Annotated in this window: 53 protein-coding genes and 1 tRNA gene (1 of these 54 cut by a window edge); 38 read left to right on the forward strand and 16 right to left on the reverse strand. The window is 70.4% G+C overall.

All coding sequences use genetic code 11. From position 1 onward, the window contains the following. Nucleotides 1-150: 150 nt before the first annotated feature. On the reverse strand, nt 151-507 hold the full coding sequence (locus tag ACFVDI_RS17570) for a hypothetical protein (RefSeq protein WP_378907283.1): 357 nt from the start codon (nt 505-507) through the stop codon (nt 151-153). 16 nt (nt 508-523) lie between these two features. On the opposite strand from ACFVDI_RS17570, the gene ACFVDI_RS17575 reads away from it, so the two are divergent. Next, nucleotides 524-1300 (forward strand): putative protein N(5)-glutamine methyltransferase, encoded by a 777-nt coding sequence (locus ACFVDI_RS17575; RefSeq protein ID WP_378907285.1) that lies wholly within the window; start codon nt 524-526, stop codon nt 1298-1300. A 192-nt stretch (nt 1301-1492) separates the two neighbouring features. After that, nucleotides 1493-2191 carry a TIGR02206 family membrane protein gene (locus tag ACFVDI_RS17580; RefSeq protein ID WP_378907288.1) on the forward strand — a complete coding sequence of 233 codons (699 nt, stop codon included), beginning with the start codon at nt 1493-1495 and terminating at the stop codon, nt 2189-2191. Here ACFVDI_RS17580 and ACFVDI_RS17585 read toward each other — a convergent pair. Further along, entirely contained in the window at nt 2155-3243 is a 1089-nt protein-coding gene (locus ACFVDI_RS17585) for a PLP-dependent cysteine synthase family protein (protein ID WP_378907291.1), read from the reverse strand. The two genes, ACFVDI_RS17580 and ACFVDI_RS17585, sit on opposite strands and share 37 nt — an antisense overlap. Before the next feature lie 161 nt (nt 3244-3404). Here ACFVDI_RS17585 and ACFVDI_RS17590 point away from each other — a divergent pair, with 161 nt between their 5' ends. Further along, nucleotides 3405-4868 carry a malate:quinone oxidoreductase gene (locus tag ACFVDI_RS17590; protein WP_378907294.1) on the forward strand — a complete coding sequence of 488 codons (1464 nt, stop codon included), beginning with the start codon at nt 3405-3407 and terminating at the stop codon, nt 4866-4868. 80 nt (nt 4869-4948) lie between these two features. On the opposite strand, the gene ACFVDI_RS17595 is transcribed toward ACFVDI_RS17590, so the two are convergent. Continuing rightward, entirely contained in the window at nt 4949-6304 is a 1356-nt protein-coding gene (locus ACFVDI_RS17595; RefSeq protein ID WP_378907296.1) for an FAD/NAD(P)-binding protein, read from the reverse strand. A 110-nt stretch (nt 6305-6414) separates the two neighbouring features. Between ACFVDI_RS17595 and ACFVDI_RS17600 the strand changes: the two genes are divergently transcribed. Together ACFVDI_RS17600 and ACFVDI_RS17605 are read left to right on the forward strand one after the other, a co-directional pair. Then, a complete protein-coding gene (locus ACFVDI_RS17600) occupies nt 6415-6984 on the forward strand; it encodes an ArsR/SmtB family transcription factor (protein ID WP_378907298.1) in 570 nt (189 codons plus the stop codon). A 5-nt stretch (nt 6985-6989) separates the two neighbouring features. Then, on the forward strand, nt 6990-8249 hold the full coding sequence (locus tag ACFVDI_RS17605; RefSeq protein WP_378907301.1) for an MFS transporter: 1260 nt from the start codon (nt 6990-6992) through the stop codon (nt 8247-8249). Here the strand turns inward: ACFVDI_RS17605 and ACFVDI_RS17610 are convergent. Continuing rightward, complete coding sequence (locus ACFVDI_RS17610) at nt 8218-8595, reverse strand: hypothetical protein (RefSeq protein ID WP_378907304.1); 378 nt, start codon at nt 8593-8595, stop codon at nt 8218-8220. The two genes, ACFVDI_RS17605 and ACFVDI_RS17610, sit on opposite strands and share 32 nt — an antisense overlap. Before the next feature lie 168 nt (nt 8596-8763). On the opposite strand from ACFVDI_RS17610, the gene ACFVDI_RS17615 reads away from it, so the two are divergent. From ACFVDI_RS17615 to ACFVDI_RS17625, 3 genes are all read left to right on the forward strand, one after another. After that, nucleotides 8764-9855: a restriction endonuclease gene (locus ACFVDI_RS17615; RefSeq protein WP_378907307.1), complete on the forward strand. Its 1092-nt coding sequence runs from the start codon at nt 8764-8766 to the stop codon at nt 9853-9855. A 103-nt stretch (nt 9856-9958) separates the two neighbouring features. Beyond that, nucleotides 9959-10771, forward strand: a complete 813-nt coding sequence (locus ACFVDI_RS17620; protein ID WP_378907309.1) for an S-methyl-5'-thioadenosine phosphorylase — start codon at nt 9959-9961, stop codon at nt 10769-10771. Beyond that, nucleotides 10768-11826, forward strand: a complete 1059-nt coding sequence (locus ACFVDI_RS17625; protein WP_378907312.1) for an NAD-dependent epimerase/dehydratase family protein — start codon at nt 10768-10770, stop codon at nt 11824-11826. Before ACFVDI_RS17620 ends, ACFVDI_RS17625 begins: the two co-directional genes overlap by 4 nt. A gap of 1 nt (nt 11827) precedes the next feature. On the opposite strand, the gene ACFVDI_RS17630 is transcribed toward ACFVDI_RS17625, so the two are convergent. Continuing rightward, complete coding sequence (locus ACFVDI_RS17630; protein ID WP_378907314.1) at nt 11828-13183, reverse strand: hypothetical protein; 1356 nt, start codon at nt 13181-13183, stop codon at nt 11828-11830. A 112-nt stretch (nt 13184-13295) separates the two neighbouring features. Between ACFVDI_RS17630 and ACFVDI_RS17635 the strand changes: the two genes are divergently transcribed. The 7 genes from ACFVDI_RS17635 to ACFVDI_RS17665 are packed head-to-tail and all read left to right on the forward strand — an operon-like array spanning nt 13296 to nt 18731. Beyond that, nucleotides 13296-13964: a glycosyltransferase family 2 protein gene (locus ACFVDI_RS17635; protein WP_378907316.1), complete on the forward strand. Its 669-nt coding sequence runs from the start codon at nt 13296-13298 to the stop codon at nt 13962-13964. After that, nucleotides 13961-14632, forward strand: coding sequence for a DUF2064 domain-containing protein (locus ACFVDI_RS17640; RefSeq protein WP_378907319.1), 672 nt, complete (start codon nt 13961-13963; stop codon nt 14630-14632). The genes ACFVDI_RS17635 and ACFVDI_RS17640 overlap by 4 nt, the downstream gene beginning before the upstream one ends. Further along, on the forward strand, nt 14629-15327 hold the full coding sequence (locus tag ACFVDI_RS17645; protein ID WP_378907321.1) for a methyltransferase domain-containing protein: 699 nt from the start codon (nt 14629-14631) through the stop codon (nt 15325-15327). The genes ACFVDI_RS17640 and ACFVDI_RS17645 overlap by 4 nt, the downstream gene beginning before the upstream one ends. Next, on the forward strand, nt 15324-16469 hold the full coding sequence (locus ACFVDI_RS17650) for a molybdopterin-dependent oxidoreductase (protein WP_378907324.1): 1146 nt from the start codon (nt 15324-15326) through the stop codon (nt 16467-16469). Before ACFVDI_RS17645 ends, ACFVDI_RS17650 begins: the two co-directional genes overlap by 4 nt. Beyond that, nucleotides 16466-16897, forward strand: coding sequence for a hypothetical protein (locus ACFVDI_RS17655; protein WP_378907327.1), 432 nt, complete (start codon nt 16466-16468; stop codon nt 16895-16897). Before ACFVDI_RS17650 ends, ACFVDI_RS17655 begins: the two co-directional genes overlap by 4 nt. Beyond that, nucleotides 16897-17583: a response regulator transcription factor gene (locus ACFVDI_RS17660; protein WP_378907330.1), complete on the forward strand. Its 687-nt coding sequence runs from the start codon at nt 16897-16899 to the stop codon at nt 17581-17583. Before ACFVDI_RS17655 ends, ACFVDI_RS17660 begins: the two co-directional genes overlap by 1 nt. Then, the gene (locus ACFVDI_RS17665; protein WP_378907333.1) at nt 17580-18731 is read left to right on the forward strand and encodes a sensor histidine kinase; all 1152 of its coding nucleotides are present in this window, start codon (nt 17580-17582) and stop codon (nt 18729-18731) included. Before ACFVDI_RS17660 ends, ACFVDI_RS17665 begins: the two co-directional genes overlap by 4 nt. Here ACFVDI_RS17665 and ACFVDI_RS17670 read toward each other — a convergent pair. After that, entirely contained in the window at nt 18728-19318 is a 591-nt protein-coding gene (locus ACFVDI_RS17670; RefSeq protein WP_378907336.1) for a PadR family transcriptional regulator, read from the reverse strand. The two genes, ACFVDI_RS17665 and ACFVDI_RS17670, sit on opposite strands and share 4 nt — an antisense overlap. A gap of 118 nt (nt 19319-19436) precedes the next feature. Here ACFVDI_RS17670 and ACFVDI_RS17675 point away from each other — a divergent pair, with 118 nt between their 5' ends. The 10 genes from ACFVDI_RS17675 (at nt 19437) to ACFVDI_RS17720 (ending at nt 30754) form a co-directional block, all read left to right on the forward strand. Continuing rightward, nucleotides 19437-20540, forward strand: coding sequence for a Rieske 2Fe-2S domain-containing protein (locus ACFVDI_RS17675; protein ID WP_378907338.1), 1104 nt, complete (start codon nt 19437-19439; stop codon nt 20538-20540). 10 nt (nt 20541-20550) lie between these two features. Continuing rightward, entirely contained in the window at nt 20551-21564 is a 1014-nt protein-coding gene (locus ACFVDI_RS17680; protein ID WP_378907341.1) for a PDR/VanB family oxidoreductase, read from the forward strand. Between the two features lie 25 nt (nt 21565-21589). Next, nucleotides 21590-22921 (forward strand): MFS transporter, encoded by a 1332-nt coding sequence (locus ACFVDI_RS17685; RefSeq protein WP_378907344.1) that lies wholly within the window; start codon nt 21590-21592, stop codon nt 22919-22921. Between the two features lie 214 nt (nt 22922-23135). After that, nucleotides 23136-23807 (forward strand): hypothetical protein, encoded by a 672-nt coding sequence (locus tag ACFVDI_RS17690; protein WP_378907346.1) that lies wholly within the window; start codon nt 23136-23138, stop codon nt 23805-23807. 71 nt (nt 23808-23878) lie between these two features. After that, a complete protein-coding gene (locus tag ACFVDI_RS17695; RefSeq protein ID WP_378907349.1) occupies nt 23879-24466 on the forward strand; it encodes a superoxide dismutase family protein in 588 nt (195 codons plus the stop codon). A 50-nt stretch (nt 24467-24516) separates the two neighbouring features. After that, nucleotides 24517-25005, forward strand: coding sequence for a nucleoside deaminase (locus ACFVDI_RS17700; protein WP_378907351.1), 489 nt, complete (start codon nt 24517-24519; stop codon nt 25003-25005). Between the two features lie 70 nt (nt 25006-25075). Beyond that, nucleotides 25076-25681: a TetR/AcrR family transcriptional regulator gene (locus ACFVDI_RS17705; RefSeq protein WP_378907354.1), complete on the forward strand. Its 606-nt coding sequence runs from the start codon at nt 25076-25078 to the stop codon at nt 25679-25681. 89 nt (nt 25682-25770) lie between these two features. Further along, nucleotides 25771-27363, forward strand: coding sequence for an MDR family MFS transporter (locus ACFVDI_RS17710; protein ID WP_378907356.1), 1593 nt, complete (start codon nt 25771-25773; stop codon nt 27361-27363). Nucleotides 27364-27455: 92 nt separating this feature from the next. Next, nucleotides 27456-29858: a DUF6351 family protein gene (locus tag ACFVDI_RS17715; protein WP_378907358.1), complete on the forward strand. Its 2403-nt coding sequence runs from the start codon at nt 27456-27458 to the stop codon at nt 29856-29858. 38 nt (nt 29859-29896) lie between these two features. Next, nucleotides 29897-30754 carry an alpha/beta hydrolase gene (locus ACFVDI_RS17720; protein ID WP_378907360.1) on the forward strand — a complete coding sequence of 286 codons (858 nt, stop codon included), beginning with the start codon at nt 29897-29899 and terminating at the stop codon, nt 30752-30754. 19 nt (nt 30755-30773) lie between these two features. Here the strand turns inward: ACFVDI_RS17720 and ACFVDI_RS17725 are convergent, their stop codons facing one another. Beyond that, nucleotides 30774-31508: an SDR family oxidoreductase gene (locus ACFVDI_RS17725; protein WP_378907363.1), complete on the reverse strand. Its 735-nt coding sequence runs from the start codon at nt 31506-31508 to the stop codon at nt 30774-30776. Between the two features lie 163 nt (nt 31509-31671). On the opposite strand from ACFVDI_RS17725, the gene ACFVDI_RS17730 reads away from it, so the two are divergent. The 4 genes from ACFVDI_RS17730 to ACFVDI_RS17745 are packed head-to-tail and all read left to right on the forward strand — an operon-like array spanning nt 31672 to nt 37209. Continuing rightward, complete coding sequence (locus tag ACFVDI_RS17730; RefSeq protein WP_378907366.1) at nt 31672-33762, forward strand: neutral/alkaline ceramidase; 2091 nt, start codon at nt 31672-31674, stop codon at nt 33760-33762. Next, a complete protein-coding gene (gene sph / locus ACFVDI_RS17735) occupies nt 33759-34691 on the forward strand; it encodes a sphingomyelin phosphodiesterase (protein ID WP_378907369.1) in 933 nt (310 codons plus the stop codon). The genes ACFVDI_RS17730 and sph overlap by 4 nt, the downstream gene beginning before the upstream one ends. Beyond that, nucleotides 34688-36004 carry a D-arabinono-1,4-lactone oxidase gene (locus ACFVDI_RS17740; RefSeq protein ID WP_378907372.1) on the forward strand — a complete coding sequence of 439 codons (1317 nt, stop codon included), beginning with the start codon at nt 34688-34690 and terminating at the stop codon, nt 36002-36004. Before sph ends, ACFVDI_RS17740 begins: the two co-directional genes overlap by 4 nt. Further along, a complete protein-coding gene (locus ACFVDI_RS17745) occupies nt 36001-37209 on the forward strand; it encodes an amino acid deaminase/aldolase (RefSeq protein WP_378907375.1) in 1209 nt (402 codons plus the stop codon). Before ACFVDI_RS17740 ends, ACFVDI_RS17745 begins: the two co-directional genes overlap by 4 nt. 13 nt (nt 37210-37222) lie before the next feature. On the opposite strand, the gene ACFVDI_RS17750 is transcribed toward ACFVDI_RS17745, so the two are convergent. Beyond that, nucleotides 37223-37822, reverse strand: a complete 600-nt coding sequence (locus tag ACFVDI_RS17750; RefSeq protein WP_378907377.1) for a TetR/AcrR family transcriptional regulator — start codon at nt 37820-37822, stop codon at nt 37223-37225. A 99-nt stretch (nt 37823-37921) separates the two neighbouring features. Between ACFVDI_RS17750 and ACFVDI_RS17755 the strand changes: the two genes are divergently transcribed. After that, on the forward strand, nt 37922-39223 hold the full coding sequence (locus tag ACFVDI_RS17755; RefSeq protein ID WP_378907380.1) for an MFS transporter: 1302 nt from the start codon (nt 37922-37924) through the stop codon (nt 39221-39223). A gap of 180 nt (nt 39224-39403) precedes the next feature. Here ACFVDI_RS17755 and ACFVDI_RS17760 read toward each other — a convergent pair whose 3' ends face one another. The 4 genes from ACFVDI_RS17760 to ACFVDI_RS17775 form a co-directional block, all read right to left on the reverse strand. After that, the gene (locus ACFVDI_RS17760) at nt 39404-40894 is read right to left on the reverse strand and encodes a family 43 glycosylhydrolase (protein WP_378907383.1); all 1491 of its coding nucleotides are present in this window, start codon (nt 40892-40894) and stop codon (nt 39404-39406) included. Nucleotides 40895-40904: 10 nt separating this feature from the next. Then, nucleotides 40905-43460: an alpha-L-arabinofuranosidase C-terminal domain-containing protein gene (locus tag ACFVDI_RS17765; RefSeq protein ID WP_378907386.1), complete on the reverse strand. Its 2556-nt coding sequence runs from the start codon at nt 43458-43460 to the stop codon at nt 40905-40907. A gap of 9 nt (nt 43461-43469) precedes the next feature. Then, a complete protein-coding gene (locus ACFVDI_RS17770) occupies nt 43470-45746 on the reverse strand; it encodes an immunoglobulin-like domain-containing protein (RefSeq protein ID WP_378907389.1) in 2277 nt (758 codons plus the stop codon). 217 nt (nt 45747-45963) lie between these two features. Then, a tRNA-Thr gene (locus ACFVDI_RS17775) sits at nt 45964-46036 on the reverse strand. A gap of 300 nt (nt 46037-46336) precedes the next feature. Here ACFVDI_RS17775 and ACFVDI_RS17780 point away from each other — a divergent pair. Then, nucleotides 46337-47263: a LysR family transcriptional regulator gene (locus ACFVDI_RS17780; RefSeq protein WP_378907392.1), complete on the forward strand. Its 927-nt coding sequence runs from the start codon at nt 46337-46339 to the stop codon at nt 47261-47263. A gap of 299 nt (nt 47264-47562) precedes the next feature. On the opposite strand, the gene ACFVDI_RS17785 is transcribed toward ACFVDI_RS17780, so the two are convergent. From ACFVDI_RS17785 to tmk, 3 genes are read right to left on the reverse strand one after another with little or no spacing between them, the layout of a single operon-like run. Then, nucleotides 47563-49071 (reverse strand): alpha/beta hydrolase, encoded by a 1509-nt coding sequence (locus tag ACFVDI_RS17785; RefSeq protein WP_378907395.1) that lies wholly within the window; start codon nt 49069-49071, stop codon nt 47563-47565. Then, nucleotides 49068-50228 carry a DNA polymerase III subunit delta' gene (locus tag ACFVDI_RS17790; protein ID WP_378907397.1) on the reverse strand — a complete coding sequence of 387 codons (1161 nt, stop codon included), beginning with the start codon at nt 50226-50228 and terminating at the stop codon, nt 49068-49070. The genes ACFVDI_RS17785 and ACFVDI_RS17790 overlap by 4 nt, the downstream gene beginning before the upstream one ends. Continuing rightward, entirely contained in the window at nt 50225-50875 is a 651-nt protein-coding gene (gene tmk / locus ACFVDI_RS17795; protein ID WP_378907400.1) for a dTMP kinase, read from the reverse strand. Before tmk ends, ACFVDI_RS17790 begins: the two co-directional genes overlap by 4 nt. A 215-nt stretch (nt 50876-51090) precedes the next feature. Here tmk and ACFVDI_RS17800 point away from each other — a divergent pair, with 215 nt between their 5' ends. From ACFVDI_RS17800 to ACFVDI_RS17830, 7 genes are read left to right on the forward strand one after another with little or no spacing between them, the layout of a single operon-like run. Beyond that, on the forward strand, nt 51091-51708 hold the full coding sequence (locus ACFVDI_RS17800; RefSeq protein ID WP_378907403.1) for a DUF4178 domain-containing protein: 618 nt from the start codon (nt 51091-51093) through the stop codon (nt 51706-51708). Further along, the gene (locus ACFVDI_RS17805) at nt 51705-52217 is read left to right on the forward strand and encodes a DUF2617 family protein (protein WP_378907406.1); all 513 of its coding nucleotides are present in this window, start codon (nt 51705-51707) and stop codon (nt 52215-52217) included. Before ACFVDI_RS17800 ends, ACFVDI_RS17805 begins: the two co-directional genes overlap by 4 nt. Then, nucleotides 52210-52692, forward strand: a complete 483-nt coding sequence (locus ACFVDI_RS17810) for a DUF4247 domain-containing protein (protein ID WP_328528323.1) — start codon at nt 52210-52212, stop codon at nt 52690-52692. Before ACFVDI_RS17805 ends, ACFVDI_RS17810 begins: the two co-directional genes overlap by 8 nt. Nucleotides 52693-52717: 25 nt before the next feature. Continuing rightward, the gene (locus ACFVDI_RS17815) at nt 52718-53140 is read left to right on the forward strand and encodes a DUF350 domain-containing protein (protein WP_328528322.1); all 423 of its coding nucleotides are present in this window, start codon (nt 52718-52720) and stop codon (nt 53138-53140) included. After that, nucleotides 53137-54708 carry a polyamine aminopropyltransferase gene (locus ACFVDI_RS17820; RefSeq protein ID WP_378907410.1) on the forward strand — a complete coding sequence of 524 codons (1572 nt, stop codon included), beginning with the start codon at nt 53137-53139 and terminating at the stop codon, nt 54706-54708. Before ACFVDI_RS17815 ends, ACFVDI_RS17820 begins: the two co-directional genes overlap by 4 nt. Continuing rightward, a complete protein-coding gene (locus ACFVDI_RS17825) occupies nt 54708-55733 on the forward strand; it encodes an ion channel (protein WP_378907413.1) in 1026 nt (341 codons plus the stop codon). Before ACFVDI_RS17820 ends, ACFVDI_RS17825 begins: the two co-directional genes overlap by 1 nt. A 12-nt stretch (nt 55734-55745) precedes the next feature. Further along, complete coding sequence (locus tag ACFVDI_RS17830; protein ID WP_378907415.1) at nt 55746-56183, forward strand: HIT family protein; 438 nt, start codon at nt 55746-55748, stop codon at nt 56181-56183. Between the two features lie 160 nt (nt 56184-56343). Here the strand turns inward: ACFVDI_RS17830 and topA are convergent, their stop codons facing one another. Continuing rightward, nucleotides 56344-56752, reverse strand: partial view of a type I DNA topoisomerase gene (gene topA / locus ACFVDI_RS17835; RefSeq protein ID WP_378907418.1) — the 3' end only. 2315 nt of this gene lie beyond the right edge of the window; only the last 409 of its 2724 coding nucleotides appear in the window; its start codon lies beyond the right edge, outside the window; it ends in the stop codon at nt 56344-56346.

Below are 56752 nucleotides of genomic sequence, written 5' to 3' on the forward strand. Positions count from 1 at the left end.
CCACCGAGAGCGAGTAGGCGATCGGGGCCTCGTCGAAGCGGGTGATGACCTGCACCAGCGACCGGGCGCCCGCTGCGAGCGCGAAGATCGCGTAGACCGTCAGCAGCACCAGATGCGGACCGGAACGGGTCTTGGCGGGAGCGGTCTCGGTCACCGGACCATCATGACGCGTACGGCCACGACGCCCGTCGCCAGGGCCGCCGCCGCGATCACGCCCGAGGACCAGGGCGAGCGGTCCTCGCGCATCGTCTGCAGGGCCAGCGGCATCAGGCAGACGAGCGCGCCCAGGTAGCCCAGGAAGGTCGACAGCGACTCCGGCTTGCGCCCAGCCGACCAGCCCGCCAGCGCGCCGATCGCGAGCACGACCGCGAGGATCTCGAGCATCCACGCCAGCTGGTCCAGCCACCGCGGGCGCGGAGCCTTCAGGACGAGGCCGACAACGGCCGCGATCGTCACGAACGCGGCGTACGCCGCCACGATGATTCCGATCGGAGTCAGGGCGTCCACGTGCCAATATTCTCTGATGACCTCCGTCGTTCCCGATTCGGGGCTCGTCGCCCGCCTCCGCGCCGCCGGCTGCGTCTTCGCCGAGGAGGAGGCGGCCCTCCTCGAGGCGGAGCCCGTCTCGCCGCAGGAGCGAGAGGCGATGGTCGTACGCCGCCTGGCCGGTGAGCCGCTGGAGCTCATCCTGGGCTGGGCCGAGTTCTGCGGGCTCCGGATCGGGGTCGCACCTGGGGTGTTCGTGCCCCGGCAGCGCTCCGGTCTGGTGGTCGAGCTTGTCGAGACCACCCTCCGAGGAACCGTCGCTCCGAAGGTTCTCGACGTCTGCTGCGGCACCGGCGCCCTCGGCGCGGCCGTCGCGGTACGACGGCCGGACGTACGGATGTGGGCCACCGACATCGACCCGGCCGCGGTGGAGTGTGCTCGGGCGAATCTCTCCTCCGGGGGACAGGTGCTCCTCGGCGACCTCTTCGACCCGCTCCCCCACGGCCTCGCGTTCGACGTGATCGTGGCCAACGCTCCTTATGTGCCGAGCGACCAGATCCGGAACATGCCGCCCGAGGCGCGCGACCACGAGCACCACGTGGCCCTCGACGGCGGCGCGGACGGACTCGACGTCCAGCGGCGCGTGATCGAGCAGGCGCCGAAGCATCTGGCGCCCGGCGGCGTACTCGTCATCGAGGCCGGCCAGGAGCAGGCGCCCGTCACCGCGAGCCTGATGCGGACGCAGGGACTGGTCGCCGAGATCCATCACGACGAGGAGCTCTACGCGACCGCGGTGGCCGGAAGATCCTGCTGAGACATTCCACAAAAGCGAGGCGTCCCTCTGATTGCACACCACCCCCGCGGTGTGCATTCAGAGGGACCGCCACCTCGAGAGGTCGTCCACCCCCCACCGGTGGACGACCTTCTCGCCGATGAAACGGGCCAGCCCCGGACCCATGACGCGGGTTGGGAAGAATTTTTTCGGGAATCCCGTCAGACTTTCGATATGCAGGCTTACGGTCTGACCCATCTGGTGCCGTTGTCCCTGCTCACAGCGGGGATCGTGGCCGTGGTCTGGCTGGGCAGGCGCCAGCGGAACGACCCGAATCCGTCGCGATTCTCCCGAGGATTCGCGCTCGCGATCCCGCTGACGACCATCCCGTTGCAGGCCCACGAGTGGGTCACCGACTTCGACCTCTTCATCGATCTGCCGATCCATCTGTGCGACCTGGCGTGGATGGCGGCGGCATTCGCGCTGTGGACCCACCATCCCTACCCGACCGCGCTGACCTGCTTCTGGGGTCTCACGCTGACCACCCAGGGCGTGTTCACCCCGGACGTGAGGGACTTCCCGGAGGTCAGCTACATCACCTTCTGGGCGATGCACCTGGTGGTCGTGCTCGCCGCGGTCTACCTGGTCTTCGGGCTCAAGCTGCTCCCACGCTGGCGGGACTACGGCTGGGCGGTCGCGACCACGGCGGCGTGGGCCGCGGCGGCGTACGTCCTCAATCTCGTCCTCGACGCCAACTACGGCTATCTGCGCTACAAGCCGCCGTCGAGCTCACTGCTCGACGTGCTCGGGCCGTGGCCGGTCTACATCCTCAACGAGATCCTGCTCATCGCGGGCATGTGGGCGCTGGTCACCCTCGGGATGCGGGTCTGGGCCCGTCAGGACGGGTCGACGAGGACGCCGGTGCGCTCGTAGTCGGCGAGGGCGGAGGCGTACGGAGCCAGGTCGATGCCCTTCTCGCTCACCCAGCCGTCGTCGTAGTAGGACGAGCGGTAGCGCTCGCCGGAGTCGCACAGCAGCGAGACGACGCTGCCCTGCGCGCCGGTCTCCACCATCTCGCGTACGACACCCAGCGATGCCCACACGTTGGTGCCCGTCGAGGGGCCCACCGAGCGGCCCATCCGGTCGGAGAGCCAGCGCATCGTCGCGATCGAGGCGGCGTCGGGGACCTGGACCATGTCGTCGACGACGCCGCCGACGAAGGACGGCTCGACCCGCGGTCGGCCGATCCCTTCGATGCGCGACGGCATCCCGGTGGCGTAGTCGGAGGTGTCCATCTCCCAGCCGCCGTAGAAGGCGGAGTTCTCCGGGTCGGCGACCATCAGCTTGGTGGGGTGGCGGCGGTAGTGGAGGTAGCGGCCGATCGTCGCCGAGGTGCCGCCGGTGCCGGCCGAGACGACGATCCAGGTCGGCACCGGGTGCCGCTCCTTCGACATCTGGTCGAAGATCGACTCGGCGATGTTGTTGTTGCCGCGCCAGTCGGTGGCCCGCTCGGCGTAGGTGAACTGGTCCATGTAGTGGCCACCGCACTCGCGGGCGAGACGCTCGGCCTCGGCGTACATGTCGGGGGCACGGTCGACGAAATGACACGTGCCGCCGTACCACTCGATCAGCGCCACCTTCTCCTTCGACGTCGAGCGCGGCATCACCGCGACGAACGGGAGGCCGAGGAGCCGGGAGAAGTACGCCTCGGAGACCGCCGTCGACCCCGAGGACGCCTCCACGACCGTCGCGCCCTCGTGCAGCCAGCCGTTGCAGACCGCGTACAGGAACAGCGACCTGGCCAGGCGGTGTTTCAGCGAGCCGGTGGGGTGGACGGACTCGTCCTTCAGGTAGAGGTCGATGCCCGGGCATCCCGGCAGCGGGACGACATGCAGATGGGTGTCGGCGGAGCGCTGCGCGTCGGCCTCGACGCGGCGTACGGCTTCGTCGATCCAGGCGCGATGGGAGTCAGAGAGGCGTGGCACCGGCCGAGCGTAACTCCACCCTGATCTGTCCTCGGCATGTGCGGTGAGCCACAATGGCGGGACCGAAACACGATCGGGTCCGCAGTGAAGTTGCCCACAAGTTAGACCGATCTAAGGACCCCGATTAACCATTGCGGCCTCAAAAGCGAGACAAAAGACCTGTGGACGAACCTCTTGACGTAGTGCTGATCGGTGGCGGCATCATGAGCGCCACCCTGGGCGTGCTCCTGCAGGAGCTGGAGCCCAGCTGGTCCATCAAGATGATCGAACGGCTCGACTCGCCCGCCGCTGAGTCCTCCGGCCCGTGGAACAACGCCGGCACCGGCCACTCCGCGCTCTGCGAGCTCAACTACAGCCCGCAGCAGGCCGACGGCTCGGTCGACATCTCCAAGGCCGTCACCGTCAACGAGCAGTTCCAGCTCTCCCGTCAGCTGTGGTCCTTCCTGGTCGAGAACGGCCGGATCCCGGACCCCGACAAGTTCATCCACACCGTCCCGCACATGTCGTTCGTGTGGGGCGCGGACAACGTCGAATACCTCCGCAAGCGCCACGAGGCGCTCTCGGAGCACCCGCTCTTCGCCGGGATGGAGTTCTCCACCGACCCCGAGGTCATCCGGGGCTGGGCTCCGCTGCTGCTCGAGGGCCGCTCGGCCAAGTCGCTGGCCGACGAACCCGTCGCGGCCACCTGGACCAACGCCGGCACCGACGTCGACTTCGGCTCGCTCACCTCGATGCTGACCCGCACCCTGGTGGACAAGGGCGCCGACCTGGAGACCGGGTCCGAGGTCACCGACCTGCACCAGACCATGGACGGCTTCTGGCACATCTACGGCCGCAACGGGTCCGGGAAGTACCACCTGCGTTCGCGCTTCGTCTTCGTCGGCGCCGGCGGCTACGCGCTGCCGCTGCTGCAGAAGGCCGGGATCCAGGAGATCCGCGGCTTCGGTGGCTTCCCCGTCTCCGGTGAGTTCCTGCGTACGTCCAAGCCGGAGCTCGTCGCCCAGCACCGCGCCAAGGCCTACGGCAAGGCCGCCGTCGGCGCTCCGCCGATGTCGGTGCCCCACCTCGACACCCGTTACGTCGAGGGCAAGACCCACCTGATGTTCGGTCCGTACGCCGGTTGGAGCCCGCGCTTCCTCAAGACCGGGTCGCTCACCGACCTGTTCCTCTCCGTGCGGCCCCACAACCTGCTGCCGATGCTGCGCGCCGGGCTGACCAACATGGACCTCACCGTCTACCTGGTCAAGGAGCTGCTGCGCTCCCCGCGCAAGAAGTTCGACGACCTCCTCGACTTCTTCCCCGCCGCGGACCGCAAGGACTGGGAGCGGATCATCGCCGGCCAGCGGGTGCAGGTCATCCGCCCCGACGGTGTGCTGCAGTTCGGCACCGAGGTCATCACCGCCGAGGACGGCACCATCGCCGGTCTGCTGGGTGCCTCGCCCGGCGCCTCGACCGCCCCCGGGATCATGGTCAACGTCCTGCGTCGCTGCTTCCCCGACCGCTGGGACTCCTGGCAGCCGCAGCTCAAGGCGATGATCCCGGCCACCGGTGCCGAGCTCAGCGCCGACCCCGAGCTCGCCGCCGAGACCTTCGCGCGCACGGACCGCCAGCTCCACCTCGGGTAGCCGGCAGCCGAATCTGCAGTTGTGGGCGGCGAAACGGAAGTTTCGTCGCCCACAACCGATTTCTCGGCCGCCAGAACTACCTAGTCGGCGGTGAGGTGGGCGGCGACCGCTGCGGCCTGGACCCGGATCTCGGGGATGGCGGTGGCCTCGTAGAGCGCGCCCTTGCAGGGCGGGCCGACGGTCAGAAGACCAGGTACGACGCACCCGTCCGCTCCGAGGACCCGGCCGTCCTCGGTGACGTCGATGCCGAGACGGAGGGGGTCGGGGGCGATCAGGCCGCGCTTCTGGAGCGCGAGCAGGAGCGGGTTGTCGGTGCGGGTGATGTCGGGTGAGGGGCCGGTGCAGTTGACCACCGCGGTGACCTCGCGGTCACCGTCGGCGAGCGTGACGACCGGCTGCTCGGCGCCGTCCACCCGGCAGCCGAGCACCCCGCCGCCGAGGATCTCCAGTCGTCCCTCGGCCTGGTAGGTGTCGAGGAGGGCCGCGATGCGCGGGGCCATGCGGTGGCGGCGTACCTCCCACTCGCGGGCGTAGACCTCGCGGAAGCGACGGCGCTCCGGCTCGGGGAGTCGACGCCAGATCGACTGGGTCGGACCGCGCAGGCCGTCGATGACCGCACGCCAGTCGACGCCGAGTCCGGCCGCGTGCTCGATCTGGTCGCGGACGAGGCCGGCGATGCCGTCAGCGGTCAGCGGGCCGTCGGGGATCGGGGTCACCCAGGAGGTGAACTGGTCGTCGACGTGGGGGTTGGGCACCAGGCCGTGGCGGCTCACCATGATCACCCGGCGGGACGCGGAGTCGTCGAGGAGCGTGACCGTCGTGTCGACGGCGGTCAGACCGGTGCCGACGACGAGCACGGTCGCGTCGTCGGGCAGGGCGCTGATCCGCTCCACGTCCCAGGGGTCCGACAGGTTCCACGGTGCCTCGGGCAGTCCGACGAGGGGCTGGGGCGGCGGGTTGCCGTAGGCGAGGACGACGGCGTCCACGGCATGGCCCTGGTCATCGTCGCTGGTCAGCATCCGGAAACCAGCACCGACCGGCTCCACGTCGATGACCGTCTCGCCCACCGTCTCCAGCTTCCCCGGACCGGTCTCGGCGGCGCCGGCGAGCCGGTCGCGCAGGTAGCGGGAGTAGTCGCGTCGGGGCAGGAAGTCGATCGGGCCGAGCTCGATCCCGACCTCCGCCGCCCAGTCCAGCAGGTCGTCACGATCGTCGGGAAAGCCCGACATGTTGTTGGCCCGGACGTTGAGGAGATGGCGAGCGTCGGTGGTCGAGTAGGCCACCCCGCAGCCGGCCTCTCCCCGCGCTTCGAACAGCACCACGGACGCGCCCCGGCGGAGGAGGTTGATCGCGGTCAGCGTGCCGCTGGCTCCGCCTCCGACGATCGCCACCCTCGGTGTGGTGGGCGGCGTGGGCGGCGCGGCATCTGTCGTCACCCCGACAGGGTAACGGCGTTAACCAGGCTTTGTTCACCTGGTTACTGGTCTTACCAGAATGATCGCACAAATCTATTTGCAAAGATCTCTTTGCGGTCTACCGTGGACTCATGGCAGCACGCGAGATCGTTCCCGGAGTCGACCAGCTCAAGGCCCTCACCCACCCCGTGCGCGTCCGCATGCTCGGGATCCTCCGCGTCGACGGCCCGGCGACGGCGACCACCCTGGCCGCGCGGCTCGGTATCAACAGCGGCGCGACGTCCTACCACCTCCGACAGCTCGCGCAGCACGGGTTCATCGAGGACGACGAGAGCCGCGGCAACGCCCGGGAGCGCTGGTGGAAGGCGGCCCATCAGGCGACCGTCACCGGCGACCGGGACGTGCCCGACACCCCGGAGGGTCAGGAGACCCTCGATGCGTACCTGCAGACGGTCGTCACCATCTACGCGCAGCGCCTCCAGGAGGCGATCGAGGAGCGCGCGGTGCTCCCGAAGGAGTGGCGCGAGGCGTTCGGCCTCAACGACCGGGTCGTGCGCCTCACCCCGAGCCAGGTGTCCCGGGTGGAGGCGCAGGTCAACAAGATCATCGACGACCTCGAGGAAGAGCCCGCGGGCGAGGCTGTGATGTTCCAGTTCCACGTCTTCCCGCTTCCCGGACACCTCGGCGACCAGGAGAGATAGACCCCATGAAGCTCCCCCTCTACGGCTGGCTCGCCGCCGAGACCATCTCGTTGGTCGGCACGCGCGTCTCGATGCTGGCGCTGCCCTGGTTCGTGCTCGAGACGACCGGCAGCCCCGCCAAGGCCGGCCTGATCGCGCTCTTCGAGATGACCCCGCTGGTCCTCAGCAAGATCTTCGGCGGCCCGGTCATCGACCGCATCGGCCCGCGCCGCGTCGCGATCTCCTGCGACCTCGGCTCGGCCGTCGTGGTCGGCCTCATCCCTCTGCTGTACGCAGCCGGCCTGCTGCACTTCCCGATCCTGCTGGCCCTCGTCGCCCTCGCCGGCTCGATGCGCGGCCCCGGTGACTCGGCGAAGTCGTCGATGATCCCACAGTTGGTCGAGGTGGCCGGCGTGCCGACGGAGCGGGCGACCGGGCTCCACTCGTTCGTCGAGCGCACCGCCTCCATGCTCGGCGCTGCCGCGGCAGGCCTGCTGATCGGCGTGGTCGGCGCGACCAACGCGATCGTGATCGATGCCGCCTCGTTCGCGCTCGGTGCCGTGGTGCTCGCGGTGACGACCACCGGGCTGACGCGCCTCCGAGCCCCAGAACCCGCCGAAGCATCCGAGGACCCCGACTCCTACCGCGCCCAGCTCGCCGAGGGCTGGCACTTCCTCCGCCGCGACCGGGTGCTCCTGGGGATGGCGTTCATGGTCGCGCTGACCAACCTGATCGATCTGGCCTGGAGCAGCGTGCTGATGCCGGTCTGGGGTCAGCAGCACGCCGGCCCGGAGACGATCGGGCTGCTGTTCGCGACCTTCTCCGGCTTCTCCGCGGTGGGATCGGCCGTGGCGGCGGCCATCGGGGACCGGATGCGGCGCTACCCGACGTACCTGGTCTGCTTCCTCGTCACCGGGATCCCGCGGTTCCTGGTGATCGCCTTCGGAGCACCGTTGTGGGTGGTGTTCGTGGTGTTCGCGATCGGCGGGACCACCAGTGGCTTCATCAACCCCATCCTCGGGGCGCTCCAGTTCGAGCGGATCCCCGCCCACGTGCTCGGCCGGGTGATGTCGCTGATCTCGGCCTTCGCCTGGGGGCTGATGCCGCTCGGCGGGCTGCTCGGCGGCGGCCTGGTCACCGCGTTCGGTCTGACCACGGCCCTGGTGGCCTGCGGGATCGCCTACTTCCTGGTCACGATGTTCCCGGCCATCGACCCGACCTGGAAGCAGATCGAGCGGCGCCAGGAGCCGGCGGCTAGCAGGCTTCCCGCAGCCGCGGGATCCTAGGGATCCCGCCGAGCCGCTTGTGGTAGCGGACCTGGGCGGAGTAGTCCTCCAGGAGCGTCCACAGCGCCTTGTGAGCCGGCCACGGAATGGCCTCGCCGGGAGCGGCCCACGTCGAGCCGAAGCCGATCCAGACCGGGACCCAGTCCTTGGCGCAGTCCCACTCGCCGCGCTTGGACATCAGCAGCTTGTTGCGGATCTGGAACGCGAGCCGCTGCCCGTCCTTCACGATCGGCGCCGCGCACACCCGCCACAGCGGCATGTCGAGCGACATCAGCTCGATCTCGATGTCGCCGAGAACGCGCGGATCCACCAGGACCGTAGCGACGTTCTCATGCGGGCGCCTCATGAACATCACGCTAGCGGCGAGCGCCGACATTCGCGGCCGATCCGCCAGGAGCGAACATCGCGACCCGATTCGCCACCCCGCCGGACAGGGCGTACGCAGCGGGCCTATCATCCTCCCCAACTCGATCGGGCAGGGAGGCCCGAGGGAGGATCGAGGAAGGACCCCAGGTTGGCATCCCCGAGGCAGCCCAGAACGGGCGAAGAAGCCGAGAAACGCGCCGCGGAGCATCTGCATTCCCTCGGCTGGCCCGACGCCGCCCCCTCGGGCAGCACCGCGGCCGCCGACGTCGACATCATCGGCGGCCGGCCCGACAACGTCATCGTCGCGCAGGTCGTGCTCACCCGCGCAGCGACCGACGCCCGCAGCGTCTGTGCCGTACGCGGCGCGGGCTACGCCTACGACGCTCGGACCGTCGCGCTGTACAGCCGAGCCGGCTACACCTCGGACGCGGTCGAGTGGGCCGACAAGGTCCGGGTCGCGCTGTTCGAGTTCACCTCCGACGGCTCGATCCGCCCGCACGGGAAGCACGCCGCCGAGCTGGTCACCACGGCCACCGCTCCGGCGCCGCCGGCCATCGGCCGGGCACCCGAGCCGCTGCCCGGACGCCACATCGATCCCACCCGCACCGGAGGCTTCAGCTTCACCGCGAAGATCCCCGCGATCAGGCCACGCCGGAGGGCGACGGAGAAGACCTCCGACCAGATCGCTCCGGACGTCACTCCGGACGTCGCTCCGGACGTAGACCCTGGCGCAGATCTTGGCGTCGCTCCGGACGCGACTGCGCCGACCGTCGAGAAGATCGCCGGCCCGATGACCGGCCAGATCCCGGCGTACTCGACCACCTACATCGTCCCGAACACGACGTCGACCAGCTACGTCGTCGCGAGCGTCCCGTCGACCATGAGCATCCCCAAAGCGCCCACCCCGCCCCCAGGCGAGCGGTGGGTCCCGGACGGGCTCGGCCCGATCCTGGACGCGATCGCACGGGCCTCGCAGCTGCCCGTGGTGCTCGTCCTCGGCTCGGACCAGCGGGCCGAGTGGGTGCGCCAGACCTTCCAGGTCGCCACGATCACGGTCACCGACGAGAGCGTGCTGCCGATGCTGCTCTCCCTGGTGACGGGCCGGGAGTCTCAGTACGCCAGCGGCGAGTCCTATCACAAGGTCGACGGCCTCAAGCCCCAGGGCGAGCGGGCGCTGGAGTCCTGGCGGGCCTGGGCGGCCTACGACCGCGCGATGGCCAACTACCGCCGCGCGGTCTGACAGTCCTGACAGTTCTGACAGTCCGGCCCGGCAAGGTATTACCGATCGGTGACGGATGAGTCGCATGCTGTCGCCGTGGACGCGGCGCTGGCACAGTGAAGCCATGACTGCGTCGGACATGGGACAGACACCTCGCGCCGAGGTCGGGGTCATCGGCGGGACCGGGCTCTACGAGTTCGTGAGGGATGCCGAGGAGGTGGTCGTCGAGACGCCCTACGGTGCGCCGTCGGCGCCGATCACGGTCGGCACCGTCGCCGGCCGGTCGGTGGCGTTCGTGCCCCGACACGGCCGCTCGCACGAGTATCCGCCGCATGCCATCCCTTACCGCGCCAACCTCTGGGCCCTGCGGTCGCTCGGGGTGAGCCAGGTGCTCTCCCCCAGCGCCGTCGGCGGCCTCCGGTCCGAGGTCGCGCCCGGCGACCTGGTCACCCCTGATCAGATGGTCGACCGCACCTGGCGGCGGATCCCCAGCTTCGTCGAGACGGGTGCCACCCACGTACCGCTCGCCGATCCCTACTGTGCGCGCATCGCCAAGGCCTACGCGGCCGCCGACCCGTCCGTGAAGACCGGCGGCACGCTGATCATCATCGAGGGGCCGCGGTTCTCGACGCGCGCCGAGTCGATCCACCATGCGGCCCAGGGCTGGACGCTGGTCGGGATGACCGGCGCCCCGGAAGCGGCGCTCGCCCGGGAGCTGCGGATGTGCTACGCGCCGTTGTGCCTGGTCACCGACATGGACGCCGGTGCCGCCGAGGGCGAGGGCGTCGACGAGGACGACGTCTACGCGCTCTTCGCCGAGAACCTGGAGCGGATGCGCACCATCCTGACCGACACGATCGCCGGTCTCCCCGACCCGGGCGGGTGCTCGTGCTCGACCTGGGCCGAGGGCAAGCAGCTCGCCTACGAGATCCCATGAGGGTCCTGCTCACCGGCTCGGCCGGCTTCATCGGCACCGCCATCGGCCGGGTCCTGGAGGAGACCGGCCACGAGGTCGTACGTGTCGATGCGCTGCTCCCGATGGCGCACGGCCCCGGCGCCGAAGCCCCGCCCGGCACCCACCTGCTCGACGTACGCGACGCCGACGGGTGGGGCGATCTGCTGGACGGCGTCGACGCGGTGTGCCACCAGGCTGCCGTCGTCGGGGCCGGGGTGACGGTGGCCGACCTCCCGCTGTACGCAGCCCACAACGACCTCGGCACCGCGGCGCTCCTGGCGGCGATGAGCGCGCATCAGGTGTCCCGGCTGGTGCTGGCCTCGTCGATGGTCGTCTACGGCGAGGGCCGCTACGTCTGCGAGACCCATGGCGACCGGGTGCCGCCCCCGCGCTCACGCGCTGCGCTCGACGCCGGCGACTTCGAGAACCACTGCGACGTCTGCGGCGGCGCGCTGGCCTGGGCGACGGTGGCCGAGTCGGCGCGGCTCGACCCCCGCAGCTCGTACGCAGCCAGCAAGGTCGCCCAGGAGCACTATGCCTCCGCGTGGGCCCGTCAGGCGGACGCGACCGCGATCGCGCTGCGCTACCACAACGTCTACGGGCCTCAGATGCCTGCCGACACGCCCTACTCCGGTGTGGCCGCGATCTTCCGGTCCTCGCTGGCGCGGGGCGAGGCGCCGCAGGTGTTCGAGGACGGCGGCCAGCAGCGCGACTTCATCCACGTCGACGACGTGGCCCGCGCCAACCTGGCGGCACTGGAGGCGACCGCCGAGCGGTCAGCCGGCGCACTGGCGGCCTACAACGTCGCCTCCGGGCACCCGATCACGATCAGCGAGGTGGCGGCGCTGGTCGCGCGCGGCACCGGCCAGTCCGAGTTGGCGCCGGTGGTCACCGGGCGCTACCGGATCGGCGACGTACGCCATGTCGTCGCCTCCCCGCAGCTGGCGGAGAAGGAGCTCGGCTTCCGTGCCGAGGTGCTGCCTGAGGTCGGTCTGCCGGCGTTCGCGACCGCACCGCTGCGACTGCCGGCGGGGTGAGTCACCAGCTGGTGTGCAACAGATGCTCGACGAGCAGCGCGGTGACCAGCTGGAGCGCGAGGCCCGGGCGTCGCCACCGCTCGGGCAGGAGCGCGCAGCCGAGGGTGAGCCAGGGCATGAACGGCAGCCAGATCCGTTCGACCTCGGCCCGGCTCATCTGCGAGGCGTCGGCCAGGACGACCATGATCAGCGCCGCGGCGACCAGGACCACGATCACCCGGTCCTCGAGGATGTGCCGGGAGGCCCAGGTGGCGCCGATCCCGGCGCCGACGAGCGGGCCGGCACTGATCGCGAGCGCGGCCAGGTTTCCCCAGGTCCAGTAGGCGCCGGGGCGCTGACTGGCGAGACCGTCCCAGTAGCGGTCGACCAGCACCGGGTAGGCCTCCCACCAGGCGAAGCCACCCGTGGCGAAGACCAGGACCACCCCGAGCGCCGAGACGGCGGCGACCGGAAGCACCCACCAGCCCCGGGACCATCCCCACCGCCGGCCGCTGCCCAGCCAGAGCACCGCGAGCGCGAGCACGCCGACCAGCGGGAGGCCGTACGACATCATCACCAGGTAGCCGAGGAGCAGCCCCGCGGCGACCGCCCACGGCCAGCCGCGACGGGGGCCGCCCCGACAGGCGAGGGCCAGGCAGCACATCCCCCAGGCGGCGGTCGCCGCCATCACCGCGTCGGCGGAGACGGCGAGGAACACGGCCGACGGGGTGAGGACGAGATAGGGCGCGGCCGCGCGAGCACCGGACTCGCTGCCGAGGACGCGGACCGTCGTCATGACCGCGAGCGGCAGGGTCGCGGCGATCACCGTCACGACCAGCCCGGCGGCCAGGTCGCCGCCGAGGCCCACCTTCACCAGGAGCACGAAGAAGAGGACCATCCCGGGCGGATGCCCGGCGATGTGGACCGGCCAGTTGCCGGCGGGCGCGTCGTACGGGATCCGGGCGACGTACTCCCGCAGCAGGCCGCCCACGTCGTCCACCGCCCGGGCGGTGCCGAGGTACTCGGACCGGCTCCCGAGCACCCCGGAGATGCCCTCGGTGCCGTCCACGAGCGCCAGCGAGAGCAGCCACACCAGCACGACGGCGTACGCCACCACGAGCAGGCGCCGCCACGGGAGCCGGGTCGCGACCGGGTCGGCCCAGCGCAACGACGCGAGGGCGAGCAGGATCGCAAAGACCGTGCCGATCCCCGCCTTGACCTCGGGAAAACCGTGGAGCGGCGGGAACGTGCCGTCCTCGATGTGTACGCGGGTCCACACCTGCCAGCCGAGGAGCGGCGGCGCGGCGACGGCCGCGGCCACGAGGGTCAGCGTGGCGAGGAGCCCCACCAGGGCAGCACGGTGAGCTGAGGAGTTCACGACTGCGAGCGTAGGTGGGTGGAGCGCCGGTCGACGCCACGCAACGGCCACGTCATCGGACCGTAAGATCTGCCCGCCCCATCGGGGGCGACGCGTTCCTAGAGTCGGTTCCATGGCCCAGAACCGCCCCGAGACCGACCTCGTGCTGCCCTGCCGCGACGAGGCCGCCGCCCTGCGTGAGCTGTTGCCACGCGTGCCGGCGGAGCTGTCCGTGATCGTCGTCGACAACGGTTCGACCGACGGCACCGCCGACGTCGCCCGCGAGCTGGGGGCGCGGGTGGTGTCGGAGTCGCGGCCCGGATACGGGGCGGCGGTGCACGCCGGTCTGCTGGCCGCCACCGCCCCCTACGTCGTGGTGATGGACGGCGACGGCTCCTTCGATCCCGAGGCCGCCCTGCCGCTGGTCGAGACGATCAGGCGTGACGAGGCCGACCTGGCGCTGGGCTGCCGCCGCCCGGTGACGCCGGGCGCCCAGCCCTGGCACGCCCGGGTCGGCAACCGGATCGTCCTGGGCGCGCTGCGGCGGCGTACCGGTCTTCGGGTGCGCGACATCGCGCCGCTGCGCGCGGCCCGCCGCGAGGCGCTGCTCGGGCTCGGCGTGGAGGACCGGCGCTCCGGCTACCCGGTCGAGCTGCTCGACCGCGCGGCCCGGGCCGGCTGGCGGGTGCACGAGGTCGACGTCGACTACCACCCGCGGACCGCCGGCACCCGCTCCAAGGTCTCCGGCTCGGTGCGGGGCAGCCTGCGGGCGGCGTACGACTTCTGGAAGGTGCTCGCATGACGCACCCGACGCTGCTCCTGGTGGCCAAGGCACCCGTCCCCGGGCTGGTGAAGACCCGGCTCGCCGCCGAGATCGGGGAAGAGGCCGCGACCGCCGTCGCGGCGGCCGCGCTGCTCGACACGATCGAGGCCTGCGCGCTGGCGGTGGGGACGGACCGGTGCCGGCTGTCCCTCTCCGGAGACGTCTCCGCGGGATTCCGGGCGGACGAGATCGCGGCGGCGATCGCCGGCTGGACCGTCACCCCGCAGCGCGGCGACGGACTCGGCGAGAGGCTGGCGAACGCCCACGCCGATGTCGCCGGACCCGTGGTGCAGATCGGGATGGACACCCCGCAGGTGACGCCGGCGCGTCTGCTGGCCGTGGCCGCAGGACTGGATGCGGCCGACGCCGTGCTCGCCCCGGCCGAGGACGGCGGCTGGTGGGCCCTGGCGCTCCGCGACCCCTCCACCGCCGCGGCACTGCGCGACGTCCCCATGTCCACCCCCCAGACGTACGCAGCCACCCGCTCCGCCCTCGAAGCACTGGGTCTTCGCGTCGCTGCCGGTGAGCGGCTTCGCGACGTCGACCACCTCGCCGATGTCGAACCCGTCGCCGCAGCCGCCCCCGGGACCCGCTTCGCCGCGGCCGCCGCGGAGATCGCCGCCGAGATCGCCCGGGTGACCCGATGACGGCGGCGTTGGCGGAGTCGGCGTTCGGGCACGCCTTCGCCAGCGAGCGGTGCCGGGTGGTGAGCGTCGACGGCAGGGCCTCGAGGCTTCCCGTCGAGGACTGGACCCGCACCGCCGACGCGGCGGACCTCGCGCTGCTCTCCTACTGCGCCGGGCCGACGATCGACCTCGGCTGCGGTCCCGGCAGGATGACCGCCGCGCTCACCGCTCGGGGTCTGCCGTCGCTCGGCGTCGACGTCGTCCCGGAGGCCGTCGCCGAGACCGAGGCGCGCGGTGGTCGCGCGGTGTGCCGCGACGTCTTCGAACCCCTCCCGGGCGAAGGGTGGTGGGCGACTGCTCTCCTCGCCGACGGCAACCTCGGGATCGGCGGCGACCCGCTGGCTCTCCTCGCCCGCGTACGCCGACTGCTGGTCCCCGGCGGCCGGGTGGTCGCGGAGGTGCATCCGCCGGGCACGCCGAGCGGGCCGCTGCTCGCGGAGCTGGTCTGCGACTGCGGCGGCTCCTCGCAGTTCCCGTGGGCGACCGTCGGCGCCGACGCGATCCGGTCGATCGCGACCGAGGCCGGTCTCGCGGTCACCCGGCTGGCGCCGCTCCCGCAGGTCGGCCCGGCCGAGCCCCGGCCCCCGGTCCGCGCCCGGGCGCTGACGCCCGGCGGTGAGCGCTGGGTGGCCGTCCTCGTGGAGGAGACGTCATGAGGATCCCGGCCGAGGACTCGTTCACCTCGCGCCTACGCAGCGCCGCGGTCGCCGCCCGGGTGGGACTGTGGCTCGGCATCTGCTTCGTGGTCGCGCTCGCGACCGGGCTGATCAGCCACTACGCCCAGGGCGACAGTCAGCCGGTGCCGCTGCCGACGAGCCCGTCGTGGCTCTACCAGGTCACCCAGGGCCTGCACGTCGTCGCCGGCACCGCCGCGATCCCGCTCCTGCTGGTCAAGCTGTGGGTCGTCTTCCCCAAGCTCTTCCAACCGGTGCCGCGGCAGGTCCGCGAGGCCCTGCCGACCGCACTGGAGCGCGGCTCGATCGCGATCCTGGTCAGCACCTCGCTGGTCCAGCTCACGACCGGACTGCTCAACGTCGCACAGTGGTATCCCTGGGGCTTCAGCTTCCGGGCCACCCACTACGCGCTCGCCTTCGTCGCCGTCGGGGCGCTGCTGGTGCACATCGCGGTGAAGCTGCCGATCATCCGCGACGCCCTGACGGGCGACGTCGACGACACCGCCCACGACCGGCCGAACGCGCGCCGAGCCGGACCGGTCAGCCGTCGTGGCGTACTGGTCCTGGCCGGCACCTCCGCCCTGGCCGCCGCCTTCCTCTACACCGCCGGCACCGTCCCCGGAGCCGGCCGGATCGCGGCCCTGTCCCCGAGGTCACGGAAGCACGGCATCCCGATCAACCGCACCGCCCACTCCGCCGGTGTCGTGGCCGAGGCGAGCAGCTCCGCCTACCGTCTCGAGCTCGTCCACGGGGCGACGTCCCGGGCCCTGTCCCGTCAGGACCTGGTCGCGATGCAACAGCGGACCTCCACCCTGCCGATCGCCTGCGTGGAGGGATGGAGCGCGACGGGCGAGTGGCGAGGCGTACGCCTGCGCGACCTGCTCGACCTGGTCGGCGCACCTCCGGGGCGGGACGTCAGGATCCGGTCGATCCAGACATTCAGCGCCTCCTCCGACACCGTGCTGCCGGCGAACTTCGCCGACGACGACCGGACCCTGATGGCGCTCGCGCTCGACGGCGAGACGCTCTCGATGGACCACGGCTACCCGGTCCGGCTCATCGCCCCCGACCGTCCCGGCGTCATGCAGACCAAGTGGGTGTCCCGGATCGAGGTGCAGGCATGAGAGGGGTACGCGGCGGGCTGATCGCCCTCGGCACGGTCGGGATGACGTACGGAGCCTGGCTGCTGCTGAGCCGGCAGGACATCGGCCAGATCGCCGAGGTCGCCATCTGGCTGGCGGCCGCGGTCGTGATCCACGACGGGATCCTGGCTCCGGCGGTGCTGGCGCTGGGGTGGCTCGGCGGCCGGCTGCTGCCGCGGGCGGTCGCCCAGGGCGCGGTGACGGTGCTGGTGCTGCTCGGACCGACCGTCCTGGTCGCGATCCCGGTCCTCGGCCGGTTCGGCGCGAAGCCGGACAACCCGACGCTGCTGGACCGCGACTACACCCTCGGGCTGCTGGGGTTCGCCGTTCTGTGCGTGTGTGCCGGTGTCGCGGTCGCGCTCGGCGAACTACGCTCGCGACAGCGGACCGTCGAGGAGGAGCAGAGCTGATGGCACGTGTGCTCGTGGTCGACGACGACCTCACCGTCCGTGAGGTGCTGGCGTCCTACCTGCGCGCGGGCTCGCACGACGTCGTCGAGGCCGGCGACGGCGAGCAGGCGCTCCGCGCGATGAGCGAGCGACCCGCCGACATCGTCGTCCTCGACCTGATGCTGCCCGGCATCGACGGGCTCGAGGTGTGCCGCCGTCTGCGCCAGGCGAGCGAGGTGCCCATCATCATGCTCACCGCGCTCGGCAGCGAGGCCGACCGGATCATGGGGCTCGAGCTCGGCGCCGACGACTACGTCGGCAAGCCGTTCAGCCCGCGGGAGCTGGTGCTCCGGGTCGACTCGGTGCTCAAGCGCACCGGCCACTCCGGCGAGGGCGGCGTGGTCTCGGACGGCCCGCTCGTGGTGGACGCCGACCGGCGGGTGGCCACGAACGCCGGGACGGAGCTGGCGCTGACCACGCGCGAGTTCGACCTGCTCCGCTACCTGATCGCTCACCCCGGCAAGGCCTTCACCCGGGAGGACCTGCTCGAGCACGTCTGGGGCTGGACGATCGGCGACCGCTCGACGGTCACGGTCCACGTACGCCGGCTGCGGGAGAAGATCGAGTCCGACCCGACCCGGCCGGAGCGGCTGGTCACGGTCTGGGGCGTCGGCTACCGCTGGGAGTCCGCGGAGGTGGGCACATGAAGTTTGCAGATGCTGCCCAGATCGCCCTCGTCGCCGCGGGCGCCGGTCTCGCCGTCGGCCTGGTCGGGCTCCTGGTCGCCTGGCTGACGCGACGATGGTCGATCCGCTGGCAGCTCACCCTCGCCGCCACGGTCGCCGTGCTGACCGTGTTCGGGGGCGTGCTCGCCGTCGCCTGGCTCATGTTCCTCTCCGGCCACGACCTGCTGGTCATCACCGTCGTCGCCTCGATCGCCGTGGTCGTGGCGATCCTGGTCGCGTTCGCCATCGGCTCCGCGATGGTCCGCTGGTCAGGCGCCGTCCAGCTGCAGGCCCGGCAGATGGCTCTCGGCGGGCACCAGGTGCCGTCGGAGAGCGGACCACGCGAGCTCCGGTCGCTGTCGGCCGAGCTCGCCGAGACGCAGCGGCGGCTCGAGGAGGCGAGCGCCCGGGAGGCGCGGCTCGAGGAGTCCCGCCGCGAGCTGATCTCGTGGGTCGCCCACGACCTGCGTACGCCGCTGGCCGGGCTGCGCGCGATGGCCGAGGCGCTCGAGGACGGGATCGCGGCCGACCCGCACCGCTACCACCAGCGCATCCGCGTCGAGGTCGAACGGCTGGCCCGGCTCGTGGACGACCTCTTCGAGCTCTCCCGGATCCAGGCCGGCGCCCTCACCCTGACGCCCGAGCCGGTCCTGCTCGGCGACCTGGTCAGCGAGGCGCTGGCCGGCGCCGACCCGGTGGCCAGGGAGCGGCGGGTGCGGCTCGGCGGCCAGGTCGAGGACGGCCTCGAGATCACCGCCGACCCGGCCAGCCTGTCCCGGGTCGTCTCCAACCTGCTGATGAACGCGATCCGCCACACCCCCGCCGACGGCACGGTCGAGGTCCGCTGCGAGACGGCCCCCGGAGACGTACGCAGCATCGACCTCAGCGTCAGCGACGGCTGCGGCGGCCTGGATCCCGGCGACATGGAGCGGGTCTTCGACCTCGGCTGGCAGGGCAGCCCCGCGCGTACCCCGGCCGTGCCCGAGGGCGCCGACGGCACCAGCGCTCAGGGCGCCGGGTTCGGCCTCGCCATCGTCAAGGGGCTGGTCGACGCCCACCGCGGCCGGGTCTGGGTGGAGAACCTTCCGGCCGCGACCGGCTGCCGGTTCCACGTGCGGCTGCCCGCCTAGGCCCGGGAGCCTTCCAGCTCGTCGACGAGCACGAGCCCGCGTTCGGCCCAGGCGACCGCTGCGCGCGCCTGGTCGATGAGGCCGTCGTAGGCGAAGACCTTGTAGCGCACGATCCGGTCCCACTGGCTCGCGTCGTAGTGCTCGAGCCGCCGGGCCAGCGTGGGGTGGCTGCGGTCGAGGAGCGTGGCGCGGGTGGCCTCGAGCATCGCCAGGTGCTCGGTCCAGTGGTCGCGGAACTGCTCCAGCTCGGCGCGCGCGGCGCCCGGCTCGGCCCACTCCAGGTAGGCCGCCTTGAGGTAGGCCGGCTCGCGCTGTCGGCGGATCTCGATGGGCGCGTCCATCCACTCCCGGAAGGCCTGCACCCCGGCCTCGGTGACGGCGTACTCCTTCTTCGTGCCCTTCTTGCCCCACGGCACGACCGACGACTCGAGCAGGCCGTCGCGCTCCATCCGGTTGAGCTCCGGGTAGATCTGCGAGTCGGGCGCGTGCCACACGTGGGCCACCGACTGGCTGAACTGCTTGGAGACGTCGTAGCCGGTCATCGGGCGCGAGGTGAGCAGCGCCAGCAGCGCGAATCTCAGCGACATCGTGACCCCCTCTCCGAGCCAGTGATTCGTGGCGCGAGCGTACCCAACTCTTGCCACTAACTATAGAGATAGGTAGTTTGTGACGAGCACAACACCTATCTCCATAGGGAGTTTCCCCATGACCGTCCTGGATTCCCCGCCGATCACCGCGGCCAGCAAGATCTTCAACTTCCCCCGCAACGCCTGGTACGTCGCGGCCTGGGACCACGAGGTGACCGCGAAGCAGCCGCTCGCCCGCACCATCGCCGGTGTGCCACTGGCCCTGTGGCGCAACAGCGACGGCCGTACGGTCGCGCTGGCCGACGCCTGCTGGCACCGGCTGGCACCGCTGTCGAAGGGCAAGGTGCTCGGCGACGAGATCCAGTGCCCCTACCACGGGCTGCGCTACAACTCCGCCGGCCGCTGCACGAGCATGCCCGCGCAGGAGACGATCAACCCGAGCGCGATCGTCCCGTCCTACCCGGTCGTGGAGCGCTATCGCTACGTGTGGGTCTGGGTGGGCGACCCCGACCTCGCCGACCCCGCCACCGTGCCCGACATGCACCAGATGGACTCACCGGACTGGGCCGGCGACGGCGAGACGATCTATGCGCCCTGCAACTACCAGCTGGTGCTCGACAACCTGATGGACCTCACCCACGAGGAGTTCGTGCACAGCTCGAGCATCGGGCAGGACGAGCTCTCCGAGGCCGAGTTCGAGGTCAGCCACGACGACCGCCACGTGACCGTGACGCGCTGGATGCGCGACATCGACGCGCCTCCGTTCTGGCTGAAGAACATGCGGGACAAGTTCCCCGGGTTCAGCGGGAAGGTCGACCGCTGGCAGATCATCCACTTCGAGGCACCCTCGACGATCTGCATCGACGTCGGCGTCGCCAAGGCCGGCACCGGCGCCCCCGAGGGCGACCGCAGCCAGGGCGTGAACGGCTTCGTGATGAACACGATCACCCCCGAGACCGCACGGACCTCGCACTACTTCTGGGCCTTCATGCGCAACTACCGCCTGGAGAGCCAGACCATCACGACCCAGCTGCGCCAGGGCGTCCACGGCGTCTTCGGTGAGGACGAGGAGATGCTCGCCGCGCAGCAGCGCGCGATCGACGCCAACCCGGACCACGAGTTCTACAGCCTCAACATCGACGCCGGCGGGATGTGGGTGCGCCGGATCCTGGACCGCATGCTGCAGGCGGAGGGTCTTCCCGCCGCCGCGGCTGCGAAGTGAGGCCGCCGCCATGGCAGTGAACACCCAGACCTGGTGGCAGCAGGGCCGCGTGGTCGAGACCTCCGACCTCGCCGAGGGCGTACGCCGCGTCGTGCTCGCTCCCGACCGCCCCGTCCACGCCGCGCCCGGCACCCACGTCGACCTCCGGCTCGACCTCGCCGGACACGTGCGCAAGCGGTCCTACTCGGTCGTCCGTTCCGAGGACGGCGGCCGCCGGCTCACCCTCGGCGTCCAGCTCGCCCCGTCGTCTCGCGGCGGGTCTCGCCACATGCACGGCCTCTGCGTCGGTGACGTCGTCGAGATGACCGGCCCGGTCCAGAGCTTCCCGCTCGGAGTCGGCGCCGACCGTTACGTACTGGTCGCGGGCGGCATCGGCGTCACCGCGCTGGTCGCGATGGCCGACGCGCTGCGCCGCCGCGGCGCGGACTACACGCTGGTCCTGGCCGGGCGACGGCGGGCCGTGATGGCCTACCTCGACGAGCTCGCCGAGACCCACGGCGACCGGGTCCGGGTGTTCGTCGACGACGAGGACGTACGCCTCGATGTCGCCGAACTGGTCGGCGAGATCGCCGGAAGCGCGGCCTCGGCGCGGACCGAGATGTACATGTGCGGGCCGATCCGGCTCATGGACGCGATCCGCCGTGCCTGGGCGGCCCATCAGCTGCCCGAGCCCAACCTGCGCTTCGAGACGTTCGGCAGCAGCGGCGACTGGGCGGCCGAGGACTTCGTCGTGCACCTCCCCCAGCTCGACCGCTCCGTCCGCGTCGGCAAGGACAGCTCGATGCTCGACGCGCTCGAGGACGCCGGCGTGGACGTGATGTGGGACTGCCGCAAGGGCGAGTGCGGGATCTGCCAGGTCAAGGTCCTCGACGTCAGCGGCCGGATCGACCACCGCGACGTCTTCCTGAGTCCTCGGCAGAAGGAGACCTGCACGTCCCTCTGCCTCTGCGTCGCCCGAGCCGCTCGCGGCGAGTCGGGGTCGGGCTCGGCCGACCCCGCCGCCGTGACCCTCCACCTCCCGTGAACCCCCACCCCGAAAGAGACCCGAGATGAACCTTCGTGCGCGCATCGACGCCGCGGCGATGACCCCCTACCAGTGGATGGTCGTCGCGCTCTGCGTCCTGCTGAACTGTCTGGACGGATTCGACGTGATGGCGATGGCCTTCACCGCCTCGTCCCTGACCGAGGAGTTCGCGCTGAGCGGCTCGGAGCTCGGCGTACTGCTGAGCGCCGGCCTGGTCGGCATGGCGGTCGGCTCGCTGGCGCTGGCGCCGGTGGCCGACGTCATCGGGCGCCGCCCGCTGATCCTGATCAGCGTCGGCCTCGCGACCCTCGGCATGCTGCTCTCCGCGGCCGCCCCGTCCGCCCTCCTCCTGGGCCTCGCCCGGGTGGTCACCGGCCTCGGCGTCGGCGGCATCCTGGCCAGCACCAACGTGATCGCGAGCGAGTACGCCTCGGCGCGCTGGCGCGGCCTGGCGATCGGCCTCTACACGGCGGGCTACGGCATCGGCGCCACCCTCGGCGGTGTCGCCGCGCGCGGCATGCTCGCCGACCTCGGCTGGCGCAGCGTCTTCGTCGCCGGCGGCGTCGCGACCGGGATCGCGCTCGTGCTCCTGGTCGTGCTGCTGCCCGAGTCGGTCGACTTCCTGGTCCAGCGCCGGCCGCGGCAGGCGCTGGAGCGGGTCAACCGGATCCTCGCTCGGCTGGGGCAGCCCGCGGTGGCCGCCCTGGAGGCCACGCCCCACCCCACCGGCCGCCGCCGCAGCGGCAACCCCGGGATCCTGCTGGGCACCGACCTGCGCCGCTCGACCCTGCTGATCTGGGTGGCGTTCCTGGCGACGATGTTCGGCTTCTACTTCGTCAACAGCTGGACCCCGCAACTGCTGGTCACCTCGGGGATGTCGGAGGCGGACGCGGTCACCGCCGGGATGATGCTGGCCCTGGGCGGCACCGCCGGCTCGGTGCTCTACGGGCTCGTCGCATCCCGGCTGGACAGCCGTCTGGTGCTGATCGGCTTCACCGTGCTGTCGGCACTGACGATGGTCGTCTTCATCACCAGCACCGCGCTCCTCACCGTCGCGCTGATCATCGGTGTCGTCGTCGGCGCGCTCATCAACGGCTGCATCGCCGGCCTCTACACGATCACCCCGGCCGTCTACGGCACCGAGATCCGCAGCACCGGCATGGGCTGGGCGATCGGCATCGGCCGCATCGGTGCGATCCTGTCGCCGATGCTCGCCGGGCGCCTGCTCGACTCCTCCTGGACCCCGGTCAACCTGTACGTCGGCGCTGCCGTCGTGGTCGCGATCTCCGCCGTCGCGCTGCTCTTCCTGCGGACCGGCCGGGCTGCTCGGCCGGTCCCGGAGGTGGCCTCCGTCTAGGGCGGGGCATCAGGTCTGGCGGATAGTCCAGGGAGTTCTCGTCGCTTTACTGGCCAGTAACCGACGGAAACTCCCTGGACTATCCCCCCGCCAGGGGTCCCCGCAACATCTCCGGCCGGAATCTCGGCCCGTCCCGGCTGCAACCGGGACGAGCCGTGAACCGTCTAGATCGGCGGAACGCCCGCTCGGGGCGTACGACCGACGAGGAGTCACCATGACCACATCCCGCATCCAGCTCCGCGCCGCCCTGGCGGCGACCGCCGTGGTCGGGCTGCTCGGCCTGGCCGGGTGCGGGAGCGACCCGGCCCCGACCTCCGGATCCCCGTCCGCCGCGCCGTCCTCCTCGGCTCCGTCCTCCGAGCCGCCCGCGACTCCCACCCCGGCCCCCTCCGAGGTCACGGTCTCCGCGACCCCGTCGGCCGAGCCGACGCCGAAGCTCGACTGGGGCGGCCCGCTGGCGCCCGGCGCATTCGGCAGGATCAAGGCCGAGGGCAACGTACGCACCCTGGTCGATGAGGGGTGGATGACCCGCGACAGCAGGCGCGAGAGCATCTGCGAGGGCAAGCACTGGCGGTGGGTCGAGCAGCTCGGCGACGGCATCGACGTCATCCACGACCAGCAGGGCGACATCGGCTCCTTCGGGATGAGCAAGCCCGTCCTCGAGACCGCCGAGGGCATCACCATCGGCGACACCCTCATGGTCCTCGAGGACACCTACGGGACGGGCTCCCAGAAGACCAACGACTACGGCCAGACGACCTGGGTCGTCCAGGACGGCAACCGCTGGATCGGCTTCCTCCTCTCCGGCAACACCCGGGACTCGAAGATCGAGTTCATCGAGGTCTCCGTCGGCCGGCAGCCCGGCCTCCTCCGCGACGGCTGCTGATCCCTACGCTCCGCTCACCTGCCCTCGACGTACGGTGGGGGTGACCGGATCCGTTCTCGTGGAGGTATCCCATGTCCCGTCGTGCAACCGCTGCCGCGCTCGCTGCCTGCGGCCTGCTGACCCTCGCCGCCTGCGGGGAGGGCGCAGACTCTGACTCCGATGACCGCAACGAGGTGAGCGCGAAGCTCGCCGATCCCGCCGGAAAGGAGGTCGGTACGGTCGAGATCGAGGAGGACGACGGGGCCACGCGGATCAGCGTCCGGGTGAGCGGCCTCTCGGCGGGCTACCACGGCTTCCACGTGCACACGACCGGCGAGTGCGAGGCCGACAGCGCGGCTCCTGACGACCCGTCGAAGACGGGTGACTTCCTCTCCGCGGGCGGCCATCTCAACCCCGACGACAGCGACCACGGCGAGCATCTCGGCGACCTGCCGGCGCTCCTCGTGAACGAGGACGGCACCGCCAGCCTGGAGTTCACCGGCCCGTTCACGCTCGACGACCTGCGGGACACGGACGGCAGCGCGGTGATGATCCACGCCGGCCCCGACAACTACGCCAACGTCCCGGAGCGCTACGCCCCCGAGGGCCCGGACGAGGACACCACCAAGACCGGCGACGCCGGCGACCGGATCGCCTGCGCCGTGATCGAGGCCGGCTGAGCGTCGTGAAATAAGAGGACGTACGCAGCGCCGGCCCGCAAACTGGGGCGGTGACCACCGAACTGACCCCCACCGACATGGCCCACCTGCGACGTTGCCTCGAGCTGGCGGCCGAGGCGCTGGCGGACGGCGACGGGCCGTTCGGGTCCGTCCTGGCCGACGGCACCGGCAACGCGCTCCAGGAGGGCCGCAACCGCGAGCACTCGACCGGCGACCCGACGGCGCATCCCGAGATCGAGCTCGCCCGCTGGGCGGCGATCCACCTCGACCCCGAGACCCGGGCCGGAGCCACGGTCTACACCTCGGGCGAGCACTGCCCGATGTGCTCGGCGGCGCACGGCTGGTCCGGGATCGGGCGGATCGTCTACATCGCCTCCTCCGAGCAGCTGACTCAGTGGCGGGCCGGCTGGGGCGCGGGAGAGTCGCCGGTGCGGGCACTGCCGATCCAGGAGGTCGCGCCGGCCGTCGAGGTCGTCGGACCCGTCCCCGAGCTGGTCGAGGAGATCCGCGCGATCCATCAGACGGCCGCGGGAGCCTGAACCTTAGGGTGACCCTCAACACACTATTCTTGCATTGACTGCAACTTGCACTCAGTGCAAGAATAGTGGCGTGCCCACCTCCGCCCCGCCTCCGAACGCCCGCGAGCGTCAGAAGCGGGAGCGTCGACTGGCGCTGATCGAGGCTGCTCAGCGACTGGTCGGCGAACGCGGGCTCGATGACGTCACCGTCGAGGAGATCAGCTCGGCGGCGGGGTTGTCGACGCGTACCTTCTTCAACTACTTCGACTCCAAGGACGACGCGGTTCTCGGCATCCAGGAGATCGAGCTGGATCCCGAGGTGCGCGCGCAGTTCGTCTCCGGCGGACCGTCGGGGCGGCTGATGACCGACCTGGAGACGCTGGTGGCGGGCTTCCTCAAGGACGCCGCCCCCAACATCGAGCAGGTCGAGCGGGCCATGCGGCTGCTGACCTCGGAACCCCGCCTGATGCAGCGGCACGTCGCCTGGCACCAGCGCGTCGTCGGCGAGTTCGAGGAGCTGCTCTCCGAGCGCCGCAAGGCCCGGCCCTCCCCTGTCGACGACGACACGATCGGGATGGTCGCCGGGCTGCTGATGCGGTCGAGCGCGCTCGCCTGGGCGCGGTCCGGCTACGAGGGCGATGCGGCGGCGCATCTGCCCGAAGCCGTCGCGCAGCTCCGCCTGCTCCTCGACGACTAGAACGACCAGCCGCAACCTCTCGGGACTCTCACGGCACACGGCACCCGTGTGTCCTCACCTCGTCAACGCCTGCCTGGAAGGTCCAACCCATGAGCCACACGGTCGCGCCCGACGCGCCCGACAAGCCGCTGGTCGTGCTGACGCCGCGTACGATCTGGCTGATCTTCGGGGCCCTGATGGCCTCGATGTTCCTCTCCTCCCTCGACCAGACGATCGTGAGCACGGCGATGCCGACGATCGTCGGGGAGCTCGACGGCGTCGCCCACCAGGGGTGGGTGATCACCTCCTACATCATGGCGATCGCGATCGTGATGCCGCTGTACGGAAAGTTCGGTGACCTGTGGGGTCGCCGCTGGCCGTTCCTGGTCGCCGTCGCGCTGTTCACGCTCGGCTCGCTCTTCGGCGGGATGGCGCAGACGTTCCCGGAGCTGGTCGCCGCCCGCGGTCTCCAGGGGCTCGGCGGTGGTGGACTGATGATCCTGTCCCAGGCGATCATCGCCGACATCGTGCCGGCCTCCGAGCGTGGCAAGTACATGGGTCCGATGGGTGCGCTCTTCAGTATCTCCGCGGTGATCGGGCCGCTCCTCGGAGGCTGGCTCACCGACGGCCCCGGCTGGCGCTGGACCTTCTGGATCAACGTCCCGGTCGGCGTCATCGCGCTGGTCGTGGCCTGGTACGCCCTGAAGCTGCCCTCGCACCGCTCCGGCCGGCCGGTCGACTGGCTGGGGATCATGTTCATGGTGCTCTCCACCTGCGGCATCGTCCTGCTGACCTCGTGGGAGTCGCTCGGCCACGACGGCTACGACTGGTCCTCGCCGCAGCTGCTCGGCGTGCTCGTCGGCACCCTGGCCTCGGTGGCCGCCTTCATCGTCGCCGAGACCCTCGCGCCCGAGCCGCTGATCCCGCTGCGGCTCTTCAAGAACCCGACCTTCACCGTGACCACGCTGATCGGCCTGGTGCTCGGCATGGGCATGTTCTCGGCGATGGCGATGCTGCCGACCTTCCTGCAGATGTCGACAGGCGCCTCGATCACCGGCTCCGGGCTGCTGATGCTGCCGATGATGGCCGGGCTGATGCTGACCGCGATCGTCTCCGGCATCATGATCTCCAAGACGGGTCGCTACAAGATCTTCCCGATCGTCGGGCTGCTCGTCACCGCCGCCGGGATCGCCTGGATGACCACGATCACCGGCGACATGTCCATGGTCGTCTTCGGGCTGATGATCTTCGTGCTCGGCGCCGGGATGGGCCTGGTCATGCAGACCATCGTGCTCGCCGTCCAGAACGCCGTCGACCCGCACGAGCTCGGCACCGCGACCTCGGCGAACAACTTCTTCCGGGAGATCGGTGCGACCGTCGGCACCGCACTGTTCACGACCGTGTTCACCACGCGGCTGACCGACAACTTCGAGGGCCTGGCCGCGAAGATGGCCTCGGCGGGGTTGATGCCGGCCGACGGGGCCGGGTTCTCCGGCGACAGTCTCACCCCGGCCGCGGTCGACAACCTGCCCGAGCCGCTCCACGGCTGGGTCGTCGACGCCTTCACCGAGGCGCTCGCTCCGGCGTTCTGGTACCTCGTGCCACTGGTCCTCCTCGGTTTCGCCCTCGCGCTGTTCCTCAAGGAGGTCAAGCTCTCCGACGAGGCCGGCATGGTCGCCCGCGGGGAGGCCGTCGCCGGCTGAGGGTTCCTTGACGCTCGCCGTGGCAGGGGGCATTCTCCTCTCACGGCGAGCGTCTGTTCGGGGGACGTGCGCAGCTCTCGGAAAGGCACGCCATGTCTGCTCGCGCCCTGCCGGTCTCGATCGCGACGGTGTCCGCCCTCGTCGCCGGTCTCCTGCTCGGGGTCACACCGGCATCGGCGGCCCCCGCGCCGGCCGAGGACATCGTCCTGGAGACGCTCTCCAACCGGGCCGACCTGATCTTCGACGGCAACGCACTGGTGCGGGTCACCGTGCCGAAGGGCGCCGACCCGGATGACCTGAAGGTCACGCTGACCGGCGGTCGTGACGTCACCGCAGCCTTCGCCGAGCGGCCGAACGGCGAGATCGAGGGCGTCGTACGCGGCCTGCGGCTCGGACCCAACGAGCTGACCGCGCGTCTGCCCGACGGCCGTGGCGCCCGACTCACGATCACCAACCACCCGCGGGGCGGGCCGATCTTCTCCGGACCGCAGCTGCAGCCCTGGCGTTGCCAGCCGACCGCGACGGACGCGCAGTGCAACCAGGAGCCGACGATCAGCTGGCTCTACAAATCGACAAATCCACTGCTCGACGGGCTCCGGCCGTACGACCCGGAGAACCCACCCGGTGACGTCGCGACCACGACCACCGACGAGGGCGTGACGGTGCCGTTCGTCGTGCGTGTGGAGACCGGCTACCAGAACCGCGACCAGTATCGGATCGCCGTGCTCTGGCAGCCCGGCGAGCCGTGGCAGCGATGGCGCCCGCAGGAGCAGTGGAACAACAAGCTGTTCATCCCGCACGGCGGCAGCTGCGGGGTCGACCACGAGGTCGGCACCGCCCCGACCACCGACTACGCCGGCACCTTCGACCTCGGTATCCCGGTCGTCTCCGACGCCCTCGGCGACAGCCCGACCGTCGCGCTCGGCCGCGGCTTCGCGATGCTCTCGACCGCGCTGGCCAACACCGGCCACAACTGCACCGTGACCAGCGAGGCCGAGTCGCTGATGATGGCCAAGGAGCATCTCGTCGAGACGTACGGCGACCTGCGCTACACGATCGGCAGCGGCTGCTCCGGCGGGTCGATCGCACAGCAGACGATCGCCAACGCCTACCCGGGGATCTACCAGGGCCTGGTCGTGACCTGCTCCTACCCCGACTCGCTCTCGCCGGGCCTGCAGTTCTCCGACTACCACCTCCTCCGCAAGTACTTCGAGAGCTCCGGACGGCTCACCGACGGCAAGTTCTGGAACCCGCTGCAGTGGGCGGCGGTCGAGGGCCACCTGCTGCCGCTCAACGCGGTCACCGCTGACGAGGGGCTGTTCAAGCAAGCGGTCATGCCGACCCACCCGTGCGCCGGGATCAGCGACCAGGAGCGCTACCACCCCGCGACGAACCCCGGCGGCGTACGGTGCTCGATCATCGACGGCGCGATCAACGTCTTCGGCCCGCGGCCGGAGAGCGTGTGGACGGAGCAGGAGAAGCAGATCGGGCGTGGCTTCGCGGGCTCGCCGCTGGACAACACCGGCGTGCAGTACGGCCTCGAGGCGCTCCGGTCCGGGGCGATCACACCCGAGCAGTTCGTCGACCTCAACGAGAAGATCGGCGGACTCGACATCGACGTCCAGCCGCGGCCTCAGCGCTCCGTCGCCGACCCGGCGGCGCTCACCAACGCCTACCGCAGCGGCATGGTCAACACCGCCAGCAACCTGTCCGAGGTGGCGATCATCGACCACGGCGGGCCGGATCCGGGTCTCGCCCACGACGCCCGCTGGGCGTGGGCGATGCGCGACCGGCTGAGCCGGGAGCAGGGGCACGCGGACAACCAGGTGATCTGGTACGGGGTGACGCCTCTCATCGGCGATCCGAGCTACTCCAAGGAGGCGCTGCTCGCGATGGACCGGTGGCTGGCCTCGGTCGAGGCCGACGACCGCTCCGTGGCGCTGGCCGACAAGATCGTCCAGGACCGCCCCGGCGACCTGCACGACCGGTGCACCCAGACCCAGGGCGTCTCCAGCGAGGACGGCCTGTTCCTGCCGGTCGCCGACCCGCTCCTGGACGACCTGACGGGTGGCGCTCTCGACGGTCTGAACGGCGCCGTCAACCCGGTCCTGGATCCCGCGCTCAACCTCGTCGTCGACCCGGTCTCGGACCTGGTCTGCGGTCTCGGACCGGTCAGCGACCTGGTCAAGACCGACTTCGCGACCCCACGGATCGTGGCCGGCGACAACAACTACTCCGACAACGCCAAGTGCCACCTGAAGCCGCTGCGCCGCACCGACGACTACGGCGCGTTCGGCCTCAGCGACGCGCAGTGGTCGCGCCTCGTGGCGGTCTTTCCAGACGGGGTCTGCGACTACAGCAAGCCGGGTGTCGGGTTCACGAAGACGGAGCCTTGGCTCACCTACCAGGAGGCCGACGGATCGGTCGTCTACGGAGGTACGCCGCTGGGCCGGGCGCCGCAGTCGGCGCCGTTCGGTCGCGCGCACGACAATTGACCGGCAGCACGCGCCGGGTCGGCGCTAAGGTCACCGCCATGCCTTCCCCCGAGCCGACCTTCGTCCTCGTCCACGGCGCCTTCGCCAACTCGTTCTCGTTCGCACCGCTCCAGGCCGAGCTGGCGCTGCGCGGGTTCCGTTCGCTGGCGGTCGACCTGCCCGGCCACGGCTTCGGAGCGACGTTCCCCGCGGCCTACCAGGCGCCCCAGGACCTCGCCGCGCTGGCGTCCGCACCGGGCGGCATCAGGGGCGTCACCCTCGCCGACAACGTCGCTCACCTGGTCTCGGTGCTCGAGCGCGTGAAGGCGCACGGCCCCGTGGTCGTGGTCGCGCACAGCCGTGGCGGGATCACCCTGACCGCGGCCGCCAACGCCCGCCCGGACCTGATCGACCAGATGGTCTACGTGTCGGCCTGGGCCCCGGTGGAGCTCGATGCGGTTGCGTACAACGCGGAGCCGGAGATGGCCTCCTTCGACGCCTCCGCGCTGATCGGCGCGGCCGCCGCGAACCCCGCCGACGTCGGCCTGTTGCGCTGCAACTTCCGCACCGCCTCCACCGAGGTCCTCGCCGGCCTCAAGCACGCCTTCATGGCCGACGGCACCGACGACGAGTTCCGTACGTTCCTCAACACCTTCCAGCCCGACGAGAACCTCGACGCCGGTGGACCGGACGACCGCGCGCAGGCCTCGACGTGGGGCACCGTCCCCCGCGCCTACGTACGCCTCAGTGAGGACGTCAGCCTGCCGCCCGCCATGCAGGACCGGCTGATCCGCGAGGGCGACGCCCTCACCCCGGACAACCCGTACGCCGTCCACACCCTCGCCTCCAGCCACCTCCGCTGGCTCGTCCACCCCGCACCGGCCGCCGACCTCCTCGCGGAGATCGCCGCCGGCTGACCGGCCGCTCAGACGGGACTCACCACGGCACCGGCCCGTCGGCGTCGACGAACGTCCCCGACGGGGCGTCGTCGGCAAGGGTCGCGGCACGGTGGACGACCTCGGCGGCCTGGTCCGCCGTGGTGGGTGCGTTGTCCCGGTTGATCGGGGTCAGGTCGGTCTGCACGAATCCCGGACACACCGAGGTCACCTTGATGGGCGTATCGGCCAGCGCCTTGGCGAGCGCGATGGTCACGTTGTTCAGCGCGGCCTTGGAGGACTGGTAGGCCGGCACGACCATGCCGTAGTAGGGCGACTCCGGGTCGGTCTGGTCGGCGAGGGATGCCATCGTGGTCGTCACGTTCACGATGCGCCCCGCCTCGCTCTTCCGGATCAGCGGCAGGAACGCCTCCAGGACCGCGACCGCGCCGAGCAGGTTGGTCTCGTAGGTGGTGCGGAACATCTGCAGGTCGACGACCTCGGCCGGATCGGCGTTGGTCGCCTCCGGGAGGACGCCCGCGTTGTTGACCAGCACGTCGAGCCGACCGTACGTCGCCGCGACCTGGTCGGCGGCGCGATGCACGCTGTCCCTGTCGGTGACGTCCAGCTGGAGCGCGGACGCCGAGTGGCCCTCGCGGGTGAGCAGTTCGACAGCGGCATCGAGGTCTTCGGTGCGGCGCGCGGTCAAGATGACGTGTCCGCCGCTCCGGGCCAGACGGCGTGCGGTGGCCTCGCCGATCCCGCGGCTGGCTCCGGTGACAAGGGCGACCTTCATGGGCTTCCCATCGTTCGAGTTGGTTGTGTCATGAACCATTCAACGGGTCTCAGGCGCCGGTTTCCGGCGGTAATCGGACGTCGCAGGACACCCTCCGTCCACGGACTAGGTCATTTGTCCAGGACTCTTGACCCAGTGATCTCGGACCCTGCATCCTCCTGCTATGACAAGGGTCACGTGGAGGACGGCAGCGACTGCTGCGCTGGTGGCGGTCACCATCGCCGGACCTGCGACGGTGTCGCCGCCGTCGGGAAGGGCGAGCGCCGCGGCACCACAGACCGCCGAGAGGCCCGGCGACTTCCTCGTCGGCCGCGGCATCGCCGACGTCACGGGCGAGGTCGCCGAGGCCGGGATGATGGGCTACGCCGACCTCGGCCAGGTCAGCAGCGGCCTGCACATGCGCCAGCGCTCCCGGGCCTTCGTGATCGCCGACCCGCGGTCGGGCGAGCGCGTGGTCCACGTCCTCGCCGACGCCGGCATGATCTTCCAGAGCGTCCGCGACGCCGTGCTGGCGAAGCTCGAGCAGCGCTTCGGCGAGACCTACACCGAGCGCAACGTGATGCTGACCGCGACCCACACGCACGCGGCGCCCGGCGGCTTCTCGCACCACACCCTCTACAACATCACCACCCTGGGCTACCACGGCAAGACGTTCCGCGCGCTCGTCGACGGGATCGTCGCCTCGATCGAGCGGGCGGACGCCGACCTCGCCCCCGCCGGCCTGAGCGTGTCGACGAGCGAGCTGACCAATGCCAACGTGAACCGCTCGAAGACGGCCTTCGACCGCAACCCGGAGGCCGACAAGGCCCACTTCCCGGGCGGTGTCGACACCCGCAGCACCACCCTCCAGGTCCATCGTGACGGCGAGCTCGACGGGGTGATCAACTGGTTCCCGGTCCACGCGACGAGCATGTCGACCGACAACACCCTGGTCAGCCCCGACAACAAGGGCTACGCCGAGTACGCCTGGGAGCGGCTCGCCCGCGGTGTCGACTACGTCGAGGACAGCGACGACCCCGGGTTCGTCGCGTCGTTCGCGCAGACCAACTCCGGCGACATGTCGCCGAACCTCAACCTGCGCCCCTCCGACGGCCCGACCACCGACCAGTTCGAGAACACCCGGATCATCGGCACCAGGACGTACGACGCAGCCCGGCGCGGGCTCGACGACGACCGCGCGCTGGGTGGCGGAGTCGACTCCCGGATCGTCTACGTCGACCTGGCGAACACCGCGGTGCGTCCCGAGTTCACGCCCGACAGGAAGCCGCACACCACCTGCCCGGCCGCGCTCGGCGCGGCGTTCGCGGCAGGCAGCACCGAGGACGGGGGCGGCGGACTGCCGATCTTCAAGGAGGGCAAGGACGGCGGCAACCCGGCGGTGGCGGCGATCTCCGAGGCGCTCTACACGGCGAGCCCGGAACTGCGCGCCTGCCAGGGTTCGAAGGAGATCCTGCTCCCGGTGGGGGCGCTCGACATGGTGCAGCAGAAGCTGCCGGTCCAGCTGGTCCGGATCGGCGACCTCTACCTCGTCGGCGTCCCCGCCGAGGTGACCGTCGTCTCCGGCCTGCGGCTGCGGCAGGCGGTCGCCGAGGCGGTCGGCACCGACATCGACCACGTGCTCGTGCAGGGTTACGCCAACGCCTACGCGCACTACCTGACCACGCCGGAGGAGTACGACGCCAAGGAGTACGAGGGCGCCTCGACGCTCTTCGGACGCTACGAGCTTCCGGCGTTCATGCAGACCGCGGCCGACCTGGGCGCCGCTATGCGGGACGGGGTCGACGTCCCGCTCGGGGAGAAGGAGCGCGACCGCAGCGCCGAGCAGTTCCCCTCGCTCCAAGGCGCGGTGGTGGCCGACGCGCCGCCGCTCGGGAAGGGCTACGGCGACGTGCTGACCGCGCCGGCCGCGACGTACCGCCCGGGCGAGCAGGTGAGCGTCACCTTCGCCGGTGCGCATCCCAACAACGGACTGCACCACGGGGGCAGCTACCTCACGGTCGAGCGCCGGGTCTCGACAGGCTCGACCACCGAACCGCGCTGGGAGCGGATCGCCGACGACAGCGACTGGTCGACGAAGCTGCACTGGGAGCGCTACGGTATCGCCGCCTCGAAGGTGAGGATCACCTGGGACGTACCTGACGACGTGGCGTCCGGGAGCTATCGGATCCGCTACTTCGGCGATGCCCGCAGCCTGCTCGGGACCGTCCGATCGATCAGCGGCACCAGCCCGACGTTCTCGGTGGTGGGCCGATGAGGTCCGCAGCGGTGGGCGTCGCGGCGGTGTGCGCGGTCGCCGCCACGTTGCTGCCCGGCCCGGCGGCCTCGGCCGTGCCCCCACCGCCCGACCTGAGCATCCTGACCCACAACGTCGCGATGCTGCCGACGATCCTGGGCGGGAAGGCCAACGGCACCCGGGCGGACCTGTTCGCCGAGGCCGACCACCTGCGCGGGCACGACGTGGTGGTGCTCGAGGAGGCGTTCGACAACAAGCCGTCGGACACCCTCAAGTCCCGCCTGGCGAGCCAGTATCCCCACCAGACGCCCGTGCTCGGCCGCTCCCGGTCCGGCTGGGACGAGACCCTGGGGTCCTACTCGTCCCTGACCCCCGAGGACGGCGGCGTGACCATCCTGAGCACGTGGCCGATCACGCATCGGGTCCAGTACGTGTACGCCGACGGCTGCGGCGCCGACTGGTTCGCGAACAAGGGCTTCGTCTACGCCCGCCTCGACGTCGACGGCCGACCGGTGCACGTGGTCGGCACCCACGCCCAGGCCGAGGATCCCGCCTGCTTCGGCAGCGGCGCGGACGTCCGCGCCGAGCAGTTCGCCGAGCTCGACGGCTTCCTCGACGGGCTCGCGATCCCGGCCGACGAGCCGATCGTGATCGCCGGCGACCTCAACGTCGTCAAGGACTCCCCCGAGTACGCCACCATGCTGACCGCCCTCGACGCCACCGCCCCGGCCTTCGCCGGACATCCCTACAGCTGGGACCCGGAGACCAACCCGCTGGCGAGCTCGGGCGGGCGCGAGCAGCTCGACTACGTGCTGTTCCGGCGCGGGCACCCGCAACCTCGCGGCTGGACCAACACCACGCTGACGCCGACATCGCCGCCGTGGACCCACGACGGGACGACCTACACCGACTACGCCGACCACTACCCGGTCCTGGGAGGGACATCGTGACCTGGCAGAACTGGGCAGGCACCGAGCGGGTCACGCCCGCGCGCGTGATCGCACCCGCCACCACCGACGAGGTGGCGGCCGTCGTCAAGGAGGCCTCCCGCGACCGGCTGAAGGTCCGGATGGTCGGCTCGGGGCACTCGTTCACGGGCGCGGCCGTCGCGCCCGGCGTACAGCTGCGGCCGGACCGGCTCGACGGGATCCACGCCGTCGACCGCGAGTCGGGGCTGGTGACGGTCGACGCCGGCATCCCGCTGCACCGGCTCAACCCGATCCTGGCCGGACACGGGCTGGCGATGGAGATCCTCGGCGACATCGACCGGCAGACGCTGGCCGGGGCGATCTCGACCGGCACCCACGGCAGCGGTTCCGCGTTCGGCAGCATCTCGACGCAGGTACGCGCCCTCGAGCTGGTGCTCGCCGACGGGTCGGTCGTGCAGTGCTCGGCAGCCGAGCGGCCCGAGCTGTTCGAGGCCGCACGGGTCTCGTTCGGCGCGCTCGGCGTGATCACCAAGGTGACGCTGCAGTGCGTGCCGATGTACGCGCTGCGCGCCGTCGACGCGGCCGCGCCGCTGGAGGAGGTGCTCGACGGCGTCGACGACCTGGTGGCCGGCAACGACCACTTCGAGTTCTTCTGGTTCCCGCACACGACCACCGCGCTCACCCGGAAGTTCCAGCGGCTGCCCGGTGACACCGAGCTGCGCCCGATGAGCCGTTTCGTCCGCACCCTCGACGACAGGATCGTCACCAACATCGGCTTCGAGGCGATGCTGCGCGTGGGCACCCGCTACCCGCGCCTGGTCCCCGGGATCACCCGGTTCGTGACCAAGGCGATCTCCGCACGTGACTTCACCGACCTGGCTCCGAACGTGTTCGCCTCCGAGCGGGACGTACGTTTCCGGGAGGGTGAGTACTTCGTGCCGCGCGACGCCCTCGTGCCCGCGCTGCGCGAGCTGAAGCGGTGGGTCGACACCCACGACGAGGCGGTGTCGTTCCCCTTCGAGGTCCGGTTCGTACGCCACGACGACATCTGGCTCTCACCGGCCTACGAGCGGGACTCGGCCGTCGTCGCCTTCCACCAGTACCACCGGATGCCGCACGAGCGCTGGTTCGGCATCTGCGAGGAGGTGCTCGGCGCCGCCGGAGGCCGTCCACACTGGGGCAAGATGCACCGGCTCGACGCGGCCGGGCTGCGTGAGGTCTATCCGCGCTTCGACGACTTCGTCGCGCTCCGCGACCGGCTCGACCCCACCGGCATCTTCGCCAACCCCTACCTGGACCGTGTGCTCGGCCCGGCCCCGGAGGCCCAGCGATGAATCTGGCCCAGCGCTCCGGTCCCGTCCGCACGCCGTGGCCGGACCTGCTCGCCGCGACCGCGCACCTGGACCCGCCGTTCGCCGTCCTCGACGTGGCGGCGTTGCGCACCAACGCCCATCAGCTGGTCCGCCGTGCCGCCGGGAAGCCGATCCGGGTGGCCAGCAAGTCGATCCGGGTGCGCTCGGTGATCCGGGATGCCCTCGCGATCCCCGGGATGTCCGGCATCCTCGCCTACACCCTGCCCGAGGCGCTCTGGCTGGCCGAGGAGCACGAGGATGTCGTGGTCGGCTACCCGACCATGCACCGCGAAGCGCTCCGAAAGCTCGCAAAGGACGAGGAGCTCGCCTCCCGGATCACCCTGATGGTCGACAGCCCTCGGCATCTCGACCTGACCACCGAGGTCGTCGGACCGGACGGCCCGCCGATCCGGATCTGCCTGGAGCTGGACGTCTCGCTCCGGCTCGCGGGCGGCCGGCTCCACCTCGGCGCCCGCCGCTCCCCCGTGCACACGCCCGAGGACGCCGCCGCGCTGGCTCGCCAGGTGGTGGCCCACCCGCGCTTCCAGCTGGTCGGCCTGATGGGCTACGAGGGCCAGATCGCGGGCATCGGCGACAACCAGCCGAGCCTGAGCCGCTTCGCCGTCCGGGCGATGCAGCACCGGTCCGCCGCCGAGCTCGCCGAGCGTCGCGCGGCCGCGGTCGCCGCCGTACGCAGCGTGGCGCCGCTGGAGTTCGTCAACGGCGGCGGCACCGGCAGCCTCGAGCTCACCGCGGCCGAGCCCGCCGTCACCGAGGTCGCCGCCGGGTCCGGGCTCCTGGCACCGCGCCTGTTCGACTTCTACACCCGCTTCCACCCCCAGCCCGCGGCGTACTTCGTGCTGTCGGTCGTACGCCGCCCCTCACCGCAGCACGCCACGGTCCTCGGCGGCGGCTGGATCGCCTCCGGCGCCGCCGGCAAGGACCGGCTGCCGACGCCGGTGTGGCCGCAGGGGCTGTCGCTGGTCGACCGTGAGGGCGCCGGCGAGGTGCAGACGCCGCTGGTCGGCGACCGGGTCGACGACCTCGACATCGGTGACCACGTATGGTTCCGGCACACCAAGGCCGGCGAGCTGTCCGAGCACGTCGACGAGATGGTGCTCGTCGACGGCGACCGCATCGTCGACGTGGTGCCCACCTACCGCGGTGAGGGCAAGACCTTCCTCTGACTCGCGTCGGCCGTCAGGAGCCCTGCGCCACCAGCCCCAGCAGCTGCGTGGCGGCCAGGTCGATCGCCGCGCCGGCGGTCTCGGCGTCGCCCTCGTTGAGGTAGAGCAGGGTCATCCCGTCCACGATCGCGGTCAGGTAGCGCGCCAGGACGGCTTCGTCGACGGTCCAGGTCACCCCGGCGCTGGTGCCCAGCGACTCGATCACCTGGGTGTGCGCGTCGAGGTAGGTGCGGTACTGCTTGCGCGCGAACTCCGCCAGGGCGGGGTTGCGGGTCGCGTACTGCGTCAGCTCGTACGTCACCCGGTGCTCGTCGGGGTTGTCCAGCACGTGCTGCCAGTAGGAGGCCAGGCCGCCCCGCAGCTTCTCCTCCAGCGTTCCCGGGCCCTCGATGATCTCGAGCGCCGGCGCCAGGGTGTGGCTCGTGATCGTGGTGATCACCTGCTCCAGCAGCTCCTCCTTGGAACGGAAGCAGTAGTGGAAGGTGCCGAGCGACATGTCCGCCTCGGCGACGATCGACCGCGTCGTCGCCTGCGCCACGCCGTCGCGCGCCATCACCCGGATCGCGGCCTGCACCAGCAACCGTCGCCGCTCGTCTGCCGACACCCTCGCCACGCGACCAAGACTAACGTCCAAGTCGGCGGCCACGGCCACCCATCCCGCCGGCGGCGAAATCGTTATCCAGCGAGCGGTCGCACCTGGTTCACTGACCCGGTGGCATCCTCCCCCGGCTCCCTGTGGCACACCCTGATCCACCTCCGTGGCAACCCGCGCGCATGCGTGTGGACCGAGCCGATGTGGGGCCTGTCGATGGCACTGGTGCTGCCCTATCTCTCCGTCTTCATGCTCACGCTCGGCCTGCACGACGCGCAGATCGGCCTGCTGGCGACCGCCGGGATGATCTCGCAGGTGTTCTTCGGGCTCGCCGGCGGCATCATCACCGACCGGATGGGGCGCCGGCTGACCAACGCGGTCTTCGACGTGATCGCCTTCGTGATCCCGTGTCTGATCTGGGCATTCGCCCAGGACTTCTGGGCCTTCCTGGCCGCGTCGCTGCTCAACGGCGCGTTGCAAGTCACCGCGAACGCCTGGGACTGCCTGATGGTCGAGGACGCCGAGCGCGACCAGCTCACCGGCATCTACTCGCTGGTGCGGGTCGCGGCCGACTGCTCGGCACTCTTCGCCCCGATCGCCGCCTTCATGGTCGCGCAGTTCGGTCTGGAGCCGGCGGTGCGGGTGCTCTTCGTCAACGCCGCCGTGGTCATGCTGGCCAAGATCATCCTGCTGTACGCCGCCTCCACCGAGACCCGCCAGGGCCGCATCCGGATGGAGGAGACCCGGCACGAGAGTCTCTGGCGGCTCTTCGTCGGCTACCGCGAGGCCGCGAGGCTGCTGGGCCGCTCCCACGGCTCGCTCCTGGCGCTGGCCATCGCCGCCCTGGTCGCGGCGGTCACCCTCGTCAACGGAACCTTCTGGCAGGTCATGGTCAACCAACACCTGCATGTGCCCGACCCGGTGCTGCCGTTCTTCCCGATGGTGCGCTCCCTGCTGTCGGTGCTCTTCCTCTTCACCCTGATCCGCCGCCTGACCTCGGGCCACGACCTCAAGCAGGCGACCCTGTGGGGATTCGGCATCTACCTGGCCGGCCAGCTGGTCCTTGTCCTGATCCCGGCCGCCGAGGGTGACGCTGACGTCGTGACGTACGCGCTTCTGGGGGTGTGCCTCCTCCTCGACGGCTTCGGCGCCGGGATGCTCTTCATGCTCTCGGAGTCGCTCGTCGCGTTCCACGTCGACGAGGCCGAGCGGTCACGGGTGATGGCGCTGCAACGCACCGCGGTGATGCTCGCGGCCGCCCCGTTCGGCTGGATCTCCGGATGGCTCTCCGGGCTCGACCGCACCTACCCGTTCTGGCTGACCAGCGCACTGCTGGTGATCGGCGTGATCACCACCATCGCCTGGTGGTCCGGGCCGCACACCGAGCCGTCGGTCGAGACCGTGTCCGCGGATCGAGCCTGACCATGGAGACGGCCCACGCGGAACTGGCGTGCGGTCCTGGACGCCCTCGCGACCGAGTGGGGGGTACTCCAGCAACGTGGGCGCCCGGACCGCACTCGGAAGTGATAGCACGCATCCGGTGTCGAGTGTCACCAAACCCCGACATCTGGTAACCGATGTTCTCGTCCCTCCGGATCTGACTCAGGTCAGGGTGAAGGTGCTGGAGCGCCGTCCCACGGCGCCACCGCCGGTGAGCGCACCTCGATCGTGCTGGAGGTAGTCGCCACGATCCGTGGCCACCTGCAGCGAGATCCCACCCTTGACCGGGATCCGGCGGAAGCTGGCCTCGGCGGCGTACGCCGGTCCCGGCTCGACCGGGTCGATCCGGACCGCACCGCCGGCGACCCGGACGTACCGGTCGGGGAAGTTGACCGACTGCAGCGACTCCGAGCCGTCGCCCGCCAGGCCGGAGACGAAGCGGAACTGGCTGTCGGCGAGGTCTCTCGGGGCATGGTCCACCCGCAGGGCGTACTCGTAGTGGCGTACGAACGAGCCGGGTGCATCCAGCGGGGTGAGCCGGACGATCGGCCCGCCCTTGCCGACCGGGACCCCGAACATGGGCGTCCCGTCCTCGTGCCACACCACCTTCTGCACGCGCGCGTGCCGGTTCGGGTCGTAGAGGGGATCTCCGGTGATGTCGCGGTAGTCCCGGGCGTGGTAGACGAGGACGTCGGTCACGCCGTCCGCGGCGACCGTGAACGAGTTGTGCCCGGGGCCGTACTGCCCGGTCTGCTCGTTGGTCGTGAACACCGGTTCGGGGCTCTTGACCCACGACGCCGGGTCGAGCAGGTCGGCGTCCGCCGATGCCGTCAGCAGGCCCATGCAGTAACGCGAGTCGGTGGCGCTGGCCGAGAACGTCATGAAGACACGGCCGTTGCGGACCAGCACAGCAGGGCCCTCGTTGACCTTGTAGCCCTGCACCTCCCAGCTGCGGGTCGGGGTTGCGATCCGCGCCGGGAAGGTGCTGATCGCGAACGGCGAGCTCATCTCGGCGATGTAGAGGCTGGTGTTCACCGCGATCTCGGGCTCGCTCTGCGCCCAGACCAGGTAGCGGCGGCCGGCGTGCTCGAACGTGGTGGCGTCGAGGGCGAAGCTCTGCCACGGCGTGATGATCTGCTGCGGAGCGCCCCAACCCGCGGGGTCGCGGGGGTCGGCGAGAGTCGACTCCATGACGTACATCCGGATCCGGAAGACGTCGTCGGAGTCGCCGGCCGCGAAGTAGACGTACCAGCGGCCGTCGATGCGGTGCAGCTCCGGCGCCCAGATGTGGCCGCCCATCTTCCCGCTGGCGGGGCGGCGCCAGATCACCGACTCCGCCGCGGTGGCGAGGCCGGCGAGCGAGGCCGAGCCACGGAGCACCAGACGGTCGTACTCCGGCACGGAGCCGGTCAGGTAGTACATCCCGTCGACGGGCCGGGTGACGAACGGGTCGGCCCGGCGCTCGACGAGCGGGTTGAGGGTCGGCACTCCCCAGATCTCGGGGTCGCCGGGCATCGGTACGGGCGGTGCCGCGGCGGCAGGTGCGGCGTGGTTTGCGAGCGCGGCCGCTGCCCCGAGGCCGACCCCGGCCTGCAGGAGGTGGCGCCTGCTGAGGCCGGCCCGGAGACTGAGGTGGTTCAGGTGGTCGGACATGGCTGCTCCCCTACCGGGTCTGGATGCGGATGAAGGTCACGGAGTACGGCGCGAACGTGCGCGTGAAGGTGCTGTCGACGCCGCGGATGGTGCTGGTGACCGGCTTGACGGGCTGTGCCGTACGGGTGTTCTGGTCCTCCGGGTCGCCGCTGATGACGGTCATCTGCGCCCTGGAGGCGACCTTGACGCCGAGGTCGAGGCGGGTGAGCGCGGGCTCGGCCTGGGCGTTGACGACCTTGACGATCAGGTCGCCGGTCGCCTCGTCACGGGTGACCACCTGCGCGAACGGCTCGGTGACCTGGCCGTCGTCGAACTCCTGGAAGAGCTGGCCGTCGAGGAAGAGCCGGACGTGGGTGCCGCGGACCTCGATCCGTACGTCGTAGGTGCGGCCGGTCTCGACCGAGTGGCCCTCGCGGGCGACCAGGGTCTCCTTGCCGCCGTTGGTGGCCTTCTCGACGACGGTGCGGGTGTTGTTCCAGCCGCCGATGTTCCACCAGTAGAAGTTGCCGGAGTCCTTCACCCCGAACGCGATCAGGAAGCCCTCCGAGCCGGACAGCTTCTTGGCCCTGAGCTCGAGGTCGTAGTCGCTCGCGGTGATGTCCGCGGCCTTGACCAGGGTGTCCTGGGCGGTCGCGTCCGTCTGGGTGTAGGCGCCCTCGACGACCGACCAGGTTCCCCGGTTGGCCAGCGGGCTCCAGCCCTCGGCGTCCCCGTCCTCGAAGTCGTCGGCGAACAGCGCGGTCCCGTCAGGCGCGGTGACCGACACGTCGTCGTACGCCGCGGAGGTCGCCCAGGTGGAGAGGCCGACACCCCCGGTGATGGGTTGCGGCTGGATCACCTTGCCGGTCGCCTCGCTGGGCACGACCCGGTCACCGACGTTGTTCATGAACAGCTTCTGGACCTCGTAGCTCGCAGAGCTCCAGGACTGGTCGTTGTCGAACCAGATCATGTCCGGTCGCCACTGAACGTGATCGACGTTGGCCAGCAGCGGGGCGTAGGAGGCGAGCTGCACGACGTCGGCGTTGCGCTCGAGCCCGGTCATGTACGCCGCCTCGGACAGCGCGTTGAAGAGCTTGTTGTCCCGGGAGGCGTACTCGCCGAGGAAGACCTTCGGTCCGTTGCGGTCGTAGCTGTCGTAACGGTCGTTGTTCTGCAGGAACCAGGTCGGGGAGTTGTAGTAGTGCTCGTCGACCATGTCGACGCCGGCGGCCCGGTTCTGCGCCCAGTGCTGGTCGAAGAGCGCGCCTTCGTCGTCGGGGCCGGAGTTGCTGATGATCGTGATCTCCGGGTGGCTCGCCTCGATGGCCGCACGGAACTTCTCGAACCGTTCGAAGAACTCCGTCGGCAGGTTCTCCTCGTTGCCGACGCCGAGGTGGGTGAGGCCGAACGGCTCCGGGTGCCCCATCTCCGCGCGCAGGCCGCCCCACTCGGAGTCGACCGGGCCGTTGGCGAACTCGATGAGGTCGAGAGTGTCCTGGATGTGGCGCTGCAGCAGGGCCTCGTCGTCGGTGGCCCGGTTCTGGCCGCAGCCCGTGACCAGCGCCGGCACGACCGGCAGCGGCATCGCCCCGATGTCCTCGGCGAACTGGAAGTACTCGTAGTAGCCCAGTCCGTAGGACTGGTTGTAACCCCAGAAGTTGGCGTTCGTCGCCCGCTCCTCGACCGGGCCGACGGTGTCCTTCCACTGGTAGGACCGGGCGCGCTGCCAGCCGGAGGCGGCGTCGTAGCCGGCCATGCTGCCGGTGTTGACGAGGCAGCCGCCCGGGAAGCGCACGAACTCCGGCTTCAGCGCCGCGATCTTCTCGGCGAGGTCCTTGCGCAGCCCGTTCTCGCGGCCCATGAAGGTGTCCTCGGGCATCAGCGAGACCATGTCGAGGCGGAGGGTGCCGACGCCCTCCCCCTGCAGCCACAGGCGTGCGGAGTCGGTCGTGGCGCTCGCGGTGAAGGTCCCGGCGTACTTCTTCCAGGTGTCGCCGTTCACCTGGAGACGGACCGGATCGGCGTACGTCGTGGCGCCGGCCTCGTCGCGCAGCGACACGGTCAGCGGCGTACCGCCGGCGGTGTCCGAACGTGCCCAGACCGAGAAGTCGTAGCTCTTGCCGGCCTCGAGCGCGACGCCGTTGTTCCAGCCGCTGTTGGAGACGCCGTACGTGCCGCCGGCGGTGTTGGCCAGGGAGAGCTGCAGGTAGGTGCGGTTGCGCTCGTTGAGCCGGGAGCCGTCGTCGACGGGGGTGGCGGTGCCGGTGCCTCCGCCCTCGCCTCGCGGGGTCCAGGCGGTCATCCCGGTGTAGGAGCGGTTGTCGGCCGGCAAGAACTCGAAGGACCGGTTCCGCACCAGCTCGGCGTAGAGGCCACCGTCGGCCGCGTAGTTGATGTCCTCGAAGAAGACGCCGTACATCGTGTCGCTGATCTCCGGGCCGGACCGACCGGCATGGGCCGTGATCGTGTAGTCGGGATCGGGGTCAGCGGCTCGCCGGTCGGCGCCGAGGCTGGGCGCGGCGTAGGCCAGGGGCAGTGCGAGGACGGTGGCGGCGGACAGGACGGTCAGCAGACGGATTCTGTGCACGATGTCTCCTCAGAACACGCGGTAGGCGGTGCGGATGCGGTCCAGCTCGGCCTTGGTCACCGGGAGAACGGTCCCGTGGCGGGGGCGGCTGGGGAGCTGGTAGTCGCTGGAGATCGAGAAGTTGCCTGACTCCAGGTCGGTGGTCTCGAACGGCACGTACCCGCGGCCGCCGAACTCGTCGATGAACAGGTACCACTTGTCCTCGGTGTTGGACTTGAAGATCGTCGGCCCCTCCCCCCGGTCGATGCCCGGGTTGTCGGCCGTGGCCTTGCCGATGCACTCGGCGACGAAGCTCCAGTCCAGGTCGAGCAACGAGGTGGCCTTCTCCTCGACGATGAACTTGCTGCAGGGCGTGGTGGAGGTGTTGTTCCGCTCGTCCTTGGTGAACCGGTAGTAGGTCCCCTCGTGCTCGACGACGGTGGAGTCGATCACCGAGTAGCCCGGGTCGATCCACACCTGGGGCTCGCTGAAGGTCCGGAAGTCCCTGGTGGTGACGTAGACCATCCGGTTGTGCGTGTTACCGGCATGCTCGGGGTCGGACTCGTCGTAGAGCTTCGAGGCCCAGAAGACGACGTACGCACCGATCCCCTCGTCGTAGTAGGCCTCGGGCGCCCAGGTGTTCCCGGCCTGGGGTGAGGACACGCGGACGTGTCGCTGCTCGGACCAGTTCACCAGGTCCGTGGACTCCCAGATCTCGATGTAGCGGCTCCCGCGCCGTTGGGCGGCGTCCCAGTCGCCGTTGCCGTAGATCTTGAGGTCGGTGGCGATCAGGTAGAACTTGTCGCCTTCCGGGGAGCGGATGATGAACGGGTCGCGTACGCCCTTGTCGCCGTGCTGCGACTGCAGGATCGGCTGGCCGCCGTTGAGCTCGTCCCAGTGGAGCGGGTCGTTGCCCATGCTTGCGGCGAGGTAGACCTGCTCCCCGTCGGCCGTCCCCTCGCCCGTGAAGTAGGCGAAGGTGTAGCCCTCGAGCGGCTCCTCCTTCGGCAGCGGCAGCACGGTCAGCCGGAACTGCCGCTTGTCCTTGACCTTGCCGAGGCTCACCGTGGCGTTGAGTGCCAGGCGGACGGCCTTCTCGCCGTAGGCCGGCCGGTCGACCTCGCCGGTCGGGGTCACGACGGCGGGCTCGCTGGAGGTCCAGCTGACGGTCGTGCCGTGCAGTCCCTGGGTCGGCAGGGTGATGTTGCCGCGGATCTCATCGGCGTCCCAGACCCGGAGCGCGGCTGCGGCGCGAGCGACCTTCTCCTCGTCGCTGATGTCGGCCGGCACCTTGATGGTGAACGTCTCGGACTCGGCGGCGTCGCCGTGGGTCGCCGTGGCGGTGAGCGTCACGGTGGCGTCGGGGCTGCCGTACGGCGGGCGGGTGACGTCGCCGGTCGCGGAGACGACTTCTGGGTCGGTGGTGGCCCAGGTGAAAGTGGAGCCGTTCGGACCGCCGCTCGCGAGCGAGAGGTCGCTGACGACGCGGGACGTGTCGCCCAGGTCGAGCCAGGCCAGGTCACGCGCGACGCGCTCCTCGTCGGTGACGTAGCCCAGATCGTGAACCTCTGTCGCGGTCAGCGCGTGGTCGTAGATCCGGAAGTCGCGCACCTGACCCTTCAGATAGCGGTCAGCGCTGTAGACGGATCGGCCGAGGTAGTTCGCCGTGGTGACCCCGTTGCCGATCTGACCGGGCGTGATGGTCACGTCGGTGCGGCGAGCGACCTCGACACCGTCCTCGTAGAGCACCGCGGTGCCGTCCGCGAGCGTGTAGCTGATGGTCTTCCAGGTGTCCCGGGCGAGGTTCCGACCCGCCGTGACCGTCTGCTCGGTGCTCCAGTTGCCGGTGGCGATCGACGTCCGATAGGCGTTGCCGGTCGTGAACAGGTAACCGTTGCCCGAGCCGTCGGCGCCGGTGTTGCCGAGGCCCCAGATGAAGTACGGGGTGGCCTGGTCCGCGGCGATCTTCACCTCGAGCGAGACGGTGATCGCCGTCAGGCCGGTCATCACGTCGTTCGGCAGCCTGACGTGCCCGTTGGTGCCGCCGAGGGAGAGCCCCTCTCCGCCGAGCCAGGTCGTGTCGCCGGCGACCGTGCCGTTGCGGCCGGCGCCCGACGCGTCGACGACCGTGGTGCCGCTGGTCTGGTCGAGGGGGTAATGGACCACGAGCCCTACGTCGCTCGCGCCGTGCGCCGGGGTGGTGGGCACCAGGCCGGCCAGGATCAACGGGAACGAGGCAAGTGCCGTCAGGGTGCGCGCGAGATACCTCCGGCGCGGGTTGTGTGCGGTCGGGTTCGACTGGTCCATCGGCGCGCTCCAGGGTCAGCTGTGGGCGGGGGCACCCAGGTGATGTGACCTCCATCACGTGAATGTGAGCGCTAACATAAGCAGGGCGGCTGCGCGGTCGTCAAGAGTCATGAGGCGTCTGATGGAACGGTGGGCCCTACCCCGCGGAGGGCACGACACGAGGAAACCCCCGCCACTCCTGCCGAGATCCGGCTGGTGGGACGGGGGTTCTTGTCGGAGCCGCCTGTCGGAATCGAACCGACGACCTTCTCATTACGAGTGAGACGCTCTGCCGACTGAGCTAAGGCGGCGCACCGTCATCCGTTACCGCATGTAGCGGGTCTGGTTGAGCGGACCGGATGAGTGTACCGAGACTGCGCGCTCGACACTAAAACGGTGCGCCTCGACGTGCTCGTCGATGGTCGTGCGGGTGGGCTTCCCCTTGCCGATCAGGCGGCCCAGGCGGCGAACGCCGTGCTTCATTACTGCTCTACTCCCCTAGGAACATGAATCAACCACCGACTGCGGACACAGTGGTGGTGATTCAATGATGACCGTCGGCGACTCATAGAGGTAGACGATCTTTCCTTGAAAAGACATAGGATGTCTCTATGCTGTCGCTGCATCAGCTCCGCGTGTTCCTCGCGGTCTACGAGCATGGCTCGCTGACCGCGGCGGCCGATGAGCTCGGCTATGCGCAGCCGTCGATCTCGGAGCAGGTCAGAGGCCTGGAGCGTACGCTCGGCGTCCAGCTCTTCCGGCGCGTCGGACGGGGCGTGGTGCCGACCGCGGTCGCCGACGAGCTGAGGCCGCACGCGGAGCGTACGGTCGCCGCCGCCGAGGACGCGCGCAAGGCCGTCCAGGCGGTGAAGCAATTCGAGACCGGGACCATCCGGTTCGGGATGTTCGGGATCGCGCGGCTCTACGGCGGAGCCGGGCTGGTGGCCGACGTCCTCGACCGCTATCCGGGCGTACGCGTCGAGCTGATCGGGCAGAACTCCACCGAGGTCCAGGACGACCTGCGACGCGGCCGGCTCGAGGCGGCGATGCTGCTGGTCGGCAGCGTCTCCGGCCCTGGGCTGAAGGTCACGCCGGTGGCCCGCGACGAGCTCGTCTACATCTCGGCCGATCCCGCGCACCTGGCCACGCCGGTCACGCCTCACCGGCTCTCGCTGGCGACGCTGGTGATGGCCGACACCACCTGGAGCTCGGAGGACCCCACCCGGGTCACGATCCGCAACCTGCTCCACGAGACGGGGCGCAACCCACCGAGCCGGGTCGAGGTCGAGGACATCGAGACGGCCGTCGAGCTGGTCGGGATGGGCTACGCCGACAGCGTCATCGCCAAGGGAGCAGCCGAGCAGCTGCTCCCCCGGCTGGCGCCGAAGGCAGGGTGGGTGTCGCTGCGGCCCCGGACGTACGACACCTTCGCCATCGTCCACCGCACCGACGCCACCCTCTCCCCCGCCGCCACGCTGATGATCGAGCTGGCCACGAAGCGGATTCAGGCGATCGCGGACCCGGTCCATCGGCGGTAGGTGTTCCTTGGTCAAGGTACCTGCTCACTCGCAGCCGTAGCCGTCGTTGTCGCGGTCGTTGGCCGAGGTGGCTTGGTGACCCTTCTTCTCGAGGTGAAAATTCGAGAACGATCCTCTGGGTCGAGAGACTCGCCGGCCGGGCACGACGAGAACAATCCCCACTTCGGGTACATGCGGGGAAACAACAGACAAGCGCATGTCGAGACGTCACGGGCGTCGCTCGAATTGGCAGCGGACTGACCACTCGAGCGGCGCGGGTGACGTCTCGACCGACGTACGTGACGGCTCGGCCTACGGGGTCAGCACTCCAGGCCGTCGTCGGGGACCTTGCCATCGACCAGGTAGTCGTCGATGGCGTCGTCGACGCAGCCGTTGCCCTGCATGTAGCCGGTGTGGCCGTCGCCGTCGCGGGAGACGAGTACGCCAGCGTCGAGGGCCTCGGCGAGGTCCTCGGCCCACTCGTAGGGAGTGGCCGGGTCACGGGTGGTGCCGACGACGACGATCGGGTTGGAACCCTCGGCGTCGATCTCCGGCTCGGGCTCGGTGGCCTTGAACTTCTCGGCGGCGCAGCCGTTGAGCATCCAGGCGAGGGCGGCACCGAAGGTCGGAGCGGCCTTCTCGAAGGCGGGCAGCTGCTTGCGTACGTCCTCCGGGCTGAGGCCGGAGGAGTCGTCGAGGCAGTTGATCGCCCAGTTGGCCTCCATCGTGTTGTTCAGGTAGCCACCCTCTGGGTCACGGCCCGCGTAGTTGTCCGACAGGCTCATCAGCTGGGACCCGTCGCCCTTCAGCGCCGCCTCGAGGGCGTCGGTGAGGTAGGGCCAGTAGGACTCGACGTAGAGCGGGGTGATCAGGCCGTAGAGGGCGTTGCCCGCGGTCAGCTCACGGTCGCCGGCGGGCAGCGGCTCGGCGTCGATGTCGGCCATCAGCTTCTGGACGCGCTCGACGCCGTCGTCGACGGTGTCGCCGAGGAAGCAGCTGCTCTCGTCGACGCAGTTCTCGACGTAGGAGCGGAGCGCGACCTCGAAACCCTTCGCCTGGGCGAGGTTGGCGTCGAGCACGCTCAGGCCCGGGGCGATCGCGCCGTCGAGCACGAACCGGCCGACCCGGTCGGGGTAGAGCTCGGCGTAGGTCGAGCCGAGCTGGGTGCCGTAGGAGGCACCGAAGTAGTCGAGCTGGTCCTCACCCAGCGCAGCCCGGAGCACGTCCATGTCCCGGGCCGCCTCGACGGTGCTGACGTGGGCGGAGATGCCGTCCTTCTGAGCGGCGCAGCCGTTGGCCATCTGGACGCCGCTGTCGACGTAGGCCTTCTCCTCGGCGGGGGTGTCCGGGTCGGGGTCGACCGCGACGTAGGCGTCGAGCGCCTCGTCGTCGAGGCAGTCGACCGCGGTGCTCTGACCGACACCGCGCGGGTCGAAGCCGACGATGTCGTAGGAGTCTCGGACCGCGGGACTGAAGGACTGGTTGTTGTAGAGCGCGTAGTCGATGCCGGACCCGCCGGGACCGCCCGGGTTGATCGCCAGCGAGCCGATCTTCTTCTCGTTGGCCGGGTCCTTGATGACCGCGACGTCGATGGTGCGGCCGGTCGGGTCGGAGTAGTCGAGCGGGACCTCGAGGGTCGCGCACTGGAAGGCGCCGTTGCACTTCTTCCAGTCCAGCTTCTGACTGTAGAAGGTCTGCAACCCTTCCGCGGGGGCCGCGGTCGCCTCGGCGCTCGGACTGACCCGGTCGGCATCCGGGGTGCCGCCACCGCCTCCACAGCCCGTCAGGGCGAGCGCGGACATCACGACGAGAGCGGCTTTGCGGTTCACTGATCTCCTCCGGGCGGCAGCAGCGCCACCATCATGGCTTCCAGCACCAACTGGGGCTGGACGTTGAACTCCAGCAGCTGCTCACGGGCCTCGAAGACGGCGCCGATGCGCTGCAGGTTGAGCTCGGGTGTCGAGGACGCGACGATCTGCTCGACCTCGCGTCGGTGCTCCTCGTTGACCAGCGTCACCGGTGCACCGGCGGCGAGAGTGATCGCATCGCGATAGACGGAGACCAGGTCCATCAGCCCACGGTCGATCACGTCACGGTGGCGGCGGGTCGCACGGCGCTTCTGGTCCTTCTCAAGCGCGGCCAGTGCCGGTCCGTATTCCCGCGGCCGGCGGCCCCGTTCGACCACGCCGTAGCCGGCGTCGAGGTCGGCCTTCTCCCGGGCGTCGAGATCGGCGGTGACCGCGTCGGCCTCCTCCTTCGAGACCGCGGCCAGCTCGCCGGCGGCCCGGAGCGCGTCGGCCAGGCTCCTCAGCTTGGCCGGGTAGGCGACGACCTGCTCACGGCGGCGCCGGGTGTCGTCGTCGCGGGCCAGCGCCTTGGCGCGACCGATGTGTCCCTGGCTCGCGCGCGCCGCATAGGCCGCTCTTGCCTCGTCGACTCCGAGGGTGCGCTGCAGGAAGGCGGTGACGTCGGGCGCGGTCGGGGTGGTCAGCGTGACCAGGCGGCACCTGGAACGGATGGTCGGGAGGACGTCCTCGACCGTCGGCGCACAGAGCATCCACACCGTGCGGGCGCCGGGCTCCTCGACCGCCTTGAGCAGGGCGTTGTTCGCCTGCTCGGTGAGCCGGTCGGCGTCCTCGATGATCAGGATCTGCCAACGGCTTCCGGCCGGGGTCAGGGCGGACTGGCGGACCAGGTCGCGGATCTCGTCGACCCCGAGGGTCAGCTTCTCGGTGCGGACCAGGTTGACGTCGGCGTGGCTGCCGGTGAGCACGGTGTGGCACTCGTGGCACTGGCCGCAGCCGCCGTTGGGACACTGGAGCGCGGCGGCGAAGGCGATCGCGGCATTGGACCGTCCCGAGCCCGGCGGCCCGGTGAAGAGCCACGACTGGGTCATGCCGTGTCCGGCGGCGGCGGTCTGCAACGTGGGAATGACGTGGCGCTGGCCGACCAGGTTGTCCCAGACGGAGGTGGTGGCGACGTTCATACCGTCACCGCCTGGGCGAGAAGAGGCTCGAGCCGCGCCAGCACCGCGGCGTGGATCTCCTCGACCGGGGCACGGGCGTCCAGCACCAGATAGTGCTCGGGGTTGCGCTCCGCGAGCGCGACGAACGCCGCGCGCACCCGCTGGTGGAACTCGGCCGACTCCTGCTCCATCCGATCGCGCTCCGCGAACCGGGTGAACCCCGCCGTCGGGTCCAGGTCGAGCAGCACGGTCAGGTGGGGGCGCAGGTCGGCGGTCGCCCACCGCGCCACCTCCTCGAGCTGTGCGGCGTCCAGCACCCGGCCGGCGCCCTGGTAGGCGAGCATCGAGTCGACGTAGCGGTCGGTGATCACCACCTCGCCCCGCTCCAGCGCCGGCCGGACCATCGACTCGATGTGCTCGGCCTTGTCGGCGGCGAACAGGAGCGCCTCGGTGCGGTCGTCGAGATCACCGGTCTCCGGGGACAGCACGATGCGGCGTACGTCCTTTCCCACCGCCGTGTCCCCCGGCTCGAAGGTCAGCAGGACTCGGTGGCCGCGGGCGGTCAACGCCTCGTGGAGCAGCCGCGACTGGGTCGACTTGCCCGAGCCCTCGCCGCCCTCGAAACACACGAAGACGCCGTGCTCTGCATAGACACCCGGAAACTTCACGCAGCCACCTCCGTAGCGCAAGCGCCAGAATACGGACGCGGCTGCGTGATGACTCCATGGTTCACTCGCTGACGCTCGTTCACGAGCCCAACCTACGGGGTGGGACCGACAAGCCCGAGGTACGCCGCCCGCGGGTGCGGCGATTGAGGCTGTCGAAGGCGGCAGCACCAGGTTAAGGTTCGGGTCGTCCTCACGCTGACCCAAGGAGTTTTCCGGTGATCTACGTCCTGATCGTCCTGCTGTTGGCCGCGCTCGCGGTCGCGGCTTATCTGCTCTGGAAGAGCAGGCAGCAGCCGACGGCGCAGCGGGAGCCCGACGACTTCATCGGCGACCAGCACAAGCATGCCTCCGACCAGCTGCGCCAGGTGCGCAACGGTGACGTCGTCGAATACCTCGGCCACAACTGGTTCGTCCGCGGGCGGATCGACTTCGACGAGCACGGCTACCGCTGGACCGAGCACATGCTCGACGACGCCGAGGGCAAGAAGTGGCTCTCGATCGAGGACGACGAGAGCTTCGAGGTCTCGCTGTGGCACGCGATCCCGCTCGGCGACATCGAGCAGGGCACCGTCGGTGACCGCGACGTCATCGTCGGTGGCGTCGCCTACCGGCTGCAGGAGAAGGGCTCGGCGGCCTTCACCGCCACCGGCGCGACCGGCACGGCGCCGTCGGGCACGGCCGAGTACGCCGACTACAAGTCGGTCGACGGCAAGCTGCTCGGCTTCGAGAAGTGGGGCAGCAACTGGGAGCCCTCCCTCGGCGAGGTGCTGCAGCCGTTCGAGCTGACCGTCTACCCCTCCACCGACCGGCCCGCGACCCTGGACGACGAGTGACGCTCCTCGACGTCCCGTTCGCGGACGTACGCGGAGACACCCTGCGCTGGACCCTCGCACCGGTCGCCTGCACTCCCCTGGCTTCTCGTTCGGTGCACCTCGGGGACGGCCTGACCGTCACGCTGAGCGTCCTGGGCGCCAGCCACCAGGTCGTCGTACGCCGCCACGACCGCCCGCTCCTGCACGAGACCGTCGCGTGCGGGATCGCCGAGGCCACGTTCCTTCCCGCGGCGCACGCGGAGGGTGGGTACAGCCTCGGTTCACACGTCGCCAGGCTGGATCCCGACGAGCTCGCCGAGCGGGCATCAGAGCTCGTGGAGCGGCTGGAGGGACGTACGGACGCCGTGGTCGCGCACTTCCCGGGCGACCCACACGCGGTGACCGCGTTGGCGCTCGACGAGCTCGGCGAGCAGCAGATCTCGTGGAGCACCTGGCACACCTACCCACAGACCGGCGAGATCGTCGCCACCGTCACCAGCTACCGGCCCGAGGAGGGCGCAAGTGTCTGAATCGAACGGCCCGAACCGCAAGCTGATCGGATGGGCGATCGTCGCGGTGTGCGTCGTGCTCGCCATCATCATCGCCATCGCCGTGTCGGGCGACGGGAACAGCCCCGAGAAGTACCTGCGCAAGAACTTCGACCACGTCAGCGGCTCCGACCCCGACAGCGATGCCGGCATCGTCTTCGAGGACGACGGCTCGGTGTCCTCGGTCGCCAACCAGATCGCGAGCGGCACCGACGCCGACGAGAACCGGGCCGAGGGCTCCAGCCACTACCTGCGCTACGACGACGACTGGCTGGTGGTCGTGGAGCCGCGTACGCCGTCGGGATCGACGATCACCCTCTACGAGTACGACCGCGGCTACCGGCACCACAGCACCGTGATCGGCCTGTGGGGCTGGAACAGCTACTACGGCCGCAACAGCAGTGGCGGCAGCAGCGGTGATTCCTTCCGCGGCGGCGGCAGCGGATTCGGCAAGTGACCACCTCAGACCTGGAGATGAATCGATGACTGACCTCATGAGCGGACTGCTGTCCACCGTCGCCTTCGCCGCCCTCGGGCTGGTTCTGCTGGTGATCGGCTTCTACGTGATCGACCTGCTGACGCCCGGCAAGCTGGGCCAGCTGATCTTCGTGGAGCACCGCCGCGACCCCGCGCTGCTGCTCGGCTCCTCGGTCGTGGCGATCGCCACGATCGTGGCCACCTCGATCTACACCGCGGAGGCGGACACCCTCCAGGGCCTCGCCGAGACCGCTGCGTACGGGCTCGTCGGGATCGCGCTGCTCGCGGTCGCGTTCGTGATCCTCGACCTGCTCACCCCGGGCCGGCTCGGCGAGCTGATGACCGACGACAAGGACGACCCGGCGATCTGGGTCGCGGTCGCGGTGCAGCTGTCCGTCGGCGTGATCGTGGCGGCCTCGATCACGTGAGTCTGTCGCTCCCTTCGTTGCCTGCGCTGCCCGCGGGACGAGCGGCCCGGCTGCTCGTCCTCGCGGCGGTGTTCGTCTGCGCGGCGTGCGGGCTGGTCTACGAGCTCGCCCTGGTGACGCTGGGAAGCTATCTGCTCGGCAACTCGATCGCGCAGACGTCGCTGGTGATCGCGGTGTCGATGTTCGCGATGGGCGTCGGCGCCGTGCTCGCCAAGCCGCTCACCGCGCGGCCGCTGCGAGCGTTCGTGGCCGTGGAGATCGCGCTCGCCGCGGTCGGCGGCGCCTCGGTGCCGGCCCTGTACGCCTCGTTCGCGTGGCTGCATCTCTACACACCGATGATGCTGCTGGTGACGTTCCTGATCGGTGCCCTGGTGGGTGCCGAGATCCCGCTGCTGATGGAGCTCCTCCAGCGGCTGCGGCGGCAGCAGGCCTCGCTGGCGGTCGCCGACATCAACGCGGTCGACTACGTGGGGGCGCTGATCGGCGGACTGGCGTTCCCGTTCGTGCTGCTCCCGACCCTGGGGCTGCTGGTGGGCACCGTGGCCACCGCTGCCCTGAACGTGCTCGCCGCCTGGACGGTCGGGGTCGCGCTCGCCGGGACCCGGCAGCGTCGAGGGGTCGTCACGGCCGTCTGCGGCGCTCTCGCCGTCGCGCTCGGCGCCACAGCGGTGATGGCCGACTCCTTCGAGCTCAGCGCCCGCCAGGCGCTCTACCGCGACCCGATCATCCACGCCGAGCGCTCGGACTACCAGGAGATCGTGGTGACCCGGGGCGCTCCGTTCGGGCCGGAGTTCGACGACGTACGCCTCTTCCTCGACGGTGACCTGCAGTTCTCGTCCCTGGACGAGTATCGCTATCACGAGATGCTCGTCCATCCGGCGATGAACGGACCCCACCAGCGGGTGCTGATCCTCGGCGGCGGTGACGGGCTCGCGGCACGCGAGGTGCTGCGCTACCGGTCGGTGTCGTCGGTGACGCTGGTCGATCTCGACCCGGCGGTGGTGTCGCTGGCGCGCTCCTACGATCCGGTCTCGTCGCTGACGTCGGGGTCGTTGGAGGACCCCCGACTGACGTACGTCGCCGACGACGCGTTCTCCTGGGTCCGGGACTACTCGGGGGCGCCGTTCGACGTGGTCGTCGCCGACTTCCCGGACCCCGACTCGACCGCGCTGGCCAAGCTCTACTCGGTCGAGAACTACAGCATGATCGCGCGGCTGCTGGCTCCGGCGGGGCGGCTGGTCGTGCAGTCGGGCAGCCCGTTCTTCGCGCCGGACGCCTTCTGGTCCGTACGGCACACCCTCGCCGAGGCCGGCTACCGGACCACGCCCTACCAGGCGGACGTGCCCTCCTTCGGCAACTGGGGCTACGTCCTCGCCTCCCGCGACGGGTCGGCCCCCGAGCTCGCCCTCGACGACGAGGCGCCGGGCGGACTCCGCTACGCCAGCGACGCCGTGCTCGCGGCGGCCTCGTCGTTCCCGCCGGACCGCGCCGAGCGACCGACCTCGGTGACGACGATACTGGACCCGGCGATCCTCGACTACGCCCGGCAAGGGTGGGTGGGCTACTGATGTACTTCCTCATCCGACTCGTCCGGCGCACCTCGCGACACTCCGCCTGGGTGCTCCCGCTCGCGATCATCGGTTTCGTCTTCGTCACCGGCTGGATCGCGATGGCGCTGGCCCAGCCGGGCAGCGACATCGTGCACCCCGCCAACTACTGGTGGTGGTTCCTGGTCACCGCGACCACCGTCGGCTACGGCGACTTCTTCCCCGAGACGACCGGCGGCCGGTTCGTCGGGGCGTACGTCGTCTTCGGCTCCATCACCACCCTCGCCATCTTGTTCAGCCGGATCTCGGCAATCATCGAGAACGCCAAAGGACGCCGCATGCGTGGAGAGATCTCTTTCAGCGGACGAAGCCACATCGTGCTGCTCGGCTACACCGCCGGGCGCACCGAACGGCTCCTGGCCGAGCTGCTCTCCGAGCCTGAACGGGAGGTCGTGCTCGCGACCTGGGAGGACCAGCTCTCCGAGCACCCGCTGGCCGGGGAGGAACGCCTTCATTTCGTACGCGGCGACCTCACCGACCTCTCCGTGCTCGGCCGGACGGGGCTGTCCGGCGCGCACAGCGTGCTGATCGACGCGCGTGACGACAACGAGGCGGTCACGCTCACCGTCGCCGCCCACACCTCCGCTCCTTCGGTGCACACCATCGTGGCGCTGCGTGACCTGCGGGTGCAGCGCACGATCTTCCGCATCGACACCACCGTCCACTGCGTCCAGTGGCACAACACCCAGCTGATCGCCGAGGAGCTCAGCGACCCCGGGATCGCCGAGGTCTACCAGGAGCTCGCCACCGCAGGCGGCAAGGGCACCTACTCGCTCATCGTGCCTTCCGGTGCTGCGTCTGCGACCGTCGAGGTCTGGCAGGGGGCACTCGGCCGTGGGCACGGTGCCACGCTCCTGGCCGTCCGGACGCTCGACGGCATCCAGGTCAGCCCGCCGTGGGACCTCCCCGTCACCCCCGGCGCCCGGGTCTTCTACATCGCCTCCGACCGGCTGGACTACGACGAGGTCGCCGGGGCGCTCGGCTGACGGGACCTCGCGATGGACTGTTACAACTGCCGCAACAGCGCCCTCGAGTCGCTGCCGCTGCGCGAATCGATCGTCCGTACGCAGCACTGGCGGGTCGGCCACGCCTTCAACGTCACACTTCCCGGCCGGTTGGTTCTCGCGCCGCTCCGGCACGTCACCGCGCTCGACGAACTGCCCGCCGACGCGCACGCCGAGCTCGGCACCCTGCTCGGCTCGCTGTCTGGAGCGCTGCGTGCCGTGACCGGGTGTGTGAAAACGTACGTCATGCAATTCTCTGAAGCCGAAGGCTACGAGCACCTGCACGTGCACCTGGTGCCGCGGATGGCAGACCAGCCGGTCGACCTCAAAGGCCCGAACGTGTTCGGCTACCTCACTGACGACGAGACCCAGTGGCTGACGGATGCGGAACGGGACCGGCTGGCGGGAGAGCTACAAGGAGCTCTCGGCTGACAGATTCCCGCCATGGCGGGGTTGTGCGGGCCTTCAGACGTCAGACAGCGGCATTTTCCCGCCATGGCGGGAAAATGCTCCTTGCCGAACCCTCGGACAACAACAGAACCCCGCCATGGCGGGGTTCTGTCACGTGGGCGGCCGGACCGCGGCGTACGGGCTAGGACTTCTTCGCCGCAGCCTTCTTGGTCGACTTCTTCGCCGTGGACTTCTTCGCGGTCGACTTCTTCGCCGTGGACTTCTTCGCCGTGGACTTCTTGGCGGTCTTCTTCGTCGTCCGCTTGGTCGTCTTCTTCGCCGGGCCCTTGGCGCGCTTCTCGGCGAGGAGCTCAGCGGCGCGCTCGGCGGTCAGGGTCTCCAGGTCGTCGGCGGCCCGGAGGGTGGCGTTGTACTCACCGTCGGTGACGTAGGGACCGAAGCGACCGTCCTTGACGATCATCGGCTGCCCGGAGACCGGGTCGGGGCCGAGCTCCTTGAGCGGCGGCTTGGCTGCGGCACGGCCACGCTGCTTCGGCTGGGCATAGATCTGCTCGGCTTCTTCGAGGGTGATCGTGAGCAGCTGGTCCTCG

Source organism: Nocardioides sp. NPDC057767 (assembly GCF_042798275.1).
Taxonomy (GTDB): domain Bacteria; phylum Actinomycetota; class Actinomycetes; order Propionibacteriales; family Nocardioidaceae; genus Nocardioides.

Bases quoted from the DNA above. Each gene is read 5' to 3' on its own strand.
- ACFVDI_RS17575 (WP_378907285.1), top strand. From the start codon at position 524: ATGACCTCCGTCGTTCCCGATTCGGGGCTCGTCGCCCGCCTCCGCGCC.
- ACFVDI_RS17580 (WP_378907288.1), top strand. From the start codon at position 1,493: ATGCAGGCTTACGGTCTGACCCATCTGGTGCCGTTGTCCCTGCTCACA.
- ACFVDI_RS17600 (WP_378907298.1), top strand. From the start codon at position 6,415: ATGGCAGCACGCGAGATCGTTCCCGGAGTCGACCAGCTCAAGGCCCTC.
- ACFVDI_RS17605 (WP_378907301.1), top strand. From the start codon at position 6,990: ATGAAGCTCCCCCTCTACGGCTGGCTCGCCGCCGAGACCATCTCGTTG.
- ACFVDI_RS17610 (WP_378907304.1), bottom strand. From the start codon at position 8,595: ATGAGGCGCCCGCATGAGAACGTCGCTACGGTCCTGGTGGATCCGCGC.
- ACFVDI_RS17620 (WP_378907309.1), top strand. From the start codon at position 9,959: ATGACTGCGTCGGACATGGGACAGACACCTCGCGCCGAGGTCGGGGTC.
- ACFVDI_RS17625 (WP_378907312.1), top strand. From the start codon at position 10,768: ATGAGGGTCCTGCTCACCGGCTCGGCCGGCTTCATCGGCACCGCCATC.
- ACFVDI_RS17635 (WP_378907316.1), top strand. From the start codon at position 13,296: ATGGCCCAGAACCGCCCCGAGACCGACCTCGTGCTGCCCTGCCGCGAC.
- ACFVDI_RS17640 (WP_378907319.1), top strand. From the start codon at position 13,961: ATGACGCACCCGACGCTGCTCCTGGTGGCCAAGGCACCCGTCCCCGGG.
- ACFVDI_RS17645 (WP_378907321.1), top strand. From the start codon at position 14,629: ATGACGGCGGCGTTGGCGGAGTCGGCGTTCGGGCACGCCTTCGCCAGC.
- ACFVDI_RS17650 (WP_378907324.1), top strand. From the start codon at position 15,324: ATGAGGATCCCGGCCGAGGACTCGTTCACCTCGCGCCTACGCAGCGCC.
- ACFVDI_RS17655 (WP_378907327.1), top strand. From the start codon at position 16,466: ATGAGAGGGGTACGCGGCGGGCTGATCGCCCTCGGCACGGTCGGGATG.
- ACFVDI_RS17660 (WP_378907330.1), top strand. From the start codon at position 16,897: ATGGCACGTGTGCTCGTGGTCGACGACGACCTCACCGTCCGTGAGGTG.
- ACFVDI_RS17665 (WP_378907333.1), top strand. From the start codon at position 17,580: ATGAAGTTTGCAGATGCTGCCCAGATCGCCCTCGTCGCCGCGGGCGCC.
- ACFVDI_RS17670 (WP_378907336.1), bottom strand. From the start codon at position 19,318: ATGTCGCTGAGATTCGCGCTGCTGGCGCTGCTCACCTCGCGCCCGATG.
- ACFVDI_RS17675 (WP_378907338.1), top strand. From the start codon at position 19,437: ATGACCGTCCTGGATTCCCCGCCGATCACCGCGGCCAGCAAGATCTTC.
- ACFVDI_RS17680 (WP_378907341.1), top strand. From the start codon at position 20,551: ATGGCAGTGAACACCCAGACCTGGTGGCAGCAGGGCCGCGTGGTCGAG.
- ACFVDI_RS17685 (WP_378907344.1), top strand. From the start codon at position 21,590: ATGAACCTTCGTGCGCGCATCGACGCCGCGGCGATGACCCCCTACCAG.
- ACFVDI_RS17690 (WP_378907346.1), top strand. From the start codon at position 23,136: ATGACCACATCCCGCATCCAGCTCCGCGCCGCCCTGGCGGCGACCGCC.
- ACFVDI_RS17695 (WP_378907349.1), top strand. From the start codon at position 23,879: ATGTCCCGTCGTGCAACCGCTGCCGCGCTCGCTGCCTGCGGCCTGCTG.
- ACFVDI_RS17710 (WP_378907356.1), top strand. From the start codon at position 25,771: ATGAGCCACACGGTCGCGCCCGACGCGCCCGACAAGCCGCTGGTCGTG.
- ACFVDI_RS17715 (WP_378907358.1), top strand. From the start codon at position 27,456: ATGTCTGCTCGCGCCCTGCCGGTCTCGATCGCGACGGTGTCCGCCCTC.
- ACFVDI_RS17720 (WP_378907360.1), top strand. From the start codon at position 29,897: ATGCCTTCCCCCGAGCCGACCTTCGTCCTCGTCCACGGCGCCTTCGCC.
- ACFVDI_RS17725 (WP_378907363.1), bottom strand. From the start codon at position 31,508: ATGAAGGTCGCCCTTGTCACCGGAGCCAGCCGCGGGATCGGCGAGGCC.
- ACFVDI_RS17730 (WP_378907366.1), top strand. From the start codon at position 31,672: ATGACAAGGGTCACGTGGAGGACGGCAGCGACTGCTGCGCTGGTGGCG.
- sph (WP_378907369.1), top strand. From the start codon at position 33,759: ATGAGGTCCGCAGCGGTGGGCGTCGCGGCGGTGTGCGCGGTCGCCGCC.
- ACFVDI_RS17745 (WP_378907375.1), top strand. From the start codon at position 36,001: ATGAATCTGGCCCAGCGCTCCGGTCCCGTCCGCACGCCGTGGCCGGAC.
- ACFVDI_RS17760 (WP_378907383.1), bottom strand. From the start codon at position 40,894: ATGTCCGACCACCTGAACCACCTCAGTCTCCGGGCCGGCCTCAGCAGG.
- ACFVDI_RS17770 (WP_378907389.1), bottom strand. From the start codon at position 45,746: ATGGACCAGTCGAACCCGACCGCACACAACCCGCGCCGGAGGTATCTC.
- ACFVDI_RS17780 (WP_378907392.1), top strand. From the start codon at position 46,337: ATGCTGTCGCTGCATCAGCTCCGCGTGTTCCTCGCGGTCTACGAGCAT.
- ACFVDI_RS17790 (WP_378907397.1), bottom strand. From the start codon at position 50,228: ATGAACGTCGCCACCACCTCCGTCTGGGACAACCTGGTCGGCCAGCGC.
- ACFVDI_RS17815 (WP_328528322.1), top strand. From the start codon at position 52,718: ATGACTGACCTCATGAGCGGACTGCTGTCCACCGTCGCCTTCGCCGCC.
- ACFVDI_RS17825 (WP_378907413.1), top strand. From the start codon at position 54,708: ATGTACTTCCTCATCCGACTCGTCCGGCGCACCTCGCGACACTCCGCC.
- ACFVDI_RS17830 (WP_378907415.1), top strand. From the start codon at position 55,746: ATGGACTGTTACAACTGCCGCAACAGCGCCCTCGAGTCGCTGCCGCTG.